57 protein-coding genes, 3 pseudogenes and 1 riboswitch (1 of these 61 only partly in view) are annotated in these 54782 nt (G+C 75.2%); of the genes and pseudogenes, 32 read left to right on the top strand and 28 right to left on the bottom strand.

The genetic code is table 11. The features are described from left to right. Positions 1-45 precede the first annotated feature (45 nt). The 5 genes from JKP76_RS13825 (at position 46) to JKP76_RS13810 (ending at position 5010) form a co-directional block, all read left to right on the top strand. Positions 46-867, top strand: coding sequence for an alpha/beta fold hydrolase (locus JKP76_RS13825; protein WP_200491566.1), 822 nt, complete (start codon positions 46-48; stop codon positions 865-867). Positions 868-926: 59 nt separating this feature from the next. Beyond that, on the top strand, positions 927-1955 hold the full coding sequence (locus JKP76_RS13820; protein ID WP_200491565.1) for an LLM class flavin-dependent oxidoreductase: 1029 nt from the start codon (positions 927-929) through the stop codon (positions 1953-1955). A gap of 390 nt (positions 1956-2345) precedes the next feature. Then, positions 2346-2477: a hypothetical protein gene (locus tag JKP76_RS22585; protein WP_255522686.1), complete on the top strand. Its 132-nt coding sequence runs from the start codon at positions 2346-2348 to the stop codon at positions 2475-2477. A gap of 63 nt (positions 2478-2540) precedes the next feature. Next, positions 2541-3743 carry an MFS transporter gene (locus JKP76_RS13815; RefSeq protein ID WP_200491564.1) on the top strand — a complete coding sequence of 401 codons (1203 nt, stop codon included), beginning with the start codon at positions 2541-2543 and terminating at the stop codon, positions 3741-3743. 67 nt (positions 3744-3810) lie between these two features. Beyond that, positions 3811-5010, top strand: coding sequence for a helix-turn-helix domain-containing protein (locus JKP76_RS13810; RefSeq protein ID WP_200491563.1), 1200 nt, complete (start codon positions 3811-3813; stop codon positions 5008-5010). On the opposite strand, the gene JKP76_RS13805 is transcribed toward JKP76_RS13810, so the two are convergent. Further along, complete coding sequence (locus JKP76_RS13805) at positions 4993-5163, bottom strand: CBS domain-containing protein (protein WP_200491562.1); 171 nt, start codon at positions 5161-5163, stop codon at positions 4993-4995. The genes JKP76_RS13810 and JKP76_RS13805 overlap by 18 nt on opposite strands. A 94-nt stretch (positions 5164-5257) precedes the next feature. Beyond that, positions 5258-5386 (bottom strand): annotated as a pseudogene (locus tag JKP76_RS24110) (CBS domain-containing protein); the annotation flags it as partial. A gap of 480 nt (positions 5387-5866) precedes the next feature. Here JKP76_RS24110 and JKP76_RS13795 point away from each other — a divergent pair. The 3 genes from JKP76_RS13795 to JKP76_RS13785 are packed head-to-tail and all read left to right on the top strand — an operon-like array spanning position 5867 to position 7327. Further along, on the top strand, positions 5867-6064 hold the full coding sequence (locus tag JKP76_RS13795; protein ID WP_200491561.1) for a hypothetical protein: 198 nt from the start codon (positions 5867-5869) through the stop codon (positions 6062-6064). Positions 6065-6091: 27 nt separating this feature from the next. Continuing rightward, positions 6092-6253 (top strand): RGCVC family protein, encoded by a 162-nt coding sequence (locus JKP76_RS24105; protein ID WP_200491560.1) that lies wholly within the window; start codon positions 6092-6094, stop codon positions 6251-6253. A 54-nt stretch (positions 6254-6307) separates the two neighbouring features. Next, positions 6308-7327: an MsnO8 family LLM class oxidoreductase gene (locus tag JKP76_RS13785; RefSeq protein ID WP_200491559.1), complete on the top strand. Its 1020-nt coding sequence runs from the start codon at positions 6308-6310 to the stop codon at positions 7325-7327. A 16-nt stretch (positions 7328-7343) separates the two neighbouring features. On the opposite strand, the gene JKP76_RS13780 is transcribed toward JKP76_RS13785, so the two are convergent. Further along, positions 7344-8600, bottom strand: a complete 1257-nt coding sequence (locus tag JKP76_RS13780; RefSeq protein ID WP_200491558.1) for an MFS transporter — start codon at positions 8598-8600, stop codon at positions 7344-7346. A gap of 89 nt (positions 8601-8689) precedes the next feature. Here JKP76_RS13780 and JKP76_RS13775 point away from each other — a divergent pair, with 89 nt between their 5' ends. Both JKP76_RS13775 and JKP76_RS13770 read left to right on the top strand, forming a co-directional pair. After that, on the top strand, positions 8690-9322 hold the full coding sequence (locus JKP76_RS13775) for a trimeric intracellular cation channel family protein (protein ID WP_200491557.1): 633 nt from the start codon (positions 8690-8692) through the stop codon (positions 9320-9322). A 254-nt stretch (positions 9323-9576) separates the two neighbouring features. Further along, on the top strand, positions 9577-10623 hold the full coding sequence (locus tag JKP76_RS13770; protein WP_200491556.1) for a porin PorA family protein: 1047 nt from the start codon (positions 9577-9579) through the stop codon (positions 10621-10623). A 75-nt stretch (positions 10624-10698) separates the two neighbouring features. Here the strand turns inward: JKP76_RS13770 and JKP76_RS13765 are convergent, their stop codons facing one another. The 4 genes from JKP76_RS13765 to JKP76_RS13750 form a co-directional block, all read right to left on the bottom strand. Then, complete coding sequence (locus JKP76_RS13765; RefSeq protein ID WP_200491555.1) at positions 10699-11820, bottom strand: acyl-CoA dehydrogenase family protein; 1122 nt, start codon at positions 11818-11820, stop codon at positions 10699-10701. Beyond that, positions 11817-13016 carry an acyl-CoA dehydrogenase family protein gene (locus tag JKP76_RS13760; RefSeq protein WP_200491554.1) on the bottom strand — a complete coding sequence of 400 codons (1200 nt, stop codon included), beginning with the start codon at positions 13014-13016 and terminating at the stop codon, positions 11817-11819. The genes JKP76_RS13765 and JKP76_RS13760 overlap by 4 nt, the downstream gene beginning before the upstream one ends. 49 nt (positions 13017-13065) lie before the next feature. Beyond that, complete coding sequence (locus JKP76_RS13755) at positions 13066-14571, bottom strand: AMP-binding protein (RefSeq protein WP_200491553.1); 1506 nt, start codon at positions 14569-14571, stop codon at positions 13066-13068. 97 nt (positions 14572-14668) lie between these two features. Continuing rightward, the gene (locus JKP76_RS13750; RefSeq protein WP_200491552.1) at positions 14669-14956 is read right to left on the bottom strand and encodes a hypothetical protein; all 288 of its coding nucleotides are present in this window, start codon (positions 14954-14956) and stop codon (positions 14669-14671) included. 197 nt (positions 14957-15153) lie between these two features. On the opposite strand from JKP76_RS13750, the gene JKP76_RS13745 reads away from it, so the two are divergent. After that, the gene (locus JKP76_RS13745) at positions 15154-15933 is read left to right on the top strand and encodes a hypothetical protein (RefSeq protein ID WP_200491551.1); all 780 of its coding nucleotides are present in this window, start codon (positions 15154-15156) and stop codon (positions 15931-15933) included. Here JKP76_RS13745 and JKP76_RS22990 read toward each other — a convergent pair. Next, positions 15905-16435, bottom strand: a pseudogene (locus JKP76_RS22990) (UGSC family (seleno)protein). The gene JKP76_RS13745 and the pseudogene JKP76_RS22990 overlap by 29 nt on opposite strands. Further along, entirely contained in the window at positions 16432-17829 is a 1398-nt protein-coding gene (locus tag JKP76_RS13730; protein ID WP_200491548.1) for a thioredoxin family protein, read from the bottom strand. Before JKP76_RS13730 ends, JKP76_RS22990 begins: the two are co-directional and overlap by 4 nt. Before the next feature lie 146 nt (positions 17830-17975). Between JKP76_RS13730 and JKP76_RS13725 the strand changes: the two genes are divergently transcribed. Further along, complete coding sequence (locus tag JKP76_RS13725; protein ID WP_200491547.1) at positions 17976-19226, top strand: HNH endonuclease signature motif containing protein; 1251 nt, start codon at positions 17976-17978, stop codon at positions 19224-19226. A gap of 140 nt (positions 19227-19366) precedes the next feature. Continuing rightward, complete coding sequence (locus JKP76_RS13720; RefSeq protein ID WP_200491546.1) at positions 19367-19795, top strand: nitroreductase family deazaflavin-dependent oxidoreductase; 429 nt, start codon at positions 19367-19369, stop codon at positions 19793-19795. A gap of 120 nt (positions 19796-19915) precedes the next feature. Here JKP76_RS13720 and JKP76_RS13715 read toward each other — a convergent pair whose 3' ends face one another. Together JKP76_RS13715 and JKP76_RS13710 are read right to left on the bottom strand one after the other, a co-directional pair. Continuing rightward, positions 19916-20557: a hypothetical protein gene (locus JKP76_RS13715; RefSeq protein WP_200491545.1), complete on the bottom strand. Its 642-nt coding sequence runs from the start codon at positions 20555-20557 to the stop codon at positions 19916-19918. Between the two features lie 116 nt (positions 20558-20673). Further along, a complete protein-coding gene (locus tag JKP76_RS13710; protein WP_200491544.1) occupies positions 20674-21903 on the bottom strand; it encodes a trans-acting enoyl reductase family protein in 1230 nt (409 codons plus the stop codon). Positions 21904-21986: 83 nt separating this feature from the next. Here JKP76_RS13710 and JKP76_RS21160 point away from each other — a divergent pair, with 83 nt between their 5' ends. Both JKP76_RS21160 and JKP76_RS21155 read left to right on the top strand, forming a co-directional pair. Further along, entirely contained in the window at positions 21987-22601 is a 615-nt protein-coding gene (locus JKP76_RS21160; RefSeq protein ID WP_309232988.1) for a hypothetical protein, read from the top strand. Then, positions 22549-23517 carry a hypothetical protein gene (locus JKP76_RS21155; RefSeq protein WP_242471945.1) on the top strand — a complete coding sequence of 323 codons (969 nt, stop codon included), beginning with the start codon at positions 22549-22551 and terminating at the stop codon, positions 23515-23517. Before JKP76_RS21160 ends, JKP76_RS21155 begins: the two co-directional genes overlap by 53 nt. A 1-nt stretch (position 23518) precedes the next feature. Here the strand turns inward: JKP76_RS21155 and JKP76_RS13700 are convergent, their stop codons facing one another. Genes JKP76_RS13700 through JKP76_RS13690 form a run of 3 tightly spaced genes read right to left on the bottom strand, consistent with a single transcriptional unit; the run spans position 23519 to position 26092 of the window. Then, positions 23519-24265, bottom strand: coding sequence for a PIG-L deacetylase family protein (locus JKP76_RS13700; protein ID WP_200491543.1), 747 nt, complete (start codon positions 24263-24265; stop codon positions 23519-23521). Then, a complete protein-coding gene (locus tag JKP76_RS13695; RefSeq protein ID WP_200491542.1) occupies positions 24258-25064 on the bottom strand; it encodes an alpha/beta hydrolase in 807 nt (268 codons plus the stop codon). Before JKP76_RS13695 ends, JKP76_RS13700 begins: the two co-directional genes overlap by 8 nt. Beyond that, entirely contained in the window at positions 25061-26092 is a 1032-nt protein-coding gene (locus JKP76_RS13690; RefSeq protein WP_200491541.1) for an LLM class flavin-dependent oxidoreductase, read from the bottom strand. The genes JKP76_RS13695 and JKP76_RS13690 overlap by 4 nt, the downstream gene beginning before the upstream one ends. Positions 26093-26283: 191 nt before the next feature. On the opposite strand from JKP76_RS13690, the gene JKP76_RS22580 reads away from it, so the two are divergent. Both JKP76_RS22580 and JKP76_RS13685 read left to right on the top strand, forming a co-directional pair. Beyond that, complete coding sequence (locus tag JKP76_RS22580) at positions 26284-26571, top strand: YhjD/YihY/BrkB family envelope integrity protein (protein WP_255522729.1); 288 nt, start codon at positions 26284-26286, stop codon at positions 26569-26571. A gap of 26 nt (positions 26572-26597) precedes the next feature. Then, on the top strand, positions 26598-27248 hold the full coding sequence (locus tag JKP76_RS13685; protein ID WP_309232987.1) for a YihY/virulence factor BrkB family protein: 651 nt from the start codon (positions 26598-26600) through the stop codon (positions 27246-27248). A gap of 4 nt (positions 27249-27252) precedes the next feature. Here the strand turns inward: JKP76_RS13685 and JKP76_RS13680 are convergent, their stop codons facing one another. Further along, on the bottom strand, positions 27253-27972 hold the full coding sequence (locus tag JKP76_RS13680; protein ID WP_200491540.1) for a dienelactone hydrolase family protein: 720 nt from the start codon (positions 27970-27972) through the stop codon (positions 27253-27255). Between the two features lie 28 nt (positions 27973-28000). Further along, entirely contained in the window at positions 28001-28825 is an 825-nt protein-coding gene (locus tag JKP76_RS13675) for an acyl-CoA thioesterase domain-containing protein (protein ID WP_309229733.1), read from the bottom strand. A gap of 154 nt (positions 28826-28979) precedes the next feature. Between JKP76_RS13675 and JKP76_RS13670 the strand changes: the two genes are divergently transcribed. Both JKP76_RS13670 and JKP76_RS13665 read left to right on the top strand, forming a co-directional pair. After that, positions 28980-30011 carry a zinc-binding dehydrogenase gene (locus JKP76_RS13670; protein WP_200491539.1) on the top strand — a complete coding sequence of 344 codons (1032 nt, stop codon included), beginning with the start codon at positions 28980-28982 and terminating at the stop codon, positions 30009-30011. Between the two features lie 190 nt (positions 30012-30201). Then, positions 30202-31998, top strand: coding sequence for a helicase-related protein (locus tag JKP76_RS13665; RefSeq protein WP_242471944.1), 1797 nt, complete (start codon positions 30202-30204; stop codon positions 31996-31998). A gap of 84 nt (positions 31999-32082) precedes the next feature. Here the strand turns inward: JKP76_RS13665 and JKP76_RS13660 are convergent, their stop codons facing one another. Then, positions 32083-32904: a TSUP family transporter gene (locus JKP76_RS13660; protein ID WP_200491538.1), complete on the bottom strand. Its 822-nt coding sequence runs from the start codon at positions 32902-32904 to the stop codon at positions 32083-32085. Positions 32905-33004: 100 nt separating this feature from the next. Between JKP76_RS13660 and JKP76_RS13655 the strand changes: the two genes are divergently transcribed. Next, positions 33005-33355 carry an ArsC/Spx/MgsR family protein gene (locus tag JKP76_RS13655; RefSeq protein WP_200491537.1) on the top strand — a complete coding sequence of 117 codons (351 nt, stop codon included), beginning with the start codon at positions 33005-33007 and terminating at the stop codon, positions 33353-33355. 18 nt (positions 33356-33373) lie between these two features. Here JKP76_RS13655 and JKP76_RS13650 read toward each other — a convergent pair whose 3' ends face one another. Further along, positions 33374-35014 carry a bifunctional 3'-5' exonuclease/DNA polymerase gene (locus JKP76_RS13650; protein WP_200491536.1) on the bottom strand — a complete coding sequence of 547 codons (1641 nt, stop codon included), beginning with the start codon at positions 35012-35014 and terminating at the stop codon, positions 33374-33376. 75 nt (positions 35015-35089) lie between these two features. On the opposite strand from JKP76_RS13650, the gene JKP76_RS13645 reads away from it, so the two are divergent. From JKP76_RS13645 to JKP76_RS23520, 4 genes are all read left to right on the top strand, one after another. Then, entirely contained in the window at positions 35090-35296 is a 207-nt protein-coding gene (locus tag JKP76_RS13645; protein ID WP_200491535.1) for a hypothetical protein, read from the top strand. A gap of 8 nt (positions 35297-35304) precedes the next feature. Continuing rightward, entirely contained in the window at positions 35305-35667 is a 363-nt protein-coding gene (locus JKP76_RS13640) for a DUF1330 domain-containing protein (RefSeq protein ID WP_200491534.1), read from the top strand. Between the two features lie 35 nt (positions 35668-35702). Continuing rightward, a complete protein-coding gene (locus JKP76_RS13635) occupies positions 35703-36563 on the top strand; it encodes a siderophore-interacting protein (protein ID WP_200491533.1) in 861 nt (286 codons plus the stop codon). 70 nt (positions 36564-36633) lie between these two features. Further along, positions 36634-37605 (top strand): NADPH:quinone oxidoreductase family protein, encoded by a 972-nt coding sequence (locus JKP76_RS23520; protein WP_200491532.1) that lies wholly within the window; start codon positions 36634-36636, stop codon positions 37603-37605. A 17-nt stretch (positions 37606-37622) separates the two neighbouring features. Here JKP76_RS23520 and JKP76_RS13625 read toward each other — a convergent pair whose 3' ends face one another. From JKP76_RS13625 to JKP76_RS13615, 3 genes are all read right to left on the bottom strand, one after another. Next, positions 37623-37928, bottom strand: a complete 306-nt coding sequence (locus JKP76_RS13625; protein WP_200491531.1) for a hypothetical protein — start codon at positions 37926-37928, stop codon at positions 37623-37625. Between the two features lie 100 nt (positions 37929-38028). Next, complete coding sequence (locus JKP76_RS13620) at positions 38029-38916, bottom strand: hypothetical protein (protein ID WP_200491530.1); 888 nt, start codon at positions 38914-38916, stop codon at positions 38029-38031. An 11-nt stretch (positions 38917-38927) separates the two neighbouring features. After that, positions 38928-39081, bottom strand: a riboswitch (cyclic di-AMP (ydaO/yuaA leader). 153 nt (positions 39082-39234) lie between these two features. Beyond that, complete coding sequence (locus JKP76_RS13615) at positions 39235-39843, bottom strand: TetR/AcrR family transcriptional regulator (protein ID WP_200491529.1); 609 nt, start codon at positions 39841-39843, stop codon at positions 39235-39237. 165 nt (positions 39844-40008) lie between these two features. Here JKP76_RS13615 and JKP76_RS13610 point away from each other — a divergent pair, with 165 nt between their 5' ends. Next, positions 40009-42192: an MMPL family transporter gene (locus JKP76_RS13610; RefSeq protein WP_200491528.1), complete on the top strand. Its 2184-nt coding sequence runs from the start codon at positions 40009-40011 to the stop codon at positions 42190-42192. A 31-nt stretch (positions 42193-42223) separates the two neighbouring features. Here the strand turns inward: JKP76_RS13610 and JKP76_RS13605 are convergent, their stop codons facing one another. Further along, entirely contained in the window at positions 42224-43024 is an 801-nt protein-coding gene (locus JKP76_RS13605; RefSeq protein WP_200491527.1) for an SGNH/GDSL hydrolase family protein, read from the bottom strand. Positions 43025-43330: 306 nt separating this feature from the next. Between JKP76_RS13605 and JKP76_RS21150 the strand changes: the two are divergent. The 4 genes and pseudogenes from JKP76_RS21150 to JKP76_RS13590 form a co-directional block, all read left to right on the top strand. Continuing rightward, positions 43331-43978: pseudogene (locus JKP76_RS21150) on the top strand (phosphoenolpyruvate carboxykinase); the annotation flags it as partial. 94 nt (positions 43979-44072) lie between these two features. Further along, positions 44073-45218: a phosphoenolpyruvate carboxykinase (GTP) gene (locus JKP76_RS21145; RefSeq protein WP_309233064.1), complete on the top strand. Its 1146-nt coding sequence runs from the start codon at positions 44073-44075 to the stop codon at positions 45216-45218. A gap of 118 nt (positions 45219-45336) precedes the next feature. After that, positions 45337-45828, top strand: coding sequence for a SigE family RNA polymerase sigma factor (locus JKP76_RS13595; RefSeq protein WP_309229736.1), 492 nt, complete (start codon positions 45337-45339; stop codon positions 45826-45828). Next, positions 45825-46892: a hypothetical protein gene (locus JKP76_RS13590; RefSeq protein WP_200491526.1), complete on the top strand. Its 1068-nt coding sequence runs from the start codon at positions 45825-45827 to the stop codon at positions 46890-46892. The genes JKP76_RS13595 and JKP76_RS13590 overlap by 4 nt, the downstream gene beginning before the upstream one ends. On the opposite strand, the gene JKP76_RS13585 is transcribed toward JKP76_RS13590, so the two are convergent. Continuing rightward, positions 46840-48312 (bottom strand): RNA polymerase sigma factor, encoded by a 1473-nt coding sequence (locus tag JKP76_RS13585; protein WP_304504740.1) that lies wholly within the window; start codon positions 48310-48312, stop codon positions 46840-46842. The two genes, JKP76_RS13590 and JKP76_RS13585, sit on opposite strands and share 53 nt — an antisense overlap. Positions 48313-48645: 333 nt before the next feature. On the opposite strand from JKP76_RS13585, the gene JKP76_RS13580 reads away from it, so the two are divergent. Continuing rightward, positions 48646-49740, top strand: a complete 1095-nt coding sequence (locus JKP76_RS13580; protein WP_200491525.1) for an aromatic acid exporter family protein — start codon at positions 48646-48648, stop codon at positions 49738-49740. An 18-nt stretch (positions 49741-49758) separates the two neighbouring features. On the opposite strand, the gene JKP76_RS13575 is transcribed toward JKP76_RS13580, so the two are convergent. Continuing rightward, positions 49759-50628 carry a tryptophan 2,3-dioxygenase gene (locus JKP76_RS13575; protein WP_200491524.1) on the bottom strand — a complete coding sequence of 290 codons (870 nt, stop codon included), beginning with the start codon at positions 50626-50628 and terminating at the stop codon, positions 49759-49761. Positions 50629-50865: 237 nt separating this feature from the next. Here JKP76_RS13575 and mqo point away from each other — a divergent pair, with 237 nt between their 5' ends. Together mqo and JKP76_RS13565 are read left to right on the top strand one after the other, a co-directional pair. Continuing rightward, on the top strand, positions 50866-52368 hold the full coding sequence (mqo, locus tag JKP76_RS13570) for a malate dehydrogenase (quinone) (RefSeq protein ID WP_200491523.1): 1503 nt from the start codon (positions 50866-50868) through the stop codon (positions 52366-52368). A 201-nt stretch (positions 52369-52569) separates the two neighbouring features. Next, entirely contained in the window at positions 52570-52773 is a 204-nt protein-coding gene (locus tag JKP76_RS13565) for a cold-shock protein (protein ID WP_104524457.1), read from the top strand. A 145-nt stretch (positions 52774-52918) separates the two neighbouring features. Here the strand turns inward: JKP76_RS13565 and JKP76_RS13560 are convergent, their stop codons facing one another. The 4 genes in view from JKP76_RS13560 to JKP76_RS13545 are tightly spaced (at most 11 nt apart) and all read right to left on the bottom strand, a layout consistent with a single transcriptional unit that may run on beyond the window. After that, positions 52919-53362, bottom strand: a complete 444-nt coding sequence (locus JKP76_RS13560; protein ID WP_200491522.1) for a flavodoxin family protein — start codon at positions 53360-53362, stop codon at positions 52919-52921. A 7-nt stretch (positions 53363-53369) separates the two neighbouring features. Continuing rightward, positions 53370-53924: a G/U mismatch-specific DNA glycosylase gene (mug, locus tag JKP76_RS13555; RefSeq protein WP_200491521.1), complete on the bottom strand. Its 555-nt coding sequence runs from the start codon at positions 53922-53924 to the stop codon at positions 53370-53372. 11 nt (positions 53925-53935) lie between these two features. Next, positions 53936-54763 (bottom strand): anti-sigma factor domain-containing protein, encoded by an 828-nt coding sequence (locus JKP76_RS13550; protein WP_200491520.1) that lies wholly within the window; start codon positions 54761-54763, stop codon positions 53936-53938. Then, positions 54760-54782, bottom strand: partial view of a sigma-70 family RNA polymerase sigma factor gene (locus JKP76_RS13545; RefSeq protein WP_309229737.1) — the final stretch only. Its footprint extends 613 nt past the window's final position; only the last 23 of its 636 coding nucleotides appear in the window; its start codon lies beyond the right edge, outside the window; it ends in the stop codon at positions 54760-54762. The genes JKP76_RS13550 and JKP76_RS13545 overlap by 4 nt, the downstream gene beginning before the upstream one ends.

Here is a 54782-nt window from a genome sequence, read left to right as displayed (position 1 = left end):
CCCGGCGGGCGCCGTGCCCGCCGTTCCGCCTCCCGAGGAGTTGCCATGCCGCAGACGGCCGTCCGGACCGGTGTCACCCTGAACTACGAGATCAGCGGCGAGGGCGACCCGCTGCTGCTCGTCATGGGGACGTCGGGGTCGATCCCGCTGTGGGGCGAGCTCATCCCCCGGCTGGCCGAGCGCTACCGGGTCATCGCCTTCGACAACCGCGGCCTCGGCGGGAGCGAGCGCGGCGAGGGCCCGATCACCGTGACCGCCCTGGCCGAGGACGCCTCGGCCCTGCTGGAGGCCCTGGGGATCCCCCGCGCGCACGCCATGGGCTGGTCGCTGGGCTCCGCCGTGGTGCAGGAGCTGGCGCTCGCGCACCCCGATCAGGTCGCCACCGCGATCCTGCACGCCACGTGGGCGCAGTGCGACGGCTTCCAGCGGTCCGTGCTGACGGCGCTGCGGCACCCCTACGCGAAGCGGGACATGGAGGCCGCACTCGCCACCGCGGGCATCGCCTTCTCCCCGCAACTGCTGGACCACCCCGACTTCGCCGCGATGCTCGAGCCGATGCTGCCGGCCTTCCCGCAGACCGAGGAGCAGATGCAGGTCACCGTCGAGCAGTGGGACGCCGACCTGGCGCACGACACCACCGACCGGCTGGCCGGCATCACCGTGCCCACCCTCGTCATCGTCGGCGAGCAGGACCTGCTCACCCCGCCCTGGCAGGCGAAGAAGGTGGCCGACGCGATCCCCGGCGCGGAGTACGAGCTGCTGACCGGCCCGGGGTCCAGCCACGGCGTGCACATCGAGCGACCCGACGACGTCGTCCGGCTGGTCACCGGCTTCCTCGACCGGCACGCGCTGCAGCCGGCGGCCTGAGCGACCCGCCGGAGCGCCGCCTGGGAGGATCGGCGCACCCGACGAAGGAGCGCCCCGGCATGCCCGTCCCCTCGCAGCCGCTGGAGAAGCTCGGCTTCCTGACCATCGGTTCCTTCGACGCCGCCGATCCGCGCGCGGGGCACGAGACGACGCTGCGCGTCATCGAGCTGGGCGAGCGGCTGGGCTTCGACAGCGCGTGGGTGCGGCACCGGCACCTGCAGTTCGGCATCTCCTCCCCCGTCGCCGTCCTGGCTGCGGCGACGCAGCGCACCAGCCGGATCGAGCTGGGGACGGCGGTCATCCCGCTCGGGTGGGAGAACCCGCTGCGGCTGGCCGAGGACCTCGCGACCGTCGACGTCCTCTCGGGGGGCCGGCTCAACCCCGGGGTGAGCGTGGGGCCGCCGATGCACTGGGACGACGTGAAGGGCGCCCTCTACCCGGACACCGCCGAGCTCGAGGACTTCTCCTACGGGCGGGTGTCCCGGCTGCTGTCGCTGGTCGCCGGCGAGCCGGCCTCCTCGTTCGCCGGCCGCGAGGGCGTGGTCGAGGAGTGGTCCGACCGCGTGCAGCCGCACGCGGCGGGGCTGCGCGACCGGCTCTGGTACGGCGGCGGCAGCCTCGGCTCGGCCCGCTGGGCCGGCGAGCACGGCATGAACCTCCTGACCAGCAGCGTGGTGAAGGCCGAGGGCACCGCCGAGCCGGACTTCGCCGCGATCCAGCGCTCGCACGTCGACGCCTTCCGCGCCGCCCACCCGGCCGGCGCGGCGGCCCGGGTCTCCCAGGGGCTCGTCGTCATCCCCACCGACAGCGCCACCCCCGCGCAGCGCGAGAAGTACGCCGCCTACGTCGCCCAGCGGCTCCCCCGGACGACGAGCCCGCAGGGCCCGGCGCGGATGCTCTTCGCCCCCGATCTGATCGGCACCGCCGAGCAGATCGCCGAGCAGCTGCACGCGCACGCCGGGTTCCGCGCCGTCTCCGAGGTGGCCTTCGCCCTGCCGTTCTCCTTCGCCGACGAGGACTACGAGCAGATGCTGACCGACATCGCGACCCGGCTGGGGCCGGCGCTGGGGTGGCGCCCGCCGGGCTGATCGCCCTGCGGCGAGAGGTGCGCGCTGGTTGACTCGCGGCATGGTCGAACCGCTGCCGGAACCGGGCCGGAGATCGATCCCGACCAGCCGATCCCCGACGACCCGGGCGAGCTGCTGCCCGACGCTCCCGAGGTGCTGCCGCCGCCGCCGATCGAGGCGACGCCGGACGACCCGGGCGGCGACCCCGGGGGCGTCCCCGAGCCCGCCTGACGGCGATCCGGTCGCCGACGCCGCGCGGCAGCCCGGTGGCGGAGCCGGTCGTTGCCGAGCCGGTCGTTGCCGACCCCCGGCAGGGATCGGCGCCTCGACCTGGCCGACCGGGACCGTGGTCCGCACGCCGGCGCGCAGCGAGGGTCGAGGCCGGTACCCCCGCTGACGAGGAGGCACTCGATGGGTGACAAGTCCCCCGGCCGGAACACGAAGAAGGCCGGCCGGTCGATCAAGGAGAAGCGCGCCGAGAAGCGCGCCCGCACCGAGGGCTCGACCCCGGCCGGGCAGCTCACGTCCCGCAGGAAGAGCTGACCCCCGCCCGGCCCCCTGACCGGGGGCCGGGCCCTCGGGCACGACGTGCCAGGATCGACGGTCGTGCGGTCATGGGGGCGCGGGGAGCTCCCCCGGGAGGTGGGCGTCCTCGCGATCATCGCGTTCGTCGTCGCCCTCGGGTTCGGCATCGTCGCCCCGGCCATCCCGCTGTTCGCCCGTGACTTCGGCGTCGGGCGGACGGCGGTCGGCCTGGCGGTCAGCGCGTTCGCGTTCTTCCGCTTCGTCTCCGCGTTCGGCGGCGGTTCGCTGGTCGAGCGGTTCGGCGAGCGGCTGGTGCTCGCGGCGGGGCTGCTGGTCGTCGCCGTGACCACCGGCGCGGCGGGGCTGGCCGGCTCCTTCCCCGTCTTCCTGGGGTTGCGCGCCGCCGGCGGCGTGGGCAGCGCGATGTTCAGCGTCGCGGCGCTCTCGCTGCTGTTCCGCGTCTCGCCGCCGACGCACCGCGGCCGGGCCGCCGCGACCTGGCAGGGCGGCTTCATCCTCGGCGGCATCGCCGGGCCCGCCGCCGGCGGACTGCTCACCGAGCTCTCACCGCGGCTGCCGTTCTTCCTCTACGCCGGGTTCCTGCTGGTCGCCGGCGGCGTCGGGATGGTCCTGCTGCGGGCGGCACCTGACGCGGCCGGCCCCGCGCCGTCCCCGGGGGTCGACCTGGACGCGGGCCCGGTCGACCTGCGCACCGCCTTCCGCTCGCGGGCCTACGTCGCGGCGCTCATTGCCAACCTGGGCGTCGGGTGGGTGCTGTTCGGCGTCCGCAACTCGCTGGTCCCCCTGTACGTGACCGAGGAGCTGGGCCGCACCGTCGCCTGGGCCGGCGCCGGGCTGCTCGCGGGCTCGCTGGCGCAGGCGGTCGCCCTGCTGCGGTCGGGCCGGCTGGTCGACGAGTGGGGACGGCGACCGGCCCTGCTGCTCGGCTCGACGCTGGCCACCACGTCAATGCTGGTGCTCGTCGCCCCGCCGCAGCTCGGGCTGTTCCTGCTGTCCATGGCGGTCTTCGGCCTTGCCGCCGCGCTGCTGGCCAGCGCGCCGGCTGCGCTGGTCGCCGACGTCAGCCCCGCGCGCGGCGGGCGGGTGGTGGCGGTGTTCCAGATGTCGGCCGACCTGGGTGCGATCGCCGGGCCGCTGGTGGCCGGCTGGCTGACCGACGTCGCCTCCTTCCAGTGGGCGTTCGCGCTGAGCGCGCTGGTGCTGGCCGCCGCGCTGGTCGCGGCCTTGACCCTGCCGAGGGCCGGGAGCCGGCCGCCGGCTTGACGCCGCCCGTCCGCGGCACGGATGGTCGGGCCCGGTGCGCCCACCCGGGCCCCGGCGAGGAGGATCCGTGCCCCCAGTTCCACGGTCGGCCGGCTCCGGTGACCGCGCCTGGCTGGACGCCGTCGGCGCCGCGGCCGCCGCGGCGACCCGCGCGCCGCTGGAGCTGATCGGCGACTACCTGCCGGTGCTGGCCGATGCGGCCATCGGCGGCCGACGGCCCGAGCCCTGGGAGCTCGCGGCCGTCCGGGAGCTCGGCCGGCGCGCGGCCGCTTCCGGTGTCGGCGCCCGCCGGGCGGTCGACCTCTACCTGTCGGCGGCGTGGCGGCTGTGGCGGGCGCTCCCGGTGACCGAGCGGTCCGCGGACCCCGAGCACGTGCGCCGCTCCGCCGAGGCCGTGCTGCGCAGCCTGGACGACGCGGTCGGCGCGCTGGTCGCCGGCCACCAGGCCGAGCGGCGCGAGCAGGTCCGGCACGAGGAGGCGCTGCGGCGTGAGTTCGTCGACGACCTGCTCCGCGGCGACGCCGACGTCGCCCTCGTCGTGCAGCGCGCCGAGCCGTTCGGCCTGGACCTCGGCAAGGCCCACCGCGTCGCCCTCGCCGCCCGCCGGGACGACGCCGACCCCGGGCGCGCGCCGATCCTGCTCGAGCGGGCCGTCGTCGACCGGTTCGGCGACCGGGACGTGCTCGTCGCGACGAAGGACGGCCGCGTGGTCGTCGTCGTCCCGGACCGGGCCGGCGGGACCGGACCTGCCGAGCCCACGCTGGCTGCCGTCCTGCGCCAGGAGCTCGCGCGGCTGGAGCCCGGCCGCGGCTGGCGGGTCGCGGCCGGGCGCCCGTTCCCCGGCGCCTACGGCGTGGCCCGCTCCTACGAGGAGGCCCGGGAGGCGCTGACCTTCGCCGAGCGGCTGGACCCCGGCAGCGACGTCGTCGACTCGGGGGACCTGCTCGTCTACCGCGTCCTCGGGCGCGACCAGGCGGCGATCACCGACCTGGTGCGCGACGTGCTCGGCCCGCTGGCAGGCGTCCGGGGCGGACCCGAGCTGTTGCTCGACACGCTGCAGGCCTACGTCGCCGCCGGGGACGTGGCGACCGAGGCCGCCCGCCGCCTCCACGTGTCGGTCCGCACCGTGACCTACCGGCTGGCCCGGGTGCGGGCGCTGACCGGTTACGACGCCGGGGTGCCCGCGGAGCGGTTCGCCCTGCACGCCGCCGTGCTGGGCGCGCGGCTGCTGGACTGGCCGGCCCGGCCGCTACCCGCCGACCACTGAGCCCGCGCGGTCGACCCCGGCGGCCAGCTCGGCGAGGTGCCAGAGGGTGACCAGTCCGCGGAGCCGCCCGGCCCGGTCGACGACGGGCACCGCGTCGGCGCGCGAGCCGGCCATCACCCGGAGGACTGCGGGCAGCTCGTCGGTGCCGCGCACCCGCGGCCCCCGTCCGGCCCCTCAGCAGCGTGCGCACCGGGGTGCGCCGGGCGGCGAACGGCCCGGGCGGCCACTCCAGGGCCAGCGCCCGGTCGTCCAGCACGCCCACCGGCCGGCCGGTGCCGTCGATGACGACGACGCGCTGGTCGCGGGCGCTCGCGAGCCGGCTCCACGCCTCCCACATCGACTCGTCCTGGTCCACCGTCGTCGGAGAACGGGTCATGACATCCGCCGCCGTGCGCGGCATCCGGGAGATCTCCGGCTCCGGCGTCCCGCGGCGCCACGGCCGCAGGGCGAGCGGCGCGCCGGCAGACCTCGGGGCGCGGTCGAGCACGGGGTTCATGGCTGGCCTCCTCCTCCGGCGCCCGCGGTCCGGGCGCTCCTCGCCCCTGGGGCGGAAATGGCCATTTCTGCCCCAGGGGGCCTCGTCGTCGAACTGATCGGAGTCTGCGTCGAGCGGGGTGGCCGGGTCACCGGCTCCGGACGGACGATCCGCCGGGTCGGAACTTGCCGGGGCCCGGCAACGGGACGCCGTGGCCCTCGGCTCGATGCGCGCAGCTGAATGTGCGCAGGCGGCCGAGCGGCGCGGGTTTGCCGGGGACGGGCAACGACGGGGCGATCGAGTTGACCGGTGGCGCCCCTCGATCCACGGCACCCGGGAGGCCACGCTGGAGTCGACGTCCCCGCAACCGAAGGAGGCACCGTGTCCCTCGCCCTGACGCCCGCTCCCGCCCTGCTGCTCGCCCCCGTGCGGCAGCCTGCTGCCCGGACCGCGGCCCCCGAGCTCCGTGCGTTCACGGCTCCCATCGCGCCCGCCGGCCGGGAGGACCGCGGCTCCGACGTCGTCGAGGAGTGGGGGCTGCAGTCCTTCCCGGCCAGCGATCCGCCGGCCAACTGGTGACCTGCCCGATCGACGAGGAGGACGACCGTGACCGCCCCGGCATCGACAGCCCCACGCCCGACCGCTCCCGCGCCCGGCTGCGCCGCCTGCCCCCACCCGGTGGGGAACCACGACCCGGTCGCGCTGCGCTGGTGCCGGGCCACGACCGGATCCGCGCTCGACCGCACCTGCGTCTGCCCGACCGGGTGACCGGCCTCGCGGGCCTGGCGGAACAGGACCCGGCCCGCCGGCGCTGGAGCGCACGTGACCTCCCCGGAGCCCCGGCTCTCCCTGCTGGACCGCTCCCGCACCCGGGTCGGTGAGCCCGACGCCGCCGCGCTGCACGGCACCCGCGCCCGCGCGGCGGCTGCCGAGCGGTCGGGGTACGAGCGGTTCTGGGTCGCCGAGCACCACGGGGTCCCCGGCGTCGCCGGCGCCGCCCCGGCCGTGCTGCTGGCGGCGCTGGCCGGGGTGACGTCGACCATCCGGCTGGGCTCGGCCGGCGTGATGCTGCCGCACCACCAGCCGCTCGTCGTCGCCGAGCAGTTCGCGACCCTCACCGCGTTCGCACCGGGCCGGATCGACCTTGGGCTGGGTCGCTCCCCCGGCTTCACCCCGCCGGTGCGGCGCGCGCTGCGGGAGACCGAGCGCGACTTCGCCGCCGACCTCGCCGAGCTCCGCGGCTACCTCACCGGCTCGGCCGAGATCACGGTGCGCCCGCAGCCGGCCGGCCCCCTGCCCCTGCACGTGCTCGCCACCGGAGCGGGCCTGCAGGTGGCGGCCGCGCTGGGCCTGCCGGTGGTCGTGGGCGGGCCGGTCCTGGGGGTCGCCGGCGATCCGGAGCCCGGGCTGGCCGCGCTGGCCGCCTACCGCCGCGACTTCCGGCCCTCCGAGCAGCAGCCCGCACCGCGGGTGTCGATCAGCCTCGACGTGCTGGTCGCGGACACCGCCGCCGAGGCCGCGGACCTGCTGCTGCCCGAGGCCTGGGCGATGGCGCGCTCGCGGACCGAGGGCGCCTTCCCGCCGCTGCAGCCGGTCGCCGCCGTCGTGGCGGCGCCCCGCACGCCGCGCCAGCAGGAGCACGTGGACCGGACCGCGGCCATGGCCGTGGCGGGCACCGCCGCGCACGTCGGGAGCCGGCTGGCCGAGCTGCTCGAGCGCACCGGCGCCGCCGAACTCGTGGCCAGCAGCAGCACGTTCGACCGCGACGCCCTGGCCGCCTCCGACGCGGCGCTCGCCGGGATCCTGGGCCTGCGGCCCCGGACCAGCGCCCCCGCCGGCTGAGCGGGTCCCGCCGGAGCTAGGGCTGCGGGATCTCCGCCCGCTCCTCGAGCCGCCGCCGGTGGTGCTCGCGCACCATGGCCCGCGTCGCGTAGGTCGAGTACCGCGGCACCCAGCGGGCCAGCCCGGCCGCGCCCAGCAGCCCGACGCCGCCCATCACCGCGATGCCGACGCCGAGAGGGGCGACCGTGGCGATCGCCGCCGGCACCACCGGGCCCAGCGACGTCCCGACGTCGTTGATCAGCCGGAAGATCGCCAGGAACGACCGTCGGTCGAGCTCGGGCGAGGTGTCCGCGCCCAGGGTCATCACGATGCCCGAGCCGATCCCGTTGCCGAAGGCCATGACCATGGCGACCGCGGTCAGCCCGACCACGCCGTCCGTCAGCGGCAGGGCCAGCGTGCCGAGGCCCAGGACGACCATGCACGGGACGGCGATCCACAGCCGGCCGAGCCTGTCCATGACGTGGCCCGACGGGTAGAAGAGCGCCATGTCGACGAAGTTGGCGATGCCGAAGACCAGGCTGGTGGTGGCCGCGTCCAGACCGATGTGATCGGCCCACAGCGGGATGACCGCCACCCGGGCCGCGCGGATCGCCCCGATGGACGCCACCGCGATCCCGAGGGTGAGGAACAGCCGCCGGTGCCGGCGGAACATCTCGCGGACCCCGACCGGCCCGTGCCCCGCGCCCGCGGGCCGGGCGGCCGAGCCGGGCGTGACCGGCGCCAGGGCCAGGATCGCGGCCGCGACCAGCGAGGCGACCACCGCGACGGCGAACGCCGAGCGGGTCCCCCAGATCGAGATGACGCCGGCGCCCACGAAGGGGCCGATGAACAGCCCGATGCGGAAGACACCGCCGAGCGTGGACATCGCGCGGGCCCGGTGGTGCACGGCGACGACGTCGGCGACGTAGGACTGCCGCGCGAGGTGCATGGTCGCGCCGCAGGCACCCAGCACCAGCAGCGCCACGGCCAGCGCGGCGACCGACCCGGTGACCAGGCAGGAGGCCATCGCGACTGCCGAGGCGAGCATCGCCGCGAGCATCGCGCCCTTCTCGCCGACCCGGTTGGCCAGCCACGCGGCCGGGACGTCGCCGAGGATCGTGCCGATGCCGATCGCGGCGAGCATCAGCCCGGCGACCGTCGTCGAGGCGCCCGCGTCCAGGGCCACCAGGGCGATGACCGGCATCACCGCGCCGTGGCCGATCTCGTAGACCAGCATCGGCAGCATCACCGACGGTCCGATCTGCCGCAGCACCGTGCTCAAGGTCGAACTCATCGCCGTGGTCCCTCGTCCCGCTCGGTGCCGCCGACCCCATTCGACACCACCGCGCCTCGCCGTCCCGCAGGGGGAACTAGGTTCCGGGCATGGCCACGACCGCGTTGCTGGTGCTCGACCTGATCGGCACCTTCGCCTTCGCGCTGAACGGGGCCCTCACCGCGCTGCGGGCGACCCGGCTGGACATCGTCGGCGTCATCACCCTCGGCATGATCACGGCGCTGGGCGGGGGCACCATCCGCGACGTCTTCCTGGACGCGCTCCCGCCGGCCACGTTCCTCGACTGGCGGTACCTGGCCGTGGCCGCCGGCGGCGGGCTCATCGCCTTCCTCACCGGGCACCACCTCGAACGGATCAACGGGACCATCAACGTGCTGGACGCCGCCGGGCTCAGCCTGTTCGCCGTCACCGGCGCCCTCAAGGCGGTGGACCTCGGGTTCGGGCCCGCGCAGGCGGTCATCGTCGGCGCGATCACCGGCGTCGGGGGCGGCACGCTGCGCGACGTGCTGATCCGCCAGGTGCCCTCGGTGCTCAGCAGCGGCCTGTACGCGGTGCCGGCGCTGGTCGGGGCCACGGTGGTCGTGCTCGCCGACGTCCTCGACGCCCGGGGTCCGGTGGCCGCGATCGGCGCGGCCGCGGTCTGCTTCGCGATCCGGATGCTCGGCGTGCACTTCGACGTGAACGCGCCCTTCCCCCCGGGCGAGCGCCGCCGGGAGCGCTGAGCCGCCCCGGGGGCGAGCGCGGCGGACTGGTCGACCGGGCCGTCCTCGGCGACCCGGCCGGCGCGCTCGGCCGTGGCGTGGCGGTCCGCGAGGCGGCACCCGACCACTCGCGGAGAAACGTGCCGGAGTGCATGGTGGTCGACGTCACGACGCGCATGCGGCTGCCGGGCAGCGGGGAGCCCGGACGCAGGTCACAGTCGAGTGCGACACAGACTCGTCGGGTTCTGCACCCACCACCCCCGGAGCCACCACACGTGAGATTGACCCGCTCGTCCGCAGTCCTCGCCGTGATCGGCGTGCTGCTGGTCGTCGCCGCAGCGATCGTCCGCTTCGTCGTCGTCCCCTCGGCCACCCAGCTGCCGGAGGACCTCGACGTCACCCTCGAGTTCGAGGGCACCTACAACGGGATCAACCCGGCCGTCCTCTCGGGCGGAGCGACCGAGGTGCTGGCCCGGGACGTCCCCATCGAGGCGACCCGCAACGTCTCCGCCGGCGACGTCGACGGCGGCAGCGAGATCGTGACGCGCACCGACGAGCGCACCGTCGGCACCGCTGAGCCGGCGATCACCGAGGTCAGCTTCAACGTGGACCGCGAGACCGCCGAGGCCGGCCCGGCCCCCGCCGGTGCCGACGACGTGCAGGACGCCGAGGGTCTGGTCTTCACCCTGCCCGTCGACCCGTCCACCGAGGAGGGCACGTACGAGTACTGGGACCAGTACACGCTGCAGGCCGCCCCGGTGACCTTCGAGGGCGAGGAGACCTTCGGCGGTCGTGACGTCTACCGCTACGAGTCGCTCTCCGAGGGCGAGCTGGCCGACCCGGCCGCGCTGAACCTGCCGACGTCGCTGCCCAAGGAGACCCTCGCCGCGCTCGCCCCCGGCCTCGACGGCCTGGTGTCGCCGGAGCTCCTGGCCGCGCTGCCCGCGGTGCTGCCCTCGCTCCCGGCCGAGATCCCGATCGCCTGGACCTCGCGCACCACGACCTTCGTCGACGCCGACCAGCAGCTGGGCGCCACCATCGCCGGCGGCAGCATCCAGGAGATCACCGGCTCGCTGGACCTCGGCGTGACGACGGTCGACGTCCCGTTCGCGACGATCGACATCTACTCGACCGACGACTCCATCGAGGACCGCGGCGACGAGGTCGCCGACCAGGCGCAGCTGCTGACCCTGGTCGGCACGGTGCTGCCGATCGCGCTCCTGGTCATCGGCCTCCTGCTGGTCGTCGCCGCCCTGCTGCTGGCCCGCCGGGCCGCCGGCCGCACCGCTGCGGCGGACCGGACGGGCGTGCACACCGCCTGACCTCCCGCACGCGGACGGGCCCGGCCCCCAGGAGATCTCCTGGGGACCGGGCCCGTCGTGGTGTCGGAGCGCCGGTCAGGCCACCGGCGCCGGCAGGTCGACCAGCTCCGCGAGGCGGGCCCGGTGCGCAGCCGGCGTGCCGAAGGCGATCTGGTCGGCCTTGGCGCGCTTCAGGTAGAGGTGCGCCGGGTGCTCCCAGGTCATGCCGATGCCGCCGTGCAGCTGGACGGCCTCCTCCGCGGCCTTCACCGCGACGTCGGAGACGAACGACTGCGCCACCGCGGTGGCCACCTCGCTGTCCGGGTCGCCCTGGGCCGTGGTGGCCGCGGCGTACCGGGCCGCGGCACCGGCGGACTCGACCGCCGCGTACAGGTCGGCCAGCCGGTGCTTGATCGCCTGGTAGCCGCCGACGACCCGGCCGAACTGACGGCGGTCCTTGAGGTAGGTGATCGTCGTCGTCAGGCACCACTGCGCGACGCCGTACTGCTCGGAGGCGAGCAGCGCGGCGCCGACCTCCAGGGCGCGGCGCACGGCGTCGGCACCGGCGGAAGCGCCGAGCAGCTCCTGCCCGGCCACCCCGTCGAGGGTGACGTCGGCGAGCTGGCGGGTCATGTCCAGCGAGACGACGGCGTCAACCTGCGCGTCGGCAGCCGGGACCGCGTACACGGCCGTGCCGCTGCCGGTGCCGACCGGGACCAGCAGGACGTCGGCCTCGACCGCGCCGGCGACGCTGCGCGCGGTGCCGCTGAGCCGGCCCTCGCCGTCCACGGTGAACGCGGTGCGCTCCTCCCCCGGCCCGGCCGAGAGCGGCAGCACGAGGGCGGCGGTGCGCTCGCCGGCGGCGAGACCCGCGAGCAGCTCGTCGGCCGCGCCGCCGGCCTCGGCGGCGAGCAGCACGGTCGTGGCGACGACGCTGCTGGTCAGGAACGGCACCGGGGCCACCGCGCGGCCGAGCTCCTCGAGGACCACAGCGGCCTCGCGGGCCGAGGCGCCGGCACCGCCGCGCTCCTCCGGGATGAGCAACGCGGCGAGGCCCAGGTCGGCGGCGACGGCGCGCCACAGCGGGTCGACGAGCGAGCGGTCGCCGTCGTAGGTGCCGGCGACGGCGTGCGGCTCGCTGCGCGCGGCGACCAGGTCGCGGACGCTGCTGCGCAGGTCGTCCTCGACGTCGGTGTAGAGCAGGTTCAGGTCGCTCATCGGGGCAGGTCCTTCCAGGCGATGCCGGTGTCGACGCGCGGCTCGGAGGGCAGTCCGAGCACCCGCTCGGAGATGACGTTGCGCAGGATCTCCGAGGTGCCGCCCTCGATGGAGTTGCCCTTGGCGCGCAGGTAGCGGTAGGTGGCGTCGCGGCCGGTGAAGTCGACGTGCTCCGGGCGCTTCATCGTCCAGTCCGATGCCCGCAGGCCGTCCTCGCCGAGCAGCTCGAGCTCCATGCCGCTGGCCTCCTGGGCGATGCGGGCGAAGGTCAGCTTCATCGCCGAGCCCTCGGGACCGGGCTCGCCCGCGGCCAGCTTCTGCCGCAGCCGCTGGCCGGTCACCCGGGCGACCTCGTTGTCCACCCAGAGCCGCAGCAGCTTGTCGTGCTGGCCGACGCCGCGCCTCTCGGGGTGCTCGCGCCAGCTCTTGGCCAGGACGCCGACCATCCCGCTCTCCCGGCCGCCGCCGCCACCGCCGATGGCGACGCGCTCGTTGTTCAGCGTCGCGGTCGCGACCTTCCAGCCCTGGCCCTCGTCGCCGAGCCGCTGGCTGTCGGGGATGTGCACGTCGGTCAGGAAGACCTCGTTGAACTCGGCCTCGCCGGTGATCTGGCGCAGCGGCCGGACGTCGACGCCGGGGGCGTCCATGTTGCACAGGAAGTAGCTCAGCCCCGCGTGCTTGGACACCTCGGGGTTGGTGCGCGCGACCAGGATCGCCATCTGCGCCTTGTGCGCGCTCGACGTCCACACCTTCTGGCCGTTGACCACCCAGTCGGCCCCCTCACGGACCGCGCGGGTGCTGACGGCGGCGAGGTCGGAGCCGGCGCCGGGCTCGCTGAACAGCTGGCACCAGATCTGCTCGCCGGTCCACAGCGGGCGGAGGAACTTCTTCTTCTGCTCCTCGGTGCCGAACGCGAGGATCGTCGGCGCGGCCATGCCCAGGCCGATGCCGTTCCCGCGCGGGTTGTTGTCCGGCGCGCCGGCCTTGGCCAGCTGCACCTCGACCTGGGTCTGGAAGGAGCGCGGCAGGCCCAGCCCGCCGTGGCCCACCGGGAAGTTCACCCAGGCCAGGCCGGCGTCGTACCGGGCGCGGAGGAACTCCAGCCGGTCCATCGTGGTGTGGTCGTTGGCCGCGAGGAAGTCGCTGACCCGCTGGCGCAGGTCCTCCTCCACGGCTCGTGGATCGGTCGTGGTCATGGTGGTGCTCCCGTTCGGGGTCGGTGGTACGGGTCGGGGTCGGGCGCCGCTACTGCTGCGCGGCCACCCGGTCGGCCAGGAGCTGGGAGCGCCGGATCTTGCCGGCGTCGTCGCGCAGCGGTTCGGACACGAACTCGAACGTGCGCGGCTGCTTGTAGCGGACCAGCCGGTCGGCGAGGTACCGGCGCAGGTCGTCCAGGTCGACGGCGTCGACGCCGGGCGCCGGCTGGACGATGGCGTGCACGACCTGGCCGAGGTCGTCGTCCGGCAGGCCGATGACCGCGCTGGAGGCGACCTGCGGGTGCTCGTCGAGCGCGGCCTCGACCTCGGCGGGGTACACGTTGGAGCCGCCGACCAGCACCATGTCGGTCCGCCGGTCGGCGAGGTAGAGGTAGCCGTCCTCGTCCATCCAGCCGACGTCGCCGAGGGACTCCCAGTCGCCGCGGGTGCGGGCCTCGGCGCCGATGTAGCGGTACGAGGGCGGCTGCCCCTCGCCGCGGCGCATGAACACCTCGCCGACGGTGCCGGCGGGCAGCTGCTCGCCGTCCGGGCCGAGGATGGTGATCTCGCCGTAGAGCGTCTTCCCGACCGAGCCGCGGTGCGCCAGCCACTCGGTGCCGCTGATGACCGTGCCGGCCTGCGCCTCGGTGCCGGCGTAGAGCTCCATGAGCACCTCGCCGCCGACCCAGTCGATCCATGCCTCCTTGAGCCACGGCGGGCACGGCGCGGCCAGGTGCCAGACGGTCTCCAGCGAGGAGAGGTCGTAGCGGCCGCGCACGTCCTCGGGCAGCCGCCAGATCCGGCTCATCATGGCCGGGACGAGGTAGAGCCAGGTGGCGCGGTGCTGCTCCACGAGCCGCAGGACGGCCTCGGCGTCGAACCGCGGCATGAGCACCAGCGTGGAGCCGCCGAGCAGCCCGCCCATGGCGCTGGTGAACGGCCCGTTGTGGTACAGCGGGCCGGGCATGAGCAGCGTGCCGCCGGGCCGGTGCCGCCACACCGCTCCCCCGCCCAGCGGGTCGACGACGCCGGTCTGCCCGGAGACGATGAGCTTGGGCCGGCCCGTGCTGCCGCCGGAGGTGGGCGCCTTGTAGGCCGGGGCGATCGCGGGCGGCAGGGGGCTGTCGTCGTCGGAACCGGCGATCAGCTCGTCGACGTCGGCGATCGGCCGGTCCAGCGGGATGTCCCCGCGGGCGACGACCAGCGGCGGGTTCGCCAGCTCGACGACGCCCTGCAGCTCCAGGGGCGGCAGGGCTGCGGAGACCGGCTGCGGAACCGCGCCGATCTTCCACGCGGCCACGCACGCCTCGACGAACTCGACGCTGTTGGGCAGGCCGATGGTGACCAGGTCGCCGAGGACGACGCCGCGGGCGAGCAGGGCGCGGGCGAGCCGGTTGGTGCGGCGGTCGAGCTCGATCCAGCTGCGGGTGGTGCCCTCGCAGGCCACCGCGGGGGCGTCGCCGTACCGCTCCGCCAGCACGCCGATCTGCACCCCGATCGGCACCGGCTCCGGCAGGTCCTCCACACCGTCGACGGGCTGTGCGGACTCGGTCATCGGCTGCCTCCCGGGGGACGGACGGCCGCTGCAGCACCGCCGCGGACCGTGAGCGGGCTCACGACGCCCGGGCTCGTTTCGGACTGTAACGCAGGCCTCACCCGGCTCCGGCCGGGCCGACGCGCGACCCCTCCCCGCCGTCCTCCCGTCCCGCCGGCGACCTGAGCGGAAGCGGTCCGGCGGTGGGCGTGCGGGGCCGCGAGCGGGCGTCGAGCTCGGCCTGCCACTCCGGCGACGAGCGCCGGAAGGCCGTGGCCAGCACGCCCAGCGCGAGCAAGGCGAGGGCGACGACGAGGACGGCCAGCAGCGCGACGGCGAGGTCCTGCCAGCCGGCGAACGGCGGCACCGACGGGCTGCCGGGAACGGGCGCGGGATCGGGGAGCACGGGACGAGCGTGCGACCCGTCGGGGCCTCGTGCGGCCGTTCGCGCGCCGGCTCACCCGGGCGGGCGAACCGGCCGGCGTCGACCGGATCCCGCGTGCCGCCCCCGTCCGGGTGAACCACCCAGGGTCACCGGGCGAGCACGCTCCGCTGGTCCTAGCGTCGGAAGGGATCGACCGGACGCCGGGGGAAGCGGATCGCATGAGCATCGAACTGGACGTCGAGGGAACGGTGGGCGCCGGCGCCGGGCGGGCTCGCCCTAACGTCTCCGGGGACCTGCCGACCGTGCTGCGGGCAGCGCCCATGTTCGCGCGGGCGCTGTCCGGCTACGACCGCTTCCAGGTCGAGTCCTACGTCCAGTGGGCGGAGGACGAGCTGGCCGCCGCCGATCGCGAGCGCGAGCACCTGGTGGGCCGCCAGCTGGAGACCGCCGCCGCCCTGGCGGAGGCCCGCGAGCTGCTCGCGCACTCCCCCGGCGGCGGGGAGTACCTCGGGGCGTCCCGGCGGATCGGCGCGCTGCTGGCCGCGGCGGCCGACGAGGCCACGGCGCTGCGCGCGGAGGCGGCCGAGCAGGCCGCCGCCGAGCGCGCCGCCGCGGCGGAGGACCGGCAGGCGGCCGCGGCCGAGGCGCAGCGGCTGCTCGCCGAGGCCCGGCGCCGGGCCGCCGCGACCGAGGTCCTGGCCGACCGCTCGCTCGCCGCGGCGCGCACCGAGGCGGCCGCGATGGTCGAGCAGGCGACCGCCATCGTCGCCACCGCGCAGCAGGACGCCGCCCGCCTCCGAACCGCGGCCGAGGAACAGCTGGCCCGGGCGACCGCCGAGGCCGACCGGATCCGCACGCAGGCGGCCGGCGACGCGGTCGGAGCCCGCGCCTCGGCGCGCGCCGAGGCGCTCCGCGTGCTGGCCGCCGGCCACGCGGAGCGCCGGCGGGCCGACGCGGAGGCCGCGCGGCTCAGGCAGGGGCCTCCCCCGCCGCGGTGACCGCGGCGACCACCGCGGCGTACGCGCCGTCGGCCGCCGCGCGCATCTCCTCGTCCGTCCGGTCCTGGACCGGGTGCGGCACCAGGACGTACGGGGCGGGGAAGCCGAGGGTCGCGCTCTGCAGCCGGGCTGCCTCGTCGAACACCTCGCTGGCGAGGAAGACCCCCACCACTCCGCGGCGCTCCAGGTCTGCGATGTCATGCACACTGCACGACGTGCAGGAGCCCTAATCAGCGAGCGCCTCGATGACCACCTCGCACTGCTCGGCGATCTCGTGCCGCAGGTCGACCGGCGCCGTCCGGGTGAAGGTGGGCTTCTGGTACCGCCGCACCACCACGCCGTCGGCGGTGAGCAGCTCCTCGAGGCGGTCGAGGAAGACGTCCCCGCGGGGCTTGCTGATGTCGAGCAGCCCCACGGTGCGGCCGCGCAGCGACGCCGGGCGCGGCAGCAGCTCGCGCTCCGCCGTCCGCCGCTCGCCGGTCGGGTCGAGGACAGTTCTCATGTGCGCACCTCTCTGGTCACCGGGGCGCTCCCGGTGCTCCCGGACACCCAGCCGCCGACGATGGCGCTGAACAGCCCCGCGTCACCGCCGGCGTGCACCACCAGCAGCCCGCCCGGTCGGAACTTGGGCAGCTCGACCCCGGCCAGCCGCTCCTGGATCCCCTCCTCGATGCCGCCGGCGCCGCGGATGAGCTCGTCGGAGGGCAGGGTCAGCAGCGCGCCGATCTCGGCGACCAGCCGGTCGCGGTCCCAGCCGGCCTCGCGGAAGAGCCGGCCGTGCTCCGGGGAGACGATCAGCACCGCGTCGAAGGCCAGCGGCAGCTTCGGGTGACCGTTGACGCGGAGGCACGCCGCGAAGCTCCGGGCCAGCGACTCCGGCGTCCGGCTCAGCTGGTCGACGACGGGCTGCACGCCCGAGCCGGCGAAGACGGTGACCGCGTTGCCGGGGACGCCGCGGTCGGCCGCCAGCGGGGTGAACGGGCTGTCCTCCTCGCGCTCGGCGAAGCAGAAGCTGTACTTGCCCGGATTGCCGAGAGTGGCGCGGTCGATCTCGCCGGGCCGGCCGCCGCCCACGTTGCGGACGACGAGCTGCAGCGCCCGGCCGATGGTGGCGTTGGCGCGGTTGCCCTGACCGAGCGCGTTGACGCCGCTGTTCATGCCGATCCGCCGCGTGATCGGGCCGTTGACCACGATCATCGGCCCGGAGAAGTACGTCGTCGCCAGGAGGCCGTGCAGGCCGAACTCGTCCGCGGAGGCGGCCTCGAGGGCGGCCAGCACGACCGGGAGGTGCTCGGGCAGGCAGCCGGCCATGACTGCGTTGACCGCGACCTTCTCGACGGTGCACTCGACGAGGTCCGGCGGGACGACGGCGACGACCTCCTGCGGGTCGCGGGGCGTGCCGCGGAGCATGCGCAGCACCCGCTCCGGGGTGGGCGGGACGACGGGCAGGCCGTCGGTCCAGCCGCGGTCGTACATGGCCTCGTGCTCGTCCTCGAGGTCGGCGAGCTCGACCCGCCGGCTGCCCAGACCGGTACCGCCGTAGCGGGCCTCCAGGGCGTCGATCCGGTCCGGGTCCACCGACAGCGAGCCGCACCCGGGCCGGTGCTCGGGCAGGCCGGTGCCGAGGCCGGTGACGCCGGTCAGGCCCTCCCACTGCTCGCGGCTCCAACCGACGACGCGGGCGGCCTCCTCGCCGTCCTCGATCCGCAGGAGCGTCGGGACGGTCTCGATGTTCCACCGGTACGAGAGCTCGAGCTCGAGGTCCTCGTGCTCGAACCAGCCGGCGTCGTCCTGGCACCAGACGGTGGCGCCGAGTTCCCGCAGCACCGGCTCGACGAGGACGCAGGTGGGGCACTCGCGCTTCACCACGGCCACGAGACCGTCGGGGAGCTGCATGCGCCGGACCGTAGCGCACGTCACAGCGCGGGCGGTCCGATCCGGTGCTCGGCGAGCCCTGTCAAGGGCCGTCGCCGATCTGTGGACAGGCGTCTGACCTGGGGATTCATCTGGTCTCGTACTGCCGTTGGCGATACTATTCGCACATGTGTTCGACTGACTGTGAGACGCCGGTGGAGTGCCTGACCGGCGCCCTCACGGCTCTGGGCGGTCAGGACCTGAAGTCCTCGTTCGGGCCGGCGGTGATCGAGCGGACCGGGGTGCTGGTGCAGGCCCGCAACCGGCTGGACGCCGAGGTGTCGCGGACGGTGCGCGAGGGTGAGCTGACCCAGGCCTCCGAGCACGACGGCAAGGCGACGATGGCCTCCTGGCTGCGCGGGCACCACCGGCTGCCGCAGGGCGCGGCGGGCCAGCTGGTGCGCAACGGGCGCGCGCTGGAGCAGCTGCCGGCGCTCGCGGCAGCGGCGGCCTCGGGTCTCGTGCCGGCGGAGGCGGTGTCGGTGATCGCGCCGGTCGTGGCCGAGGTGAACCTGGCCCGCGCCGAGGCCCAGGGCGTGGACCTCGCCGAGATCGACCGGCTGCTCACCGAGGTCGCGGTGAGCGCCTCGCACGCGGATCTGCGGCAGGCCGTGGGGCACTACCTGGCGCGGCTGGACCCCGACGGCGCCGAACCGGATTCCACCGAGCAGCGGTCGCTGTCGTTCGCCAAGCACACCGACGGGACCCTGTCCTTCTCCGGCACCCTGGATGCGGTGGGTGGGGAGAAGTTCCAGGCCGCGATCGAGTCGATCCTGCAGGCCTCCCGCCCCGCCGGGGACACCCGCACCCGCGCCCAGCAGGCCGGCGACGCCCTCGTGCAGCTGTGCGACAACGCCCTGGCCTCAGGCAACCTGCCGGTACTGCGCGGCCACAAGCCGCACATCGGGGTGCTCATCGACCACGAGGACCTCATGGACACCTCGTCCGCCGCGGGCGTCGGCACGGGTGCCGGGCGCACCACCTTCGGTGGGCTGATCTCCGCGGCCAAGGCCCGCTGGCTGGCCTGCGACGGCGCCATCACCCGCATCGTCATCGGCCCCGAAGGCCAGCCCCTGGACCTGGGCCGCACCCACCGGGTGGTGCCGCCGCACCTGCGCCGCGCGGTCGAGGCGCGCGACGGGCACTGCGTCTTCGCCGGCTGCGACGCACCCAGCTACTGGTGCGACGTCCACCACCTCGTGCACTGGATCGACGGCGGCGAGACCTCGCTGCACAACTCCGGGCTGCTCTGCGAACGCCACCACACCAAGGTCCACCACGGCTTCCGGATAGAACGCCAACCCGACGGCCGATGGCGCACCTACCGCCCCGACGGCACCGAGATCCTCATCGGCGAACCGTTCCTCCTCTCCGCCTGACCTCCCGCCGGGACGTGACCCGGCTACCCGAGTTCGACAGCGAGCCGACCCTGCCCTGGCACCGGTATGCCGCCCGGCAGGGCCGGCTCGGCGGCGCGCCCGCACGCACGCAGCGGTCGTCTCCCGGGGAGGATGACCGCATGGCACTGGTCGGGGCGTACGAGCCAAGCACCGTGCCGTGGGTCCGGGAAGAGGTCGAGCACCTCGAGCGCACCGGCCGCGGGTTGCGCGGGCGCGACGTCGTCCTGCTCACCACCGTCGGCGCCCGCACCGGCCTGCTGCGGAAGACGCCGCTGATGCGGGTCGCCCACGCCGGCGTCTACGCCGCGGTGGCCTCCACGCGGGGCGGCGACGCGCACCCGCACTGGTACGTCAACGCGCTCGCCCACCCCGAGGTCGAGCTGCGCGACGGCGACCTCCACCTCTCCCTCGTCGCCCGCGAGGTGACCGGCACGGAGCGGGCGCAGTGGTGGTCGCGGGCGTGCACCACGTTCCCGTCCTTCGTCGAGTACCAGCGGCGGACCGGCCGACGGATCCCCGTCCTCCTGCTGGAACCGCCCGCCGCCTGACCCGCCGCGCCCACCGCCGAGCGGCGCCCGTCGGAGCAGCGGCGCTCGAGCAGCGGCGAGGGGCGCACCCGCGGTACCGGGCACGCCCCCCGCTCCCCCTCCGGCCGCAGCCGGCCCGACTCAGTCGGCCGGAGTCGGCTCCGCCCCGCCGTCCGCCCCGTCGTCCGGAGCGCCGCCCCACCGGTCGTGCGGGCCGCCGTCGGACCGCTCGTGCGCACCTCCCCGACCCGGCCCGCCCGGGCCGCGATCACCCGGCGCCGGCAGCGGGTCGTCCACCCGGTCGGTGATCCGCTGCTCGAGGTCGGCCAGCCGCTCGTCGGCCTGGTCCTGGGTGATCCGGCCGTCCTCGACCGCGGCGGCGATGCGCTCCTGCGCCGCGCTCACCAGCGCGTCGACGAGCGTCCCCACCGGCACGCCCTGCTCCTCGGCGACGTCGGCCAGCGTGGTGCCCTCGGTCTCCAGTGCGGCGCGCAGCTCGTCCTGCGTCATGCCCAGCGCCGTCGCGGCGGCGTCCAGGTCCGGGCCTCCGCCGCGGTGCCCGCCCCGGTCGCCGATGCCGGCATCGCTCAGGGTGCTCGCGACCTCGTCGGCCTGCTCCTGGGTGATCGACCCGTCGGACACCAGCCCCGACAAGGCGTCGGCGATCCGCCCGACCGCCGACCCGGCGGTGCTCCCCTCGTCGGCGACCGCCGGGACGGCGACCGCCAGTCCCCCCAGGCCCAGCGTCCCGGCGGCGGCGGCGATGATCAGCTTCTTGCGCATGGCGGCTCCTCGTCGTCAGCCGGCGTCCCCGGCTCCCGGGAGGAGCCTGCGGGCGCTTCCTGGCGCGGACCTGGCCCGCTCCCGTGCGCTCCCTGGGAAACGACTGCCGTGCGGGCTCAGCCAGGCGTCACCTCGTAGGTGTGCCCGGCGGCGCGCAGCCGCTCGACCAGGACGTCGCCCAGCGCCGTCGCCGGGGTGAGCGAGCCGGCGCGGTCGGGGAGCCGGTCGCCGTCCAACGCCAGGGCGAGCGCGGACTCCCCGAGCATCACCGCGGTCGCGGCGTAGCCGGGGTCGCCCTGCCCGGAGGCGACGGCGGTGTACCGGCGTCCGGACTCGGTGGTGGCGCTGACGTCCATCCGGAACCAGCCGGTGCGCCGCACCTCCTCGCTGGGGCCGTCGCCCGGCGCGGGCAGCACCCGGTCGAGCAGTCCGCGGGTCGGCCCGAACGACATCGCCGCGAGGGCCCCCGCCAACCCGGCGGTCACACCGGCGGCGGACACCGCACCCGCCGGACCCGAGCCCACGCCCATGACCTCGCCGTAGCTGAACTCGCGGCCGTACGCCCAGTCCTGCAGCGCGTTGCTGCGCCGCACGATCCGGGTGTTGAACGACGCCATCACGAACGGCGCCGCCCAGCGCCCGTCCGGCAGCCGCTGGGGCAGGCCGGCGTCGCGCGGCTGCTGCGTCTTCGGCTCGGCCGCACGGTCGTGGCTCAGGGCGAACGGGTGCCCGGCGACCTTGCGCAGCGACGGGTCCTTGCCGATCGCCTCGACCTGCGCACGCATGGAGTCGATCGTGCCGCCGCTGAACCCGCCCTTGAGCGTGGCGACGAGCTGCACGTCGCGCAGGCCACCCGCGCCGTCGGCGGCCGCGCGGGCCCCGAGCAGCATCGCGCTGAGGTCCGAGGGGATCGAGTCGTAGCCGCAGGCGTGCACGATGCGCGCGCCGGTGCCGCGGGCGACCGCGTCGGTCCGGTCGATCGCGTCGCGGACGAAGAGCACCTCACCGGTCAGGTCGGCGTAGTGCGTGCCGGCAGCGGCGCAGGCCTCGACCAGCGGCATGCCGTACCGGGCGTAGGGCCCCACCGTGGTGACGACGACGCGGGTGCCGGCGGCCAGCGCGGCCATCGACGCGGGGTCGGCGGCGTCGGCCTCGATCAGCGGCCAGTCGGCCGCTGCTCCCGGCAGCGCGGCCCGGGCCTCCTCCAGCCGCGCGCGGGAGCGCCCGGCCAGGCTGATCCGGACCCCGGCGGGAGCGTGCTCGGCCAGGTAGGCGGCGAGCAGCTTCCCGACGAAGCCGGTCGCCCCGAAGACGACGAGGTCGGAGTCGCGTGCGCTGGCGGTCATGGACGCAATGCATACCGGTCCGGCCGGACGTCGCGCACCCCGGAGGTCGCCGGACCGTCGGTGGGGGCTGCCACCATGGCCCCGTGCTGCTCGCCGAGGTCGTCGCCGCGTCCGCCCAGGTCGCGGCCACGCGCTCGCGCACGGCCAAGGCCGCCGCCATCGCGGCGCTGCTCCGCACCGCCGAGCCGACGGAGGTCGAGCCGGTCACCGCCTGGCTCTCCGGCGACACCGGGCAGGGCCGGCTCGGGGTCGGCTGGCGCACCCTCGCCCCGCGCACGGGCACCCCCGCCACCGAGCCCTCGCTGACCGTCGCGGCCGTCGTCGCCGCGCTCGGCGAGCTCGCGACGACGTCGGGCGCGGGATCGGCCGCCCGCCGGGACGCCGTCCTCACCGGGCTGTTCGCCGCCGCGACCGAGGAGGAGCAGCGGTTCCTGGTCCGGCTGCTCACCGGCGAGCTGCGGCAGGGTGCGCTTGAGGGCGTCGTGCTCGACGCAGTCGCGGCGGCCACCGACGTCCCGGCCGCGGCGGTGCGCCGGGCGTTCATGCTCTCGGGCCGGCTGCCCGCGACGGCGGCGACCGCGCTCACCGGGGGCACCGCAGCGCTGGAGGCGGTGCGGCTGGAGGTGGGCCGGCCGGGTGCGGCCGATGCTGGCCAGCCCGGGCTCGTCGCTGGACGCCGCCCTGGGGGACCTCGGTGACGATGTCACGGTGGAGTTCAAGCTCGACGGTGCCCGCATCCAGGTGCACCGCGACGGCGACGACGTCCGCGTCTGGACCCGCACGCTGCGCGAGATCACCGACGGCGTGCCCGAGCTGGTCGCGCTGGTCCGGTCGCTGCCCTGCCGCACCGCGGTGCTGGACGGCGAGACGCTCGCGCTGGACGACGACGGCCGGCCGCGCGCGTTCCAGGACACGATGAGCCGCTTCGGCAGCGAGACGGCGGACGAAGGCGTGCTGCTCAGCCCGTTCTTCTTCGACCTGCTGCACCTCGACGGGCGCGACCTGCTCGACGAACCGCTGGCCGAGCGGTTGGACGCGCTGGCCGGGCTGCTCGCCGACGACGCGCACGCCGCGCTGCGCATGCCCGGCACCCGCCGCCCCGACGCGGACCGGGCGGCGCAGGTGCTGGACGACGCGCTGACCGGCGGGCACGAGGGCGTCGTCGTGAAGGCGCTCGACGCGCCGTACGCGGCGGGCCGGCGCGGCAAGGCGTGGCAGAAGGTCAAGCCGGTGCACACCCTCGACCTCGTCGTCCTGGGCGCGGAGTGGGGCTACGGACGGCGCACCGGGACGCTCTCGAACATCCACCTCGGCGCCCGCGACCCCGACGGCGGCGAGCCGGTGATGGTCGGCAAGACGTTCAAGGGCATGACCGACGAGCTGCTGGCCTGGCAGACCGCCACCTTCCCCAGCCACGCCCGCGAGCGACCCGACTGGGGTGTGCTGCTGCGGCCGGAACTGGTCGTGGAGATAGCCGTCGACGGCGCCCAGCGCAGCACCCGCTACCCCGGCGGCGTCGCGCTGCGGTTCGCCCGCGTGCTGCGCTACCGCCCGGACAAGACCCCCGCCGACGCCGACACGATCGACGCCGTCCGCGCGCTGCTCGCGCCCTGAGCTAGCGCGCGGGCACCGCCGGGAACGGCTCCCAGCGGGTGAACCACTCGGTGGAGAGGAGCGCCGCGCGCGCCTCGGGCGGGGCCGCCGCGACCAGGCCGGGCACCGCCCCGCGCTCCACCTCGGTCCGGTGCGCCAGGATCGCGGCGATCTTCGCGTCCAGCCACGGCGTGACGTCGAGGTGGTCGGTGATCTGCTCCTCGGGGACGCCGTGCACCGCCCGCTGGGCGCCGACGACCTGCCGCAGCCCGGCGACGACGGGCTCCGGGTGGGTGGCCAGGAACAGCGCCTGCGGCCGCCAGGGCTCCCCGGCATCCGGGTACATCTGCTCGAGGCCGGCGGCCTGGGTCGCCAGCAGCGTGATCCGGTAGGTGTGCACGTGGTCGGCGTGCCCGGTCAGCCCGCCGTAGGCGTCGTGGGTGACCACCACGTCGGGCCGCACCTCCCGGATGTGCACGGCCAGGGCCCGGACCGCCTCGTCGAGGGGCGCGTCCACCAGGCGGGGCCGCCCGGGCGCGGACTCGGGCACCTGCCCGTCGGCGTAGCCGAGCAGCCGCGGCGGCTCCTGGACCCCGAGCAGCCGGACCGCCTCGGCCAGCTCGCCGGCCCGCGCCGTCCCCTCGGCCCAGGTCGCCGAGACCACGGTCGTCCGCGCGCCGGCGGCGGCCGAGCGGGCCAGCAGCCCGCCGGCGGAGATCGACTCGTCGTCGGGGTGGGCGAAGACGGCGAGCAGGCTCGGCTCAGCCACGCAGCGCCTCCCGCACGAAGGCCACGACGTCGGCGAGGACCTCGTCGCGGTTGGTCTCGTTGAAGATCTCGTGCTGCGCCCCGGGGTAGATGCGCTCGGCGTAGGTCTCGCCGCGCAGGTGCTCGACGCCCACGCGGGAGCCCTCGAGCGGGACCAGCCGGTCCCCCTCGCCGTGCGCCCACAGCAGCGGCAGCGCCCCGAGCGACGGCCCGTCCTGGATCGCCACCAGCGCCCGGACGATCGCCTCGAGGGTGGGCCGCCGGAACGGGCCGTGCCAGACCAGCGGGTCGGCCTCGTAGGCCGCGCCGACGGCCGGGTCGCGGGACAGCGTGCTGCTGTCCAGCGGGGTGTCCGGCAGCTCGGGCAGGTCGAGCAGCGCCGCTCCGCCCCACTCCCCGACCAGCGGGCCGGACAGCACGACCGCGGCCAGCGAGCCGCCGTACCGCTGCGCGTAGCGGGCCGCGATCAGCCCGCCCATCGAGTGCCCGATCAGCACGACCGGCAGCCCGGGGTGCTGCGCCCGCGCCTGCTCGTCGACGACGTGCAGGTCGTCGACGACCCGCTCGAAGTCGGTGATCACCACCCGGTCGCCGTCGCTCTTCCCGTGCCCGACGTGGTCGACGGCGAACACGGCCGCTCCGGCGTCCACCAGGGCGGCGGCGACGTGGTCGTACCGCCCGGTGTGCTCGCCGTAGCCGTGCGCCAGCAGCACCACGTGCGTGGGCGAGGCGCCCTCCCACGTCCGCCCGGCCAGCCGGCCGGCGTGCCCGTCGAGGCTCCACTCCCGCGCCGCGGTCATGCCGACGCCGCCACGCGGGGCGCGACCTCGGTGCCGAGCAGCTCGATGCCGCGCATCAGGTCGGCGTGCGCCAGCCGGGGGTTGGTCATCTGCAGCGAGATCCGGTCCACCCCGCCGAGCTGCGCCGAGATCCGCACCAGCTTCTCGGCGACGGTCTCGGGATCGCCCATGAAGAAGGCGCCGTTCGGGCCGCTGGTGGCGTCGAACTGGGCCCGGCTGGGCGGGGAGAAGCCGCGTTCGCGCGACACCTTCTCGAACATCTCGTGCCACCCCGGGTAGATGGTGTCCGCCGCCGCCTGCGTGCTCCCGGCGACGAAGCCGAACACGTGCAGCCCCACCTGGAGCCGCTCCGGCGGATGCCCGGCCTGGGCGCCGGCCCGGCGGTACAGGTCGATGAGCGGGGCGAACTGGCGCGGCTCGCCGCCGATGATCGCCACCATCAGCGGCAGGCCGAGCAGCCCGGCCCGCACGAACGACTCCGGCGTCCCGCCGACGCCCACCCAGATCGGCAGCGGGTCCTGCAGCGGACGCGGGTAGACGCCCTGCCCGTTCAGCGGCGGGCGGTGCCGGCCCGACCAGGTGACGCGCTCGGAATCGCGGATCTGCAGCAGCAGGTCCAGCTTCTCGGCGAACAGCTCGTCGTAGTCGGCCAGGCTCAGCCCGAACAGCGGGAACGCCTCGGTGAACGAGCCGCGGCCGACGACGAGGTCGATCCGGCCCTTGGCGATCAGGTCCAGCGTGGCGAACTGCTGGAACACCCGGACCGGGTCCGCGGCGCTGAGGACGGCGACCGCGCTGCCCAGCCGGATGCGGGAGGTGCGGGCGGCCGCGGCGGCCAGGATCACCGGCGGCGCGGAGTCGTAGTACTCCGGGCGGTGGTGCTCACCGATGCCGAACGAGTACAGCCCGACCCGGTCGGCGAGCTCGATCTCCTCGAGCAGGTGCTCCATCCGCTCCTCCGGCCCGACCAGGTGGCCGGTCGAGGGGTCGGTCACCGCCGCAACGAAGCTGTCGACGCCGAGGTGCATGGACCGTCCTTCCCGAGCCGGTGCCCGCGGGTGCGCCACGCGGACCGGCCCAGTCAAGCAGCACCGGCCGACGACGGCTGGACCACCGAGCGGCAGGCCCGAGGGCACCGTTCGTGCACGAACCGTCGTCCCGCGCGCCCGGAGACGACGGTTCGTGCACGAAACGCCGGATCGGGGGCACTACAGCCACCATGGCGACCGCGCGGCACGGCCACGACGCGCACGCCCCGCACCGGATCCCCGTGCGGGGCTGGCGTCAGGTGCTCGCCCGGGCCGCCCGGCACGTCCTCGACGACCGGCTGATGGCGCTGGCCGCGGCGGTCTCCTTCTTCGCGATCCTCTCCATCGCCCCGCTGCTGGTGACGGCGCTGTCGATCTACGGCGCGGTCAACACCCCGGAGCAGGCGCTGGACCAGCTCTCCTCGGTCGCCGAGGTGCTGCCGCCCCGGAGCTCGAGCCGCTGGTCGCCGAGCAGCTGACCACCATCACCACCGCCTCGACGCAGGTGCTCACCTGGCGCGGGCTCAGCGGGCTGGCCGCGGCGCTGGTCACCGCCACGACCGCCGCCACCTACCTGATCGACGCGCTGACCCTCGCCTACTCCGAGACCGAGACCCGCAGCTTCTGGCGGCGGACCGGCCTCGCGGTCACCTTCGTGCTCGGCGGCGCGCTCACCATCGGCGCGGTGCTCACCGGCACCGGCGCCCTGTCGCGGCGGCTGGACCGGATGCCCGATCCGCTGCGCCCGTTCGCGCCGGCCCTGCTCTGGCTGGCGCTGTCGGTCGTGCTCGCGCTCGTCCTCGCCGTCCTCTACCGGTTCGCGCCCGACCGGAAGCGGGCCCGCTGGCGGTGGATCAGCGTGGGCGCGGGGGTGGCGACCCTCCTGTGGCTGGTCACCTCGGTCGCGCTGTTCGCCTACGTGCAGAGCCTGGGTTCCTACGAGACGACGTACGGCTCACTCGGCGGCGTGGCGATCAGCATGTTCTGGCTGTGGCTCAGCGTCTTCCTGGTCATCGTCGGCGCGACGGTGAACGCGGAGAGCGAGCGGCAGACCGCGCGGGACTCCACGGTCGGGCCCGAGCGACCCCCGGGCGAGCGCGGCGCCGTCGTCGCCGACAGCGTCCCGCCGCACCCGGACGACGACGCCGGCAGCTGATCGCTCAGCGCGCGGCGGGCCGCAGGTGCTCGCCGAAGAACCGCAGGATCCGCGCCCAGGCGTCCTCGGCCGAGGGCTGGTGGTAGCTGAAGCCGGCCACCCGCTCGAGCACGCTGAACGGGCCGGCGTTGTGCCGGTTGAGGAAGGAGTGCCCGGCGTCGGGGTACTCCTTCACGTCGTGCTCGACGCCGAGGTTCGTCAGCGCGGTCTCGAGCTTCGCGGCGGCGCCCCGGAACATGACGTCGCGCCGGCCGTAGCTGGCGACCACCGGGCAGGCGCCGCCGAGCAGCTCCTCGGCGTTCGCCGGGACGGCGCCGTAGTTGGGCGCGGAGACGTCGAAGCCCTTGTTCGCGGCCATGAGCGCGAAGCCGCCGCCCATGCAGAAGCCCAGGATGCCGATCCGTCCGGTGCTGTCCGGGCGGTCGCGCAGCCACAGCCGGGTGGCCTCCAGGTCACCGAAGGCCGCGCCCTCGCCGCGCAGCAGCGCGCGGAACGTCGTCCGCAGGCAGCGCAGCGCGCCCCCGGCGGTGAACAGGTCCGGCGCGACCGCCAGGTAGCCGGCCGCGGCCATCCGGTCGGCCTGCTGCCGGGTGTCGTCGTTCAGCCCGAACGCCTCGTGGACGACGACGACCGCCGGCCACGGCCCCTCCCCCGTCGGCGGCACCGCGAGGTAGGCCCGCAGCTCCGGGGCGCTGGCGGCGCCGGGGATCGAGATGTCGGGCACGGGGTCTCCAGCGGGTCGGGGCGGGTGGTCAGCTGCCGGGGCGGAACGGGTTCTTGCCCGCCCGGAACAGCGTCTCCTGCGTGAAGCTGGCCGCGAGCGTGCCGCCGGCGGTGAAGATCGCACCGGTGTACCAGCCGCGTCCACCCGAGACCGTGCCCGGCTGCATGTCCATGAGCACCCAGTCGTCCAGCGGCGCGTGCCGGTGGAACCAGAGGGCGTGGTCCAGCGTCGGCCCCGGGCTCGCCTCGTCCTGCGGCATGTTGGCCAGCCCCGTGCCGATGTCGGACAGGTAGGTCAGCACGCAGGCGTGCACCAGCTGGTCGTCGGGCAGCGGCACCGTCGTCCGCGCCCAGAAGCGGGTCGGCAGCCGCCAGGACTCGTCGGCCTGCCCGGGCCGCCGGCTCTCCATCGTGAACAGCCGCGGCATCCCGTGGCTCGTCAGCGTCTCCGGCGCCTCGACGTCGGGCATCTCCTGCACGGGGATGTCGGGGCCCGCACCGCCGGCGTGGAAGGACGCCGCCATGCTGAAGATGACCTCGCCGCCCTGCACCGCGACGACGCGGCGGGCGGAGAAGGAGCCACCGTCCCGGTCCCGCTCGACGCGGAAGATCGTCGGCCGGGCGGCGTCGCCGCTGCGCAGGAAGTACCCGTGCAGCGAGTGCGGCAGCCGGCCCTCGCCGACGGTCAGCCCGGCGGCGAGCAGCGCCTGCGCGGCGACCTGCCCGCCGTACAGCGGGAAGGGGTCGGCGAAGACCAGCGTGCTGCGGTAGAGGTCGCGGTCGATCTCCTCGAGGTCGAGGACGTCGTGCACCGTCGGCTCGGACTCTGCGGGTGCCCCCGGCTCGCTGCGCACTGCGTTCTCCTCGGTCGATTCGGATCGCCGCCGCGACGATACGGAGGTGGGGTTGCGACGCACGTCACCGCCCGGCCAGCACACTGTCGCCCGACCCGTCCCAGAGACCCGGCGGTCGCCGCCGGCGAGAGGCAGTTGCTCCATGACAGGAACGATGCGTGCCCAGCGGTTCTACAAGGCCACCGGCGAGTGGGCGGTGGAGGACGTCCCGATCCCCTCACCCGGCCCCGGCCAGGTGCTGATCAAGGTCGCCTACTGCGGCATCTGCCACTCCGACCTCAGCCTGATCGACGGCGTGTTCGGCGGCCTGGGCACCCCCGACGTCATCACCCAGGGCCACGAGGCCTCCGGCACGATCGCCGAGCTCGGCGAGGGCGTCACCGGCTGGTCGGTCGGCGACCGGGTGATCCCCGCCGCCGGGCGCCCGTGCGGCACCTGCGCCAACTGCGTGCGCGGCCGGCAGTGCCTGAGCATCCAGCTCATGGCCTTCGCCTACGACGGCGCGTGGGCCGAGTACACGCTGGCCAGCGCGTTCGGCCTCACCGAGGTGCCCGACGGGGTGCCGATGGACCAGGCCGCGATCCTGGCCGACGCGGTCTCCACGCCCTTCGGCGCGGTCGTGCACACCGGGCAGGTCCGCATCGGCGAGGCCGTCGGGGTCTGGGGAGTCGGCGGCGTGGGCACGCACGTCGTGCAGCTCGCCCGGCTGGTCGGGGCCAACCCGATCATCGCCGTCGACCTCGAGGAGGAGGTCCGCCGGCGGGCGCTGGAACTGGGCGCCGACTTCGCCTTCGACTCCCGCGACCCCGACCTCGCGGCGAAGATCTCCGAGGCCACCAAGGGCCGGATGCTGGACGTCGCCTTCGACGCCGTCGGCCTCGCCGTCACCTTCGACCAGGGCCTGGCGTCGCTGGCCAACGGCGGGCGCGTGGTCGTCGTCGGGCTGAGCGGCGAGGAGGCCTCCCTCGGCAGCACCCTGGGCTTCGGGCTCTCCACGAAGCAGGCGCGGGGGCACCTCGGCTACCAGGGCACCGACATCGGGACGCTGGCCGAGCTGGTCGCCAGCGGCCGGCTGGACCTGTCCCGGTCGATCAGCGGCGTGGTCTCCCTCGAGGACGTCGGCGAGGGCATCCGCCGCCTCCAGGAGCGCGACGGCAACCCGATCCGGATCCTCGTGCAGCCCTGACGGACGGGGTCGATCGGCGGTGCGACGCAGGTCGCACCGCCGGTCGGTGCGACCATGGGGTGCCCGTGCGGGCCCGGTGAGCAGACGGCCCCGGGCATGAACCCGCCGCCCCCGCTGTTGATCGGAGCGATGGTCCGCCTGCGACGGCGTCGACCCCGCCCCTGCTCCGAACCCGTTCGAAGGACACTGCTTGCCCGAGATCCAGTCCACCCCCCTGCCGCAGACGGCCCGCCGTCGCGAGCGCTCCGCCGGCCGCCAGACCGCCGCCCGCGAGGCCGACCGCGCCGCCGCCCGCCAGGAGAAGCTGGCGCAGCAGAGCTGGGTCGAGGGTGCCGAGCCCGCGCTGCCGACCCGCAGCACCCGGCCCGAGGACGTCGTCTTCCACCTCGGCCCCACCAACTCCGGCAAGACCTACGAGTCGTTGCAGGCGCTGGCCGCCTCCGGCTCGGGCGTCTACGCCGCGCCGCTGCGCCAGCTGGCGCACGAGGCCTACGCCAAGCTCTCCGCCCTGCTGCCCGAGGGCACCGTCGGCCTGTCGACCGGCGAGGAGGAGATCGACCCGTTCGCGCCGATCGTCTGCTGCACCGTCGAGAAGGCGCCGCCGCGCGGCGAGATGCTCGTCCTCGACGAGGCGCACTGGGTCACCGACCCCGACCGCGGCCACCACTGGGCGCGGCTGCTGCTCACCGGCGAGTACCGCACGATGCACCTGATCAGCGCCGCCGAGGCCTACCTGGTGCTCAAGCCGCTGGTCTCCGACGCCGAGCACGTCGAGGTCGTCAACCACAAGCGGCTGTCCCGGCTCGACGTGCTGCGCGCCCCGGTGCGCCCCGAGGGCGTGCGCCCGCAGACGCTGGTCGTCGCGTTCTCCCGCAAGGCGGTCTACGCCGCGGCCTCCGAGCTCGACCAGCACCGCCCCGGCAAGGTCGGCGTGCTCTACGGCGCGCTGCCCCCGGCCACCCGCCGTGAGGTCATCGACCGGTTCACCGAGGGTGAGCTCGACGTCCTGGTCACCACCGACGTCATCGGGCACGGCATCAACGTGCCGGCCACCACCGTGCTGTTCGCCGAGACGACGAAGTTCGACGGCCAGGAGGTGCGGCCGCTGCGCACCTGGGAGGCCGCGCAGATCGCCGGCCGCGCGGGCCGCTACGGCCTCACCGGGCACGGCGCCGTCGGCATCCTCATCGGCGTCAGCGGCCTCAAGCCCCTGGCCGGGCTGGTCGCCAACGGTGCCGCCGTGGCCCGCGGCGACGAGATGAGCGACCTGCCCAAGCGCGCCCCGCGGCTGCGCCCCGAGCTCGAGGACCTCGGCGCCATGGAGGCCGTCGATCTCCCCGAGGCGCTCACCCGCTGGATGGCGTGGGCCCGGGCCGCGACCCGCGACCAGGCCATGACCGCCGACGACGTCACCAGCCTGGTGCTGCGGGTGCACGCCCTGCTGCCGCTGCTGCGCGGCCCGCTCGGCGCGGCCGGCGACCTGGAGACCGTGTGGCGGCTGGTCAACCTGGCCATCGACTACAACCCGCCGCGGCGCACCCGCTGGCTGACGCTGGCCAAGGCCGCGCTCCAGCACGCGGTCGGCATCCCGGTCCCGCCGGAGACGGTGCTGCCCGACGTCCCCCGCGGCGGCACCGTCGAGGAGTACGAGCAGGCCGCCGCGGCCGCCCGCGACGCCCAGACGCTGCTGCGCCAGTTCCCCGGCGTCGGCGGCCTGGACGGCGACGACGCCGCCTGGGTCGAGGAGGAGTGCGCGGAGATGATCACCGAGCTGCTCCCCGACGCGATCGCGCTGGGCCGGTCGGGCAAGTGCACGAGCTGCGGCTCGGCGATCGCCCCCTGGTTCACCACCTGCCGCCCGTGCAGCGGTGGTCCCGCCGGCCGCTCGGGCGGCAACCGCGACCGCCGTCCCGGTGGTCAGCGTTCCGCGGGCCGCGCGCTCGGCGGCCGCCAGGGCGGACCGCGCGGGCGCTCCCGCCGGGGCTGACCCCGCCGTCCGAGGCCGACCGGGCGCGCGGATGCAGCGTTCCCGACCTCGGGATGCCGCATCCGCGCGCCAGGTCGGTGCACGTCAGAGGTGCGGGCGGACGTTCTCCTGCCAGACGTCCCAGCCGACCCGGAGCACCAGCGCCCCGACGACGACGAGGAACGCGACGCGGATGAAGCCGCTGCCGCGCGCGGTCGCCGTCCGCGCGCCGAGGTAGCCGCCGACCATGTTGGCCGCACCCAGCAGCAGGCCCAGGCCCCAGTAGACCGAGCCGTGCGGCACGAAGAACAGCAGCGCGCCCAGGTTGGTGGCGCAGTTGACGATCTTCGCCTTGGCGCTCGCCTCCAGGAACGCATAGCCCAGCAGCGACACCATGGCGAACACGAGGAACGAGCCGGTGCCGGGCCCGAGGATGCCGTCGTAGAAGCCGATGGCGGCGCCGATGACCGCTGCCGTCCCGTGGTGGCGGCGGCTGCTGTGCCGCAGCGCGGTGACGTCGCCCAGGGCGGGCCGGAGCACGGTGAACGCCCCGATGCCGATCAGCGCCACCACGATCACCGGCTTGAAGACGCTCGCGGGCAACAGCGCGGCCACCGAGGCGCCGCAGAAGCTGCCCACGAGCGCGATGCCCGCCATCGGCAGCGCGGTCCGCAGGTCGGGGCGGACGCGCCGGTAGTAGGTGACGGCGCTGGTGGTCGTGCCGAACACCGATCCGAGCTTGTTCGTGGCCAGCGCCTGCACCGGGCTGATGCCGGGGACCAGCAGCAGCGCCGGAAGCTGCACCAGCCCGCCCCCGCCGACGACGGCGTCGATGAACCCGGCGGTGAGCCCGGCGAGCAGGACGAGCAGGAGGGTCGCGGTGCCGAGCCCGTCGGGCAGGACGTCCCCCGCGAGCAGCTCGCCCATCCCTCTCCCCCCGGAGCCCCGATCCGTCCGGCGGCGCCGGAGGCGGCGACCACTCCACCACGGCGGCCGCCTCCCCCGCGCACCGACCTAGGCTGCCGGCGTGGAGGTCTGGTTCAACCCGTCGTGCTCCAAGAGCCGCGCCGCCCGCGAGCGGCTGGCCGACGCCGGCGTCGAGGTCGCGCTGCGCCGCTACCTGGACGACCCGCCGACGGAGGCCGAGCTCCGGGAGGTGCTCGCCGCGCTCCGGCTCGACCCGTGGGACATCACCCGCACCGGCGACCCGCTGGCCCGCGAGCTCGGGGTGCGCGACCTGCCCCGCGACCCCGACGTCTGGCTCCGGTTGCTCGCCGGGCACCCGGCGCTGATCCAGCGGCCGATCGTGCTGGCCGGCGACGGGCGGGCGTGGGTGGCCCGCGACGACGAGACGCTCCGCGAGATCACCGGCGGCTGACCGCGGGACCGGGCGCCGTCAGCCGGCGTCCGCCCAGGAGCCGACGACGGAGACGTCGAGCGGGAAGTCGACCGGGAACTCCCCGAACAGCAGCCGGCCGGCCGCGGCAGCGGCCTCCCGCACCGCCTCGCCGACCGCGTCGGCCAGGTGCTCGGGGGTGTGCACGACCACCTCGTCGTGCAGGAAGAACACCAGGTGCGGCCGGGCGGTGAGCTCGCCCTCCCCCAGCTGCCAGAGCCGGTTGCGCAGGTCGGCCAGCCAGCACAGCGCCCACTCCGCCGCCGTGCCCTGGACGACGAAGTTGCGGGTGAACCGGCCCCACGCGCGACGCTGGCGGTCGCGGTCCTCGCGGGAACCGCCGTCGTCGGGCGCCTCGCCGAGGTCGGCGCCGTCGGCCCACCCGGCCGCCGGCAGCGGTGAGCCGCGGCCGAGCAGGGTGCGCACCACCTCGCCGCGCTCGCCCGCCCGCGCCGCCTCCTCGACCAGGCCGATGGCGCGCGGGTAGCGCCGGGTCAGCCGCGGCATCATCCGGCCGCTCTCGCCGCGGGTGGCGCCGTACAGGGCGCCGAGCATCCCGACCTTGGCCTCCGCCCGGCTGCCGACGACGCCCGCCGCGACGATGCCCTGGTAGAGGTCGGCGCCGCGGGCCGCGTCGGCCATCGCGGAGTCCCCGCTCATCCCGGCCAGCACCCGCGGCTCGAGCTGGGCGACGTCGGCGACGACGAACCGCCACCCCTCGTCGGCGATCGCGGCCGGGCGCACCTGCACCGGCATCGACAGCGCCCCGCCCCCATTGGACGCCCACCGCCCGGTGACGACACCGCCGGGCACGAACCAGGAGCGGAACCGGCCCTCGCGCACCCAGGCGTCCAGCCACGCCCAGCCGTTGGCGGTGAGCAGCCGGGAGAGCTTGCGGTACTCGAGCAGCGGCGGCATCGCCGGGTGCTCGACCTGCTCGAGGGTCCAGGAGCGGGTGTCGGGGACCGGCAGCCCCGCCGCCCGGAGCGCCCGCAGCAGATCGGCCGGCGAGTCGGGATTGAGCCCGGGGGCGCCCAGCGCGTCCCGGATCCGGGCGGCCAGGCGCTCCAGCGCGGCCGGGCGCTGCCCCGCCGGCGGCCGCGGCCCGAGCAGCTCGGAGAGCAGCCGGTCGTGGACGTCGGCCCGCCACGGCAGGCCCGCGTACGTCATCTCGGCTGCCACCAGCGCGCCGGATGACTCCGCGGCGAGCAGCAGGGCCAGCCGCCCGCGCTCGGCGGAGGCGGCCAGCACCGCCTGCTGGCGCTCGTGCTCGGCGACCGGGTCCAGCCGGTCCGCGGGGTCGTCGAGCGGGAACAGCCCGGCGTCGACGGCGGTCACCGGCTGCAGCGCGTCCCAGCCCGGCGCGTCGTCGGCGGCGAGCAGCCCCCGGTCGGCGAACGGCGAGCGCCGCAGCAGCGCGTGGCACAGCCGCAGGTCGGTGCAGCGCGCGACCCGCACCCCCGCGGCCAGCAGCGCCGGGTACCAGCGCGTGGTGTCGTCCCAGACCCAGCGCACCGGCTCCGGCCCCGCCTCCCGGGCGGCCACGGCCTCCGGCAGCGCGTCGGCCGGCACCCGGAGGACGCCGTCGTCCGCCCGGAGCTCGACCTCCTCGCCGCGGCGCACGAGGACGATCCGGTTCACCCCCGCAGTCTCCTCGACGGGTACGACTGCGGGGCTCCGCGGCTGACCGAGCCCGCCCGGGGGTAGGGCGTCCCCATGGATGCCGTCTCGATGGGCAAGGCCGGTCTGCAGGGCTGGCGCGCGAGGGTCGCCGACACGGTGGCGACCCCGGTGGCACGACGGTCCCCGCTCACCGACGACCAGGTGCGGGCCGCGGTGGGGGCCGCGTTCTTCGTGCTGTCGGTCGTCTACGTCGTCCAGACGCTGCGGCAGCTGGGGCGTGGGAGGGCCGCCGCCGGTTAACGTTCGGCATGGCTGTCGATCCCCGCGGTGCCGATCTCAAGCGCTACCTGCAGGAGGACCCGGGCGGGCCCGTGGTCATGCTCAACCTGCTCCGCTACGCCGAGGGCGGCCGCGACTCCTACGCGCAGTACGCCGAGGCGCTGCGGACGACGTTCCTGCCCCGCTACGGCGGCGAGATCCTCTACGCCGGCGACGGCTCCACCGCGCTGGTCGCCGAGGCCGGGCAGGACTGGGATGCCGTGCTGCTGATCCGCTACCCGTCCCGCCAGGCGTTCAGCGCGATGGTGGCCGATCCGGAGTACCAGCAGGTCACCGCCCTGCGCACCCGCGCGCTCACCGAGGCGGTGCTGCAGGCCACGACCCCCTGGTGAGGGCACCCTAACCAGCCCCGGACTACCGTTCAGGCATGACCGAGGCACGACAGGCCACCCGCCAGCCCCGCAAGCGCACCCCGCGGGTGGCCGAGGTGCTGCGCACGACGCGCCTCACCCCGCACATGATCCGCGTCGTCCTCGGCGGCGAGGGGCTGGGCGACCTCCCCGCCGGCGAGTTCACCGACCACTACGTGAAGCTCCAGCTGCCCCCGGCCGGCGCCGGCTACACGGCGCCCTACGACGTCGACGAGCTGCGCGCCACCCTGCCGCCGGAGCAGTGGCCGGTCACCCGCACCTACACGGTGCGGGCGTGGGACGCCGAGGCCGGCGAGCTCACCATCGACTTCGTGCACCACGGCGACGTGGGCGTGGCCGGCCCGTGGGCCGCCGCCGCGCAGCCCGGTGACCGCATCCAGTTCATGGGGCCCGGCGGCGCCTACCGCCCGCACCCGGGCGCCGACTGGCACCTGCTCGCCGGGGACGAGGCCGCGCTGCCGGCCATCGCCGCGGCGCTCGAAGGACTGCCCGCCGGCGCGCGGGCCCTGGCCTTCGTCGAGGTCGCCGGCCCCGAGGAGGAGCAGCCCGACCTGACCGTGCCCGCCGGCACCGAGCTGCGCTGGCTGCACCGCGGGGACGGCGAACCGGGCGAGACGCTGGTCGCCGCCGTCCGGGCCGCGGAACTGCCGCCCGGCCGCGGGCACCTGTTCGTGCACGGCGAGGCCCACGCCGTCCGCGAGCTGCGCCGGCACCTGCGCGCCGTGTGCGGCCTCGACGCGGAGTGGACGTCGATCTCCGGCTACTGGCGGCGCGGCGACACCGAGGACGGCTGGCAGTCGACCAAGCAGGAGTGGAACGCGCAGATCGCGGCCGAGGAGGCCCCGGCGCCGGCCTGAGCCGCCCGCCCGGCCGCGGCGGCCGTCTGACAAGCTCGGAGCCCCACCGACCCCCACCGCAGGAGGACCCGTGCGCGCCGCCCAGATCTCCACCCTCGACGGCCCCCGGGCGATCCAGGTCGTCGACGTCCCCGAGCCCGAGGCCGGCGACAAGGTGCTCATCGACGTCCACGTCGCCGGCGTCACCTACCCCGAGGTGCTGCAGAGCCGCGGCGAGTACCAGATGAAGCCCCCGCTGCCCTTCACCCCGGGCAGCGAGGTGGCCGGCGTCGTGCGCTCCGCCCCCGAGGGCAGCGGCTTCACCGCCGGCCAGCGCGTCGCGGCCTTCCCGTCGCTCGGCGGCTTCGCCGAGGTCGTCGCCGCGGCGCCGTCGCTGACCTTCCCGCTCCCGGACGGCGTCAGCTTCGAGCAGGGCGCCGCCCTGCCCATGAACTACCTGACCATGCACTTCGCGCTGCGCCGACGCGGCCAGCTGCGCGAGGGCGAGTCGGTGCTGGTGCACGGCGCCGCCGGCGGGCTCGGCACGGCCGCCGTCCAGCTGGCCAAGGCCTACGGCGCCCGCGTGCTCGCCGTCGTGTCCAGCGACGCCAAGGGCGAGGTCGCCCGCGCCGCCGGCGCCGACGAGGTCGTGCCGGCCGACGGCTTCCGCGACGCGGTCAAGGAGCTGACCGGCGGCAAGGGCGTCGACGTGGTCGTCGACCCGGTCGGCGGCGACCGCTTCACCGACTCGCTGCGCAGCCTGGGCCGCGAGGGCCGGATCCTGGTCCTCGGCTTCACCGGCGGGGAGATCCCCACGGTCAAGGTCAACCGGCTGCTGCTCAACAACGTCTCCGTCGTCGGCGTCGGCTGGGGCGCGTTCTGGTCCGTCGGGGCGCCCGGCTTCCCCAAGGAGCAGTGGGAGGACCTCTACCCGCTGCTCGAGGCCGGGAAGCTCGACCCCGTGCTGGGCAGCGTGCACCCGCTGGAGGACGTCGTCGCCGCCGTCACCGAGCTCGACGAGCGCCGGGCCGCCGGCAAGGTCCTCCTCCGCGTCCGCGGCTGACCGCACCGGCTGCGGCGCTACTCCCCCAGGAGGCGCCGCAGCCGGCGCGCCGGCTCGCGCACCAGCAGGCCGGGCAGGCGCAGTGCGGCGGTCGCGGCGCGCACCCCGAACCGGAGCAGGTCGGGCCACTCGGCGGGCCTGGGCGCGGCCGCCACGGGCCGCTCCCGCACCGGCGGGGGCACCGGCGGCAGCGCGGGCGGCAGCAGCACGTCCATCGCGGCATGGGTGCGGCGCGGGGCGCGCAGCGAGGCGAAGGACGGGATCGGCGGAGCCGCGGGCGACTCCTCGTCGTCGGGGCCCCGTCCACGACCGGTCGTCGTCACGGTGCGCTCCTCCAGCTCGGTCTCCGGGAACGGGCCGCGTGCTCGGAGGAGCCGCCGCCCGGGGCCGTCGACACTAGCGCCGGCCCGCTGGGCGCCGCGCTCAGCGGTAGTTCACGTGCACGTGGTCCATGTGGTTGGCCGTCGCGCCGCCGCGGTTCTCCATGGGCTTCCACGCACCGCCCGGCGTGCTCATCATCCGCTGCTCCCAGATGAGGTACTCCACGCCGAGCTCGCTCCAGTGCGCCACGTGGTAGGCCACGATCGCGTCGCCGAGGGCGCCGTTCGCCATGACCATGTAGTCCACCGCGAGGCCCGAGGGGTGGCCGCCGGGGTCGGTGGCGCTGGGCCGGGTGCCGCCGAGGGTGATCGAGCCCGCCCCCGGGACGTTGCTGACGACGGCGTCCGCGGCGGCCTGCGCCCGCGGCTTGATCGCACCGGCGCTGTTGCTGATCGTCGCGCGGGTGGTGGCGGCGACCGAGCCCGCGGCCCGCGCGACCGCCGCGGCCGGGGCCTGTGCGGCCGGCGCGGGCTTCGCGGCAGCGGCCTGCGCCGCGGCCAGCTCGGCGAGCTCGGCGGCCTGCCGTGCGGCGGCCTCCTCCGCGGCCCGCCGGGCGGCGGCCTCCGCGTCGGCCCGCTGCTGGTCGAGCACCGCCTGGTCGGCGGCGGCCTGGGTGGCCAGCGCGGCGAACTCGGCGTCCTCACGGCTGCTGCGGCTGGCGGCCAGGTCGGCCAGCGGCCCCAGGTCCCGCGCGACGTCGACCGCGCCGGAGCTGCCCTCGATGCCGAGCTGGCGGGCGACGCTGACCGACTCGGTCTGCGCCGCCTCGGCCTGCGCGTCCGGGCCGGGCCCGACGACGAGGTTCACGATGACGGCGCCTGCGGCGGCGACGCCGATGTAGACGGCCGGCCGGCGGGTCGCCGACGGGGGGCGCCGGTGGGCGGCGGGGCGGGTGGACCGGGGTCGTGCGGTGGTGCTGGGGCGCGCCATCCGGCGGCTCTCCGTTCTTCCGATACCGCCTACCGGGTTAGCTGACGGATTCGGGCTCAGAAGTGCCCTACCCGCGGCGGACGGCGGTCCGGCGCGCGATTCACCCCAGTGCTGCGGTGGGTCCCCGGCTCCCCGCGCCCCGGAGGACGACGGCGACTCAGCGGCGCCCGGCGGCTTCCCCGGGTGGGGACGGTGCGACCGACGGACCGCGCCACGGTAGGCAGCGTTACGGTTCCGTGACAATCGGCGACCGGGCCACGCGGGGCCGGGACGGGCCCCCTACCTGGGGCGATGCGCCGGGTGTGAGGTGCGCCGCAGCTATGCGGGGCCCGGGCGTGTCGAGCGCCTCGGCAGCAGCAGTCGCCGCCCGCTCTCGATGAGGTGCTCGCGGAGCTCGGCGTCCTCCAGCGCGGCGGAGCCGGGATCGGCGGCCGGGCCGGGAAGCCCGACGAGGAACAGCGTGGCCGCGACCCGGAGGGCGGGGTCGGGACCGGCGAGCTGGTCGACGATCCGCTGCAGCACGCCCATGAGCGCCGGGTTCTGTTCGAGCAGGTGCCGGACGGCGACGTCGCCCATGAGCACCGACAACCCGCCGCGGTTGCCGATCAGCAGGTCGACGAGGCCGGCGACCAGCAGCTCCACCCGGCCGCGCCGGCTGCGCTCCGCCTCGGCGGCGACGGCCAGCCGCTCCAGCTCGTCGAGCGCGGGCCGCAGGGCGGCCAGGATGATCTCGTCCTTGGAGCGGTAGTGCCAGTAGACGGCCGCCTTGGTGACGCCGAGGGCGTCGGCGATCTTCTGCAGCGAGGTCTCGCTGACGCCGTCCTCGGCGAACAGCCGCAACGCGGCCTGCAGCAGGCGGGCGCGGCCGGCCCCCGCGGTGCGGTCGGTGCCACCCTCCGGAGCCGTGCTGCCCGGTGCTGCGCTCATCGCTCCCCCTCCCGACGTGTGCCATCTCACCTAGCCGATCGGCTAGGGCCAGCCTAGCTGCGCGGTTAGTCTCCTCGGAGCCGGCACGTCGCGTTCACCGACGCCGTCCGAGCCTGCGGACCGGCCCTCCGGCGCCGCGCCCGCCACCCCGATCGAGGAGTTCTCGTGGCCACCCTGCTCTACCGGCTCGGCCGGTTCTCCTTCCGCCGCCGCGGCCTGGTCGCCCTCGTCTGGGCGCTGCTGCTGGCGGTGTTCGGCGCGGGTGCGGCCACGCTGTCCGGGCCGACCTCGGACTCCTTCACCATCCCCGGCGTCGAGTCCATCACGGCCTTCGACACCCTCGAGCAGAAGATGGGCACGGCGGCGGACAACGCCTCGGCCCGCGTCGTCTTCCGCGCCGAGGGCACCGTGGCCGACGACGGGACGCGCAGCGCGATCGAGCAGGCGCTGGCCGAGGTCGCCGAGGCGCCGCACGTGGCATCGGTGACCGACCCGTTCCTGGAGAACGGCGTCTCCGCCGACGGGCGGACCGCGTACGCGCAGGTCGCCTACGACATCCAGACCATCGACGTCTCCGAGACCGACCGCGAGGCGCTGTTCGACGCCGGCCGCAGCGCCGAGAGCGCCGGCCTGCAGGTCGAGTTCGGCGGCGACGCCACCCAGGGCGTGCCCGAGCAGAGCGCCGCCGAGGTGATCGGCCTGCTGGTGGCGGCGCTCGTGCTGGCCCTCACCTTCGGCTCGCTGGTGGCCGCCGGCCTGCCGCTGCTCACCGCGATCATCGGCGTGGCCCTCGGCGTCTCCGGCGTCACGATCGCCACCGGCTTCGTCGAGCTGAGCTCCAGCACCCCGACGCTGGCGCTGATGCTCGGCCTCGCCGTCGCCATCGACTACGCGCTGTTCATCGTGTCGCGCTACCGCCACGAGCTGTTCCTCGGCCGGGAGCCGGAGGAGGCCGCCGGCCGCGCCGTGGGCACCGCGGGCTCCGCCGTGGTCTTCGCCGGCCTCACGGTGGTCATCGCGCTCGCCGCGCTCTCCGTCGTCGGCGTCCCGTTCCTCACCGCGATGGGCCTGGCCGCCGCCGGCACCGTCGCCGTCGCCGTCGTCATCGCGCTCACCCTGCTGCCGGCCGTGCTGGGCTTCGCCGGCCTGCGGATCCTCGGCACGCGCGGCCGCGCCCGCCTCGAGCGCGAGGAGCAGGCCGCGCAGCCGTTCGGCGCGCGCTGGGGCGCCGCCCTGGTCCGCCACCGGCTGGTCGCCCTGCTGGTCACCGCCGGCACGCTGCTCGTCGTCGCCGTCCCGGCGCTGGACCTGGAGCTGGGCCTGCCGGACGAGAGCACCGCCGCGCCGGACAGCACGCAGCGCAAGGCCTACGACCTGGTGAGCGAGGGCTTCGGCCCGGGCTTCAACGGACCGCTGCTGGTGCTGGTCGAGGGCGCCGGGGAGGGCGGCGCCGTCGCCGGGACCGAGCAGGCCCAGGCCGCCATCGCGCAGCTCGACGACGTCGCGGTCGTCGCACCGGCGCAGTTCAACCCGGCGCAGGACACCGCGGTCATGACCGTGATCCCGGCCAGCGGCCCGGCCACGGACGCCACCGAGGAGCTGGTGAGCACCATCCGCGACCTGGCGCCGCAGCTGCGGGCCGACACCGGGGTCTCCCTGGCCGTCACGGGAGTCACCGCGGTGACCCTCGACGTCGCCGACAAGCTCAACGCCGCGATGCTGCCCTACCTGCTCGTCGTCGTCGGGCTGGCGTTCCTGCTCCTCCTGCTGGTGTTCCGCAGCGTCCTGGTGCCGCTCAAGGCCGTGCTGGGCTTCCTGCTGAGCGTCGTCGCCACCTTCGGCGCCGTCGTCGCGATCTTCCAGTGGGGGTGGCTCAGCGGCGTGTTCGGCGTGGAGAGCACCGGGCCGATCATCAGCCTGCTGCCGATCTTCCTCATCGGCGTGCTGTTCGGCCTCGCGATGGACTACGAGGTCTTCCTCGTGACCCGCATGCGGGAGGAGTACGTCCACGGCGCCACGCCGGACGAGGCGGTCGTCGGCGGCATGCGCCACGGCACCCGGGTGGTCACCGCGGCCGCGCTGATCATGATCAGCGTCTTCGCCGGCTTCATCCTGGCCAGCGACACGATCATCAAGACGATGGGTTTCGCCCTGGCCTTCGGGGTCGCGGTCGACGCCTTCCTCGTCCGCATGACGATCGTGCCCGCGGTGCTCTCGCTGCTGGGCCGCTCGGCCTGGCGGCTGCCCCGCTGGCTGGACCGGGTGCTGCCCGACGTCGACGTCGAGGGCGAGAAGCTCACCCGCGCGCTCGAGGACAGCCCCGCGGCGAAGGAGCCGGTCGCCGTCTGAGCCCGGCGACCGGCCCCGGCGGGGTCGCCGATCAGAGCCGGCGGAGGGCCTTCAGCGCCTCCGCGGCCATCCCGGCCTCGCCACGCGCGTTGGGGTGCACGATCACCGGGTTGGTGCCCTGGAGCACCGGCTCGACCCAGCGGACGCCGAGCGGCTGGCAGGCGTCGTGCCCGTCCGAGGCCCGGCTCATGTCGACGTAGGTCACGCCGGTCGCCTTCGCCGCCCGGCGGACGGCGTCGTTGAGGGTGGCCTGCACACCGCGCAGGTAGGGGATGTCACCGGTCGCGATCGGCATCTTGTCGAAGCAGCCGCCGGCCGCCGGGACGATCCACGGGTAGCCCAGGATCGCGACCTCGGCCCGCGGCGCCTTCGCCCGCACCGCCTGGAGCACCTGCACCAGGGCCGGGTAGGTCGTCGTCCGGATGGTGTCCTCGTAGGACGTGCCGTACGTGTCGCGGCACGGGCTGCCCTGGCCGAGGGTCGAGAGCCCGGCAGCGCCGCACTGCAGGATCGCGTTGAGGAACACGCTGCTGTCGTTGCCGCCGATCGTCATCGTGACCACCTGCGTGTCCGCGGCGACCGCGTCCAGCTGGGGAGCCACGCCCGGGTACTGCGCGGCCAGGAAGTCACCGGTGTCGGCGGCCCCGCAGGTCACGTCGGTGAGCTGCGCGCCGGTCGCGGCCGCGATGACGTGCGGGTAGTTCGCCGTCGAGCGCAGGCACTGCGGCGGCGCGGTCAGGTCCGGCGGCAGGACGCCGGAGGCCGCGCTGTAGGAGTCGCCCAGCGCGACGTAGCGGACCGGGCCGCCGGCCGACGACGGTGGCGCGAGCACCACCAGCGAGACTGACGAGGACGAACAGGCACGCGACGAGACGGCGCACGGGAGCACTCCAGCGGGGCGGGGACGAGGTGCCGGGGACAACGAGCGCCCGCCTGCGGCGTTACGGACGTCACACGTGCGAGCGGTGGAAGCACTCTTCCGGATGCCCGGCGACGGTCCGCGGGACTCCCGACGTGCTCCGGCCGTAACAGGCCTGACACCATTCCCGGAGTTTCCCGATCACGGGGCCGCCCCCGCAGGCGCGCGAGCGCCGCGGTGGCTGGAACCCGCCTGGGACGAGAAGGTGGGTCGTAGCGGATGGAGAGGATCCTCGTGACTGCCATAGACGCGGTTCTGGACGAAGCCGGGCTGACGAACGAAGCGGTTCGCGCCTACGTGAAGCACTGGGCGCAGCACACCGGCGCCGAGCGGGTCGAGGTCGTCAACGCCTCCGACGACGCGCGGCTGATCGCCGAGGCGCTCGAGGCGGGTGAGCTCCTCCCCGCAGGCAAGGGGCGCTACTACTCGCGCAGCCACCCCAAGGACACGGCGCGCTCCGAGGAGCGCACGGTCGTCGCGACGAACAACCCCGACGACAAGGGCGAGTACAACAACTGGCGCCCGGCGTCGGAGATGCGCCCGATGCTCGAGGAGCGGATGGCCGGCAAGTCCGCGGGCAAGACGATGTACGTCGTCCCCTACGTGATGGCGCCCCCCGGCTCCCCGCTGCAGCCCTTCGCCACCGGCGTGGAGCTCACCGACACCCGCACCGTCGTCCTGCACATGATCCGCATGGCGCGGGTGGGCGTGCAGTACGTCAACGACCTCGCCGACCAGGACTACTTCGTCCGCGGCGTGCACGTCACCGGCGACCTGGACAGCCTGGGCCAGGGCACCGCCGAGGACCAGCGCTACTTCGTGACCATCGCCGACGAGCGCACGATCCTGCACTACGGCTCGTCCTACGGCGGCAACGCGCTGCTGGGCAAGATCGCCCACGGGCTGCGCCAGGCCACCTACGACGGGCTGGGCCTCCGGCAAGTTCCTCGCCGAGCAGTTCCTGCTCCTGGGGATCACCGACAAGGAGACCGGCCGCACGTACCACATCGTGGGCGGCATGCCGAGCGCCTCGGGCAAGACCAACCTGGCCATGATCCTGTCGCCGGACTCCCTGGGCGACCGGTACCAGGTGCACTTCTACGGCGACGACATCGCCTGGCTGTGGGTCGACGACGAGGACGGTCGCGTCTACGCGATCAACCCGGAGTACGGGGCCTTCGGCGTCGCCAAGGACACCAACGAGACCACCAACCCCACCGCGGTCGAGGCGATCGCCGAGGGCACCGGGACTATCTTCACCAACGTCGCCTACAACGAGCAGACGCAGGACGTCTGGTGGGAGGGCAAGAGCAAGCAGCCCCCGGCCGACGTCACCGGCTGGCGCGACTGGAAGGGCGAGCTGATCTCGGAGCGCTCCGAGGAGGAGAAGGACGCTCCCTGGGCGCACCCGAACAGCCGGTTCACCACCACGCTGGCCAACATCCCGAACATCGCGCCGGACTACGAGAACCCCAAGGGCGTCCCGGTCGACGCGATCATCTTCGGTGGGCGCACCCGTGACCGCGAGCCGCTGATCCGCGCGATCACCGACCTCGCCGAGGGCGTCTACGACGGCCTCACCCTGGGCGCGGAGGCGACCTTCGCGGCCGAGGGCACCGAGGGCGTGCTGCGGTACGACCCGATGTCGATGCGGCCCTTCATGGCCTACTCCGAGGGCCGGTACGCCGAGCACTGGCTGAAGATCATCGGGGCCGCCAAGGACCAGCCGATCTTCGCCCACGTGAACTGGTTCCAGCGCGGCGAGGACGGCCGCTTCCTGTGGCCGGGCTACCGGGACAACCTCCGCCCGCTGCTGTGGCTCATGCAGCTGCGCAACGGCGAGGTCACCGGCCGGCAGACCCCCGTCGGCATCGTGCCGACCAAGGAGGAGCTGTCGCTCGAGGGCATGGACGACCTCCGCGCCGATCGACCTCGAGACGCTCCTGACGATCGACACCCACCGCTGGCAGCAGGAGATGGGCCACCGCGAGCAGCACCTCTCGCTGTTCCGCGACATGCCCCAGGAGATCTGGGCGGCGCACCGCCGCGTCTCCGACGCCCTGGACGCCGAGGCGAAGTGATCACCGGGGGTCCCCTCCCCCGCTGACCGCCACGAAGGCCCCGACCGCACGCCGGTCGGGGCCTTCGTCGTCTCCCGCCCGGCGTGCAGCATCTGGATCCGTTCGATGCGTCTGATGGGGTGAGGACGGCTGACGGGAGCGGGCGTGACGTTCGAGGAGTTCGTGGACGCGCAGGGGGCTGCCCTGCTGCGGCTGGCGTTCGTCCTGACCGGCGACCGGCACCTCGCCGAGGACCTGACCCAGACGGCGCTGGCGGACGCCTATCGGCACTGGCGGAAGGTGACCGCGGCGCAGGACCCCGCGGCGTACGTCCGCCGGATGCTGGTGAACGCGCACCTGAGCTGGCGACGGCGCCGGTCGAGCACCGAGCGCCCGAGCGAGCTGCCCGACCGGGTCGACCTCGCCGACCGGCCCGGCGACGCCCTGGCGGAACGCGACCAGCTGCGCACGCTGCTGGCCGGCCTGGCGCCGCGGGCACGCACCGTGCTGGTGCTCCGGTACCACGCCGACCTGGACGACGCCGCGATCGCCGACGCGATGGGCGTCAGCCCGAGCGCCGTGCGCGCGACCGCCTCGCGCGCGCTGGCCACCCTGCGCACCACCGCCCTCACCGAGACCGTCCAGGAGGCGCCATGAGCAGCCCCACCGAGCGGCACCTGCGGGAGCTCTTCGCCGCCGACGCCGCGGCCGCGCCGGACGCCGGCGGCCTGGCCACCGTGACCCTGCACCGGGTGCGCCGGCGCCGGCGCGTCCGGCGAACGGTGGCGGCCGGGCTCGTCGCGGCTGCCGCCGTCGTCGGCGGGACTGCGGCCGGTTGGGACCCGCTCGCCTCCGACCCGTCGCCCGTGGCCGCGCCCACCGGCGTCGGCGCGCTCCCCGGCGACGCCACCACGGACTGCCAGGGGTACTCGGTCGTCGGGCTCGCCGCCCTCCTGACCCGCGACGGGGGCTTCGCCTTCGACGGCACCGTCGCGGCGGTCGAGCCCGGCCCGGACCTCGGGCCGGAGATGCCCCGTCAGATGGTGCGCGTGACGTTCCAGGTGCGGACCTGGTACGCCGGCGGCTCGGGCGGGACGGTGGACGTGCTCCTCGACGGGCCGGACACCGAGGACTCGGAGGTGCGCGCCTATGGGATCGGCACGCGCCTGCTCGTTTCCGGCGTGCTCGCGTCCACCGAGCGTGCGTCGGGGGCCATGCCCGTGGACGACGACATGGCCCGGTTCGGCTTCACCTGCGGCTACACCCGCTACTTCGACGGGGCCACCGCCGACGAGTGGACCGCCGTCGCCGCCGGGGAGCTGCCGGCGGGCCCGCTGCCGGAGGAGGACGCCAGCGGCTGCCCCGGCTACTCCCCTGCCCTCGTGGCCGAGACGGGCTTCGCGCTGGACGGCACCGTCACCGAGATCGGACAGCAGCGGTTCCCCCCGCTGCCGGGAGACCCCGCCGACGGCTACTACTCGGTCACCTTCGAGGTGCACGCCTGGTACCGGGGCGGCACCGGCGAGACGGTGACCGTGCACATGACGGCTCCCTACGTCGAGACGGCACAGGGGTTCGACGAGACCTACGCCCTGGGCTCGCGCCTCCTGGTCGCCGGGGACGTGAGCGACGTCGAGGGCCGGGGTCCCATCGCCGAGGGCTGCGGCCTCATCCGCTACTACGACGAGGCCACCGCCGCCGAGTGGGCCGCCGCTGCGTGAACCCCCGCAACGACGAGATCGGCGATCTCGCACGCTCTGGATGTCCGGAGGGTGCGAGATCGCCGATCTCGTCAGCTGGCCTGCGGCTCAGTCGAGATAGTCGCGCAGGACCTGGGAGCGGCTGGGGTGGCGCAGCTTGCTCATCGGTCTTGGACTCGATCTGCCGGATCCGCTCCCGGGTGACCCCGTAGACGCGGCCGATCTCGTCCAGGGTGCGCGGCTGGCCGTCGGTGAGGCCGAAGCGCAGCCGGACCACGCCGGCCTCCCGCTCCGACAGCGTCTGCAGCACGGAGAGCAGCTGGTCCTGCATCAGGCCGAAGCTCACCGCGTCGACGGCGACGACGGCCTCGGAGTCCTCGATGAAGTCACCGAGCTGGCTGTCGCCCTCGTCGCCGATGGTCTGGTCGAGGCTGATCGGCTCCCGGGCGTACTGCTGGATCTCCAGCACCTTCTCCGGGGTGAGGTCGAGCTCCTTGGCCAGCTCCTCCGGGGTGGGCTCGCGGCCGAGGGACTGCGACATCTCCCGCTGGATGCGGCCGAGCTTGTTGATGACCTCGACCATGTGCACCGGGATGCGGATCGTGCGCGCCTGGTCGGCCATCGCGCGGGTGATCGCCTGGCGGATCCACCACGTCGCGTAGGTCGAGAACTTGAAGCCCTTGGTGTAGTCGAACTTCTCCACCGCCCGGATCAGGCCCATGTTGCCCTCCTGGATGAGGTCCAGGAACGCCATGCCGCGGCCGGTGTAGCGCTTGGCCAGCGACACCACGAGGCGCAGGTTGGCCTCCAGCAGGTGGTCCTTGGCGCGCTCGCCGTCCCGGGTCACCCAGGTGAGCTCGCGGCGGCGGGCCACCGGCAGCGTCTCACCGGCGGCAGCGGCGTCGGCGAGCTTGTGGCTGGCGTAGAGCCCGGCCTCGATCCGCTTGGCGAGGTCGACCTCCTCCTCGGCGGTGAGCAGCTTCACCCGGCCGATGAGCTTGAGGTAGGCCCGCACCGCGTCGGTGGAGGCCGTCATCTCGGCGTCCTTGCGGGCCTTGCGCAGGGCCGCGGACTCCTCCTCGTCGCCCCACTCGAACTCGCCACCGGTGGCGCCGGCCGCGGCGTCGCCCTCGGCCTCGGGGGCGTCGCTGTCGTCGTCCTCCTCCACCGCGCTGGTGGTGACGGTCACGGTCTCCGCCGGGACGGCGGTCTCGAGGACGTCGTCGTCGAGGACCTCGTCGGTCTCGGCCGGCGCGGCCTTCGACTTCGGTGCGGCCTTCGCCTTGGCGGGCGCCTTCGGCTTGGCGGCGGCCTTGGGCTTGGCGGCGGCCTTGGGCTTGGCGGCGGCCTTGGGCTTCGCCGCGGTCTTGGGCTTGGTGGGAGTGGTGATGGTTTCGTCCGTAGCGTTCGGGGCCGGCTGGGCGATGTCGGTCGCAGTCATCGTCGCCTCTCGTGACGGGATCGGACGGCGTCGCGGGGACGTGGCGGTCCTGGCGGAGAGGCCGGCGCGTGCGCGACGAGGAGCCGGCACGTGCTGAGGGTGGGGAGCGGATGTCCTGCGGTTCCGGCCGTTTCGGCGCGTTCCCGGGGACGACGAGCCATTTTAGCCCGTCCTCGGGACCGGTGCCGCCGCCCACCGTTCCGGGCCGCCCCCACGGGGTGGAATCGCCCCACCGGCGGCGGGACGCACGCCGCACCCGGGCACCCCGCACGTTCGGCCCGCCCCCGCCGCGGGCAGGCTCGGGGTGCAGCCGCTGACGGGAGGAGGTCCCCGGTGCCCGCCACCGACACCGACGCACGACGGGGGCCCCGAGCCCTCCACGGCCGGGCCCGGCGGACCTGGGCCCGGCACCCGCGGGTGGGGATGGCGCTCAAGGCGGCGCTGGCCGCCTCGCTGGCCTGGGCGCTGGTGCGGCTGGTCCCCGGCCCGGCCGCCGACTACCCGTACTACGCGCCCCTGGGCGCGGTCATCGCCAGCTCGACGACGCTGACCGGCTCGGTCCGGGAGTCGGCGCAGACGGTCACCGCCATCTCGCTGGGCGCCGCGGTCGCGCTCGTCGTCGACGCCGTGACCGGCCCCGACCTCCTGGCGATCGCGCTCGTCGTCGCGGTCGGGGTGCTGCTGGCCGGCTGGCCGCTGCTGGGCAGCTCGCGCAGCTGGGTGCCGACATCCGGGCTGTTCGTGCTCATCATCGGCAACGCCAACCCGACGGCCTACGTGCTCGGCTACGCCGGGCTGACCCTGTTCGGTGCGCTCGTGGGGCTCGCCGTCACCGCCGCCTTCCCGCCGCTCCCGCTGGCGCCGGCGCAGGCCCAGCTCCAGCTGCTGCGCGACGCGCTGGCCGACCAGCTGGACGACCTCGCCGACGGGCTGCGCCAGCAGACCCCGCCCACCGCGGAGGGCTGGCAGGAGCGGACCCGCACGATCGACCCTGTGCTGGCCGAGATGCGGGCCGCCGTCGAGCAGGCGCTGGAGGCGCAGCGCGGCAACCGCAAGGCCCGCCGCTACGCCGAGGACGCGCGGCAGCAGGTGCTGCAGGCCCGCGCCCTGGAGCGGCTGACGCTGCTGGTCGAGGAGCTCACCGACGCGCTGACCGCCACCGAGCGGGCCGAGCTCGAGCGGGTGGCACTGGGCCCGGCGCTGCGGCCGGCCGCGGCCCGGACCCTCGGCGCCCTGGGCGACGCGCTCCGGACGGTGCGGGACCGGACGGCGGACCCGGAGGCGCTCCGCGTGGCGGACGACGCGGTCCAGGCCCTCGCCGACGAGGTCCGGCGCACCCGCAGCGCAACGCGCGAGGACCTGTTCGTGGCCGGCAGCGTCATCGACGCCGTCCGCCGCGGGCTGGTCGCGCTCGGCGCGCCGTCGTGAGCCGCGTGGGGCGGCGGCTCAGCTGCCGATCTCGGTGCGGACGGCGTACAGCTCGGGGAAGAAGGTGAGGTCCAGGGCCCGCTTGAGGAACCCGACGCCCGAGGAGCCCCCGGTGCCGGTCTTGGCGCCGATCGTGCGCTGCACGGTCAGCAGGTGGCGGAACCGCCACATCTGGAAGTTGTCCTCGATGTCGACGAGGCTCTCGCAGGCCTCGTAGACCCCCCACGGCGTCTCGGTCGACTCGTAGATCCGCCGGAACACCGGCACGAGCCCCTCCGCGAACCGCCACGGCTCCCGGACGTCGCGGTCCAGCACGGCCCGCGGGACGTCGAACCCGGCCCGGGCCAGCAGCCGCAGGAACTCGTCGTAGAGCGTCGGCGCGTCCAGCAGCTCGGCGAGCAGCTGCCGGGCGGCCGGCTCGGCCTCGAACACCTGCAGCATCGCGGCGTTCTTGTTGCCCAGGACGAACTCCACCGCGCGGTACTGGTGGGACTGGAACCCCGAGGCGTTGCCGAGGGCGCCGCGGAACTGCGCGTACTCCCGCGGGGTGAGGGTGGCCAGCACCGACCACTGCTCGGTGAGCGTGCGCTGGATGTTCTTGACCCGGGCCAGGCACTTCAGCGCCGGGTCCAGCTCGTCGGCGGCGAGGTAGCGGCGGGCGGCCACCAGCTCGTGCAGCACCAGCTTCAGCCACAGCTCGCTGGTCTGGTGCTGGACGATGAACAGCAGCTCGTCGTGGTGCTCGGGGCTGCTGCGCGGGTGCTGGGCGGCCAGCAGCTGGTCCAGGCCGAGGTAGCCGCCGTAGCCGGCGTCGGCGGTCAGGTCGGTCCGGATGGACTGCTCGAGCGTGCGCTCCGCGCGTGCGGCGTCGTCGGGATCGGTGGCCATGGGCGCACGCTAGCCCTCGCGGGGGAGGTCGCAGCTCCCTCTGGAAGAGTGAGGACGTCCGGGCATGCCCGGACGAGATGCGGGGAAACCACGCGTGCAGCGGCCCGGGAGATGACGGAGCTCACGGTGGGCGAGATTCCTCACACCCCGCGGATCGCACGTCGGCAGCGGTTTCGGCCGACCATCTAGGGTGCGGCGCCCGCGGGTGCCCTCCCCCGGTTGGCCAGAGAGGCAGAAGTGACTTCGGATCGCGGCGCAGTACCTGACAGCTCCAACCCCGACGTGGTGCTCGTGGGCGGCGGGATCATGAGCGCCACCCTCGCCTCGCTGTTCGGCATCGTCGCCCCCGACTGGTCGGTCACCGTCTTCGAGGCCGGTCCCGCCCTGGCCGGGGAGAGCTCCGACGCCTGGAACAACGCCGGCACCGGGCACTCCGCGCTCTGCGAGCTCAACTACACCCCGGCCGGTCCCGACGGCCGGGTCGACGCCACCAAGGCCGTCTCGATCAATGAGCAGTTCCAGGTCTCGCGGCAGTTCTGGTCGCACCTGGTGCGCGGCGGGATGACCGGGTCCCCCCGCGACTTCATCTCCCCCGTGCCGCACGTCAGCTTCGTCACCGGCGACGAGGGCCGCCGCTACATGCGCGCCCGCTACGACGCGCTCAAGGCGCAGCCGCTGTTCGCCGAGCTCGAGCACGCCGAGGACCCCGCCGTCCTCGAGCAGTGGATCCCCCTGGTCATGGCCGGCCGCGACCCGCAGCAGGCCGTCGCCGCCACCCGTTCGATCGCCGGCACCGACGTCAACTTCGGGGCGCTGACCAAGCTGCTGCTGGCCGACGCCGAGACCCGCGGCGTCGCGGCGCACACCCACCAGCGCGTCCGCGACATCGAGCGGGAGACCGACGGCCGCTGGAAGGTGACCGTCGAGGACACCCGCTCCGGCGAGCCGCGCACGGTGCGCGCCAAGTTCGTCTTCGTCGGCGCCGGCGGCGGGGCCCTGCCGCTGCTGCAGCGCACCGGCATCCCGGAGATCGCCGGCTTCGGCGGCTTCCCGGTCAGCGGCATGTTCCTGCGCAGCACCGCGGCCGAGCTGGTCAGCAAGCACCAGGCCAAGGTCTACGGCCAGGCGGCCGTCGGCGCGCCGCCGATGTCGGTGCCGCACCTGGACCTGCGGCTCATCGACGGCGAGCACTCGCTGCTGTTCGGGCCCTACGCCGGCTTCTCCCCCAAGTTCCTCAAGGCCGGCTCGATCTTCGACCTGCCGCTGAGCGTGCGGCCGAACAACCTGGGCTCGATGCTCGGCGTCGCCCGCACGGAGCTGGCGCTCACCAAGTACCTGATCAAGGAGCTGCTCCAGTCGCGGGCGGCCCGGCACCGGACGCTGCAGGGCTTCGTCCCGGAGGCCGAGGAGCACGACTGGGACATGATCACCGCCGGTCAGCGGGTCCAGGTGATCAAGCGCGACCCGTCCACCGGCAAGGGCATGCTCCAGTTCGGCACCGAGCTCATCGTGGGCGCGGAGGGCAGCATCGCCGGCCTGCTCGGGGCCTCCCCCGGCGCCTCGACGGCGGTGGCGGCGATGCTGACGCTGCTGGAGCGCTGCTTCCCCGACCGCATGACGTCGTGGCGGCCGCTGATCCAGGAGGCGATCCCCTCGTACGGCCACAAGCTGTCCGAGGAGCCCGAGCTGCTGGCCCAGGTGCGCAAGGACACGATGGAGACCCTCGAGCTCGACGGCTGACCCCCCTCCTCGGGGGCGGGGCTACCGGCAGCGGGTCGCGACGGGGTAGGGTTCTCCCCGGTCGCTGTTGTACCTCTGCTCGTTCTCGAACGTCCGCAGTCGTCTCTGCCTGACGTTCCTCTCGGTCCTGCCGGTCGGTGCGGCGGCCCCGGATCAGCGAAGTGCCGGTCCGGTCACCCCCCAGCACGGAAGAAGAACAACATGGCTCAGGGCACTGTGAAGTGGTTCAACGCGGAGAAGGGCTTCGGGTTCATCGCCCAGGACGGCGGCGGCGCCGACGTCTTCTGCCACTACTCCGCCATCGTCAGCGACGGCTACCGCTCGCTCGACGAGGGCCAGCAGGTCGAGTTCGACGTCACGCAGGGCCAGAAGGGCCCGCAGGCGGAGAACGTCCGTCCCCTCTGATCTGAACTGATCCCCGGACGGGGGTCACGGCGCTCCGGCGCCGTGGCCCCCGTTCGGCGTTTCCGGGGGCAGAGGACGGAGCCCCCGTTCGGCGTTTCCGGGGGCAGGGGACGGAGCCCTTGTTCGGCGTTCCCAGGGGCAGCGGTCAGTCCAGCGAGACGGCCACGGTGGCGGCGAGTTCGCGGACGGCGTCGAGGTCGGCGGGCGACGCCGCACCGGTCAGGCCCAGCGGCGCGGCCACCTGCTTCCAGCGCAGCGCCCCGGTGATGCGGGCGATGCTGGTGAGCGCCCCGGCGGTGTCGTCGTTGCCGTGCACGTAGACGCCGTAGGGCAGGCCGGGGGTGGCGTCCAGGCACGGGTAGTAGACGGTGTCGAAGAAGTGCTTGAGCGCCCCCGACATGTAGCCGATGTTGGCCGGCGTGCCGAGGAGGACCCCGTCTGCGGCCAGCACGTCGGCCGCTCCGGCCGAGAGGGCGGGGCGGAGCACCAGTTCCGTGCCCTCGGCGAGGGCCACGCCCTCCTTCACCGCCTCGAGGACCGCCTGCAGTGCGGGCGAGGGGGTGTGGTGGACGACGAGCAGACGGGCCATGCCCGGATCATCCCGCGTCCGGGTCGCCGTCCCGCGCCCGGCCGGCCGCCGTCCGCAGCTCGCCGTAGAGCCGCGCGAGGTCGGGCAGCTGGACGTGCGCGTTGAGCCCGCTGGGGTTGGGGGCCACCCAGGTCCGGACGCCGCCGATCCGCTCGGGCTGCTCGCCCAGCACCCCGCCGCGCCGCTCGAAGCCCAGCCGGTAGGCGCTGATCCCGAGGACGGCGAGCAGCCGCGGCCGGTACCGCGCCACCAGCTCCTCCAGCGCCGCGGCTCCGGCGCGCAGCTCGTCGCGGCCCAGCTCGGCGGCCGTGCGGGTGGGCCGGTCGACCAGGTTGGTCACCCCGAGGCCCCAGCGCGGCAGCTCGGCGTCCTCCTCGGGGCGCAGCTGCCGCGGCGTGAGGCCGGCCCGGTGCAGGGCCGGCCAGAACCGGTTGCCCGGCCGGGCGAAGTGGTGCCGCCGCTCGGCCGACATCAGCGAGGGGTTGATCCCGCAGAACAGCACGTCCAGGCCGGGTGCGAGCACGTCGGGCACCGGCTTGCCGCCCGCCTGCGGACCGTCCACGGGACCGCGGGTCAGCCGGGCAGCGAGCCGCGGGCGACGACGTCGGTGGGCGCCTCGGGCGCGCGGCGCCCCGGCTCGATGCTGATGCCGTAGCCGGGGAAGCCGTCGGCGTCCTCGACCGCCAGGGTGCGCAGCTGCCGGCCGGAGCCGGTGACGTCGAACGCGCCCAGCGCCTTCGGGGTGCCCTGGTCCAGGCCCCACAGGACGTAGGTCTCGGTCTCCCGGTCGTTGGCCGGCAGCGCCCGGTTGACCACCTGGACGCCGTCGTCGCGGGCCAGCAGGGTGGCCACCGTGCGGCCGTCGGGGTCGGCCACCGGGACGACGGTCGCCGGGCCCGGGCGGAGCAGCTCGTCCACCACCGACGCCTCGGCGGCCGCGGTGCGCCGGGCCTCGTCGCGATCGCCGACGAGCACGGCCGCCCAGCCGCCGAGGCCCACGACCGCGGCGACGGCGGCGGCGAGCAGCACCGCCGTCCGGCGGCGGCGCGGCACGGGCAGCGCCACGGGGGCGGCGGGTGCGGCGGAGGGCAGGTCGGGAGCGGGCACGTCGGGAGCCGGCACGTCCGTAGCCGGCGCGGCCGGTGCGTCCTGCGGCGTGCGCGCCACCTCGACGCGCAGCCGCTCGGCGAGGGCGGGAGGGGGCTCGGCCGCGGGGACGGCGGCGGCGAGGTCGCCCATGACGTCGGTGGTCTCGGCGACGACCTGGCGGCAGCGCGCACACCCGGCCAGGTGCGCGCCGAAGGTCTCCGCGTCCCCCGGCTCGAGCGCGTGCAGCGCCCAGCCGACCGCGAGCTCCTCGGAGTGCTCGCCGTGCCCGGGGCCGGTCGCGGCGGCGCTCACCGGGCGCTCCCGTCCGTCG

Origin of the sequence: Blastococcus sp. TML/C7B (genome assembly GCF_016612845.1) — a bacterium.
GTDB lineage: Bacteria > Actinomycetota > Actinomycetes > Mycobacteriales > Geodermatophilaceae > Blastococcus.
The sequence above is the reverse complement of the archived record's forward strand: the minus strand, read 5'-3'. Positions and strand labels throughout refer to the sequence as shown.

Excerpts from the sequence above, each read along its gene's own strand:
- JKP76_RS13825 (WP_200491566.1), top strand. The coding sequence starts at position 46 with ATGCCGCAGACGGCCGTCCGGACCGGTGTCACCCTGAACTACGAGATC.
- JKP76_RS13820 (WP_200491565.1), top strand. The coding sequence starts at position 927 with ATGCCCGTCCCCTCGCAGCCGCTGGAGAAGCTCGGCTTCCTGACCATC.
- JKP76_RS22585 (WP_255522686.1), top strand. The coding sequence starts at position 2,346 with ATGGGTGACAAGTCCCCCGGCCGGAACACGAAGAAGGCCGGCCGGTCG.
- JKP76_RS13780 (WP_200491558.1), bottom strand. The coding sequence starts at position 8,600 with ATGAGTTCGACCTTGAGCACGGTGCTGCGGCAGATCGGACCGTCGGTG.
- JKP76_RS13775 (WP_200491557.1), top strand. The coding sequence starts at position 8,690 with ATGGCCACGACCGCGTTGCTGGTGCTCGACCTGATCGGCACCTTCGCC.
- JKP76_RS13765 (WP_200491555.1), bottom strand. The coding sequence starts at position 11,820 with ATGAGCGACCTGAACCTGCTCTACACCGACGTCGAGGACGACCTGCGC.
- JKP76_RS13760 (WP_200491554.1), bottom strand. The coding sequence starts at position 13,016 with ATGACCACGACCGATCCACGAGCCGTGGAGGAGGACCTGCGCCAGCGG.
- JKP76_RS13755 (WP_200491553.1), bottom strand. The coding sequence starts at position 14,571 with ATGACCGAGTCCGCACAGCCCGTCGACGGTGTGGAGGACCTGCCGGAG.
- JKP76_RS13745 (WP_200491551.1), top strand. The coding sequence starts at position 15,154 with ATGAGCATCGAACTGGACGTCGAGGGAACGGTGGGCGCCGGCGCCGGG.
- JKP76_RS13730 (WP_200491548.1), bottom strand. The coding sequence starts at position 17,829 with ATGCAGCTCCCCGACGGTCTCGTGGCCGTGGTGAAGCGCGAGTGCCCC.
- JKP76_RS13725 (WP_200491547.1), top strand. The coding sequence starts at position 17,976 with ATGTGTTCGACTGACTGTGAGACGCCGGTGGAGTGCCTGACCGGCGCC.
- JKP76_RS13720 (WP_200491546.1), top strand. The coding sequence starts at position 19,367 with ATGGCACTGGTCGGGGCGTACGAGCCAAGCACCGTGCCGTGGGTCCGG.
- JKP76_RS13715 (WP_200491545.1), bottom strand. The coding sequence starts at position 20,557 with ATGCGCAAGAAGCTGATCATCGCCGCCGCCGCCGGGACGCTGGGCCTG.
- JKP76_RS13710 (WP_200491544.1), bottom strand. The coding sequence starts at position 21,903 with ATGACCGCCAGCGCACGCGACTCCGACCTCGTCGTCTTCGGGGCGACC.
- JKP76_RS21155 (WP_242471945.1), top strand. The coding sequence starts at position 22,549 with ATGCTGGCCAGCCCGGGCTCGTCGCTGGACGCCGCCCTGGGGGACCTC.
- JKP76_RS13695 (WP_200491542.1), bottom strand. The coding sequence starts at position 25,064 with ATGACCGCGGCGCGGGAGTGGAGCCTCGACGGGCACGCCGGCCGGCTG.
- JKP76_RS13690 (WP_200491541.1), bottom strand. The coding sequence starts at position 26,092 with ATGCACCTCGGCGTCGACAGCTTCGTTGCGGCGGTGACCGACCCCTCG.
- JKP76_RS22580 (WP_255522729.1), top strand. The coding sequence starts at position 26,284 with ATGGCGACCGCGCGGCACGGCCACGACGCGCACGCCCCGCACCGGATC.
- JKP76_RS13670 (WP_200491539.1), top strand. The coding sequence starts at position 28,980 with ATGCGTGCCCAGCGGTTCTACAAGGCCACCGGCGAGTGGGCGGTGGAG.
- JKP76_RS13660 (WP_200491538.1), bottom strand. The coding sequence starts at position 32,904 with ATGGGCGAGCTGCTCGCGGGGGACGTCCTGCCCGACGGGCTCGGCACC.
- JKP76_RS13645 (WP_200491535.1), top strand. The coding sequence starts at position 35,090 with ATGGATGCCGTCTCGATGGGCAAGGCCGGTCTGCAGGGCTGGCGCGCG.
- JKP76_RS13640 (WP_200491534.1), top strand. The coding sequence starts at position 35,305 with ATGGCTGTCGATCCCCGCGGTGCCGATCTCAAGCGCTACCTGCAGGAG.
- JKP76_RS13635 (WP_200491533.1), top strand. The coding sequence starts at position 35,703 with ATGACCGAGGCACGACAGGCCACCCGCCAGCCCCGCAAGCGCACCCCG.
- JKP76_RS13620 (WP_200491530.1), bottom strand. The coding sequence starts at position 38,916 with ATGGCGCGCCCCAGCACCACCGCACGACCCCGGTCCACCCGCCCCGCC.
- JKP76_RS13615 (WP_200491529.1), bottom strand. The coding sequence starts at position 39,843 with ATGAGCGCAGCACCGGGCAGCACGGCTCCGGAGGGTGGCACCGACCGC.
- JKP76_RS13590 (WP_200491526.1), top strand. The coding sequence starts at position 45,825 with ATGAGCAGCCCCACCGAGCGGCACCTGCGGGAGCTCTTCGCCGCCGAC.
- JKP76_RS13585 (WP_304504740.1), bottom strand. The coding sequence starts at position 48,312 with ATGACTGCGACCGACATCGCCCAGCCGGCCCCGAACGCTACGGACGAA.
- JKP76_RS13575 (WP_200491524.1), bottom strand. The coding sequence starts at position 50,628 with ATGGCCACCGATCCCGACGACGCCGCACGCGCGGAGCGCACGCTCGAG.
- JKP76_RS13565 (WP_104524457.1), top strand. The coding sequence starts at position 52,570 with ATGGCTCAGGGCACTGTGAAGTGGTTCAACGCGGAGAAGGGCTTCGGG.
- JKP76_RS13560 (WP_200491522.1), bottom strand. The coding sequence starts at position 53,362 with ATGGCCCGTCTGCTCGTCGTCCACCACACCCCCTCGCCCGCACTGCAG.